Origin of the sequence: Cocleimonas sp. KMM 6892 (assembly GCF_035798195.1) — a bacterium.
Lineage (GTDB): Bacteria > Pseudomonadota > Gammaproteobacteria > Thiotrichales > Thiotrichaceae > Cocleimonas > Cocleimonas flava.
In genome coordinates this window covers 173015-230685 of record NZ_JAPFBV010000003.1, presented here as the reverse complement: position 1 = coordinate 230685, position 57671 = coordinate 173015, and the positions used below count along the sequence as shown (strand labels likewise).

Annotated in this window: 47 protein-coding genes (2 of these 47 running past the window's edge); 24 read left to right on the top strand and 23 right to left on the bottom strand. The window is 41.0% G+C overall.

Features of this window, described 5'->3' with window-relative positions:
* Positions 1-111: the end of a CDP-6-deoxy-delta-3,4-glucoseen reductase gene (locus OO007_RS10115; RefSeq protein ID WP_325808698.1), read on the top strand. The gene continues 912 nt to the left of window position 1, outside the view; 111 of the gene's 1023 nt are visible here — the last part of the coding sequence; its start codon lies beyond the left edge, outside the window; its stop codon occupies positions 109-111.
* Between the two features lie 211 nt (positions 112-322).
* Here OO007_RS10115 and OO007_RS10110 read toward each other — a convergent pair whose 3' ends face one another.
* Positions 323-1225 carry a phosphoribulokinase gene (locus OO007_RS10110; protein WP_325808697.1) on the bottom strand — a complete coding sequence of 301 codons (903 nt, stop codon included), beginning with the start codon at positions 1223-1225 and terminating at the stop codon, positions 323-325.
* 1031 nt (positions 1226-2256) lie between these two features.
* Here OO007_RS10110 and rimO point away from each other — a divergent pair.
* Positions 2257-3603: a 30S ribosomal protein S12 methylthiotransferase RimO gene (gene rimO, locus OO007_RS10105; RefSeq protein WP_442784338.1), complete on the top strand. Its 1347-nt coding sequence runs from the start codon at positions 2257-2259 to the stop codon at positions 3601-3603.
* Positions 3604-3765: 162 nt separating this feature from the next.
* Here rimO and sat read toward each other — a convergent pair whose 3' ends face one another.
* A complete protein-coding gene (sat, locus tag OO007_RS10100) occupies positions 3766-4959 on the bottom strand; it encodes a sulfate adenylyltransferase (RefSeq protein ID WP_325808696.1) in 1194 nt (397 codons plus the stop codon).
* 259 nt (positions 4960-5218) lie between these two features.
* On the opposite strand from sat, the gene OO007_RS10095 reads away from it, so the two are divergent.
* The 4 genes from OO007_RS10095 (at position 5219) to OO007_RS10080 (ending at position 10863) form a co-directional block, all read left to right on the top strand.
* Positions 5219-5731: a metallophosphoesterase family protein gene (locus OO007_RS10095; protein WP_325808695.1), complete on the top strand. Its 513-nt coding sequence runs from the start codon at positions 5219-5221 to the stop codon at positions 5729-5731.
* 342 nt (positions 5732-6073) lie between these two features.
* Entirely contained in the window at positions 6074-8992 is a 2919-nt protein-coding gene (locus OO007_RS10090; RefSeq protein WP_131907504.1) for a molybdopterin oxidoreductase family protein, read from the top strand.
* Positions 8992-9726 (top strand): 4Fe-4S dicluster domain-containing protein, encoded by a 735-nt coding sequence (locus OO007_RS10085; RefSeq protein WP_131907503.1) that lies wholly within the window; start codon positions 8992-8994, stop codon positions 9724-9726. The genes OO007_RS10090 and OO007_RS10085 overlap by 1 nt, the downstream gene beginning before the upstream one ends.
* Before the next feature lie 156 nt (positions 9727-9882).
* Entirely contained in the window at positions 9883-10863 is a 981-nt protein-coding gene (locus tag OO007_RS10080) for a dimethyl sulfoxide reductase anchor subunit family protein (RefSeq protein WP_131907502.1), read from the top strand.
* 81 nt (positions 10864-10944) lie between these two features.
* Here the strand turns inward: OO007_RS10080 and pabB are convergent, their stop codons facing one another.
* The 9 genes from pabB to OO007_RS10035 all read right to left on the bottom strand — a co-directional run bounded on the left by pabB (position 10945) and on the right by OO007_RS10035 (position 25525).
* On the bottom strand, positions 10945-13146 hold the full coding sequence (gene pabB, locus OO007_RS10075; protein WP_325808694.1) for an aminodeoxychorismate synthase component I: 2202 nt from the start codon (positions 13144-13146) through the stop codon (positions 10945-10947).
* 48 nt (positions 13147-13194) lie between these two features.
* Positions 13195-15606, bottom strand: a complete 2412-nt coding sequence (locus tag OO007_RS10070) for a sugar-binding protein (protein ID WP_325808693.1) — start codon at positions 15604-15606, stop codon at positions 13195-13197.
* Positions 15607-15866: 260 nt separating this feature from the next.
* Positions 15867-16511, bottom strand: a complete 645-nt coding sequence (gene pdxH, locus OO007_RS10065; RefSeq protein ID WP_131907500.1) for a pyridoxamine 5'-phosphate oxidase — start codon at positions 16509-16511, stop codon at positions 15867-15869.
* Positions 16512-16558: 47 nt separating this feature from the next.
* Positions 16559-18466, bottom strand: coding sequence for an ATP-binding cassette ATPase Uup (gene uup, locus OO007_RS10060; RefSeq protein ID WP_325808692.1), 1908 nt, complete (start codon positions 18464-18466; stop codon positions 16559-16561).
* A 92-nt stretch (positions 18467-18558) separates the two neighbouring features.
* Entirely contained in the window at positions 18559-19107 is a 549-nt protein-coding gene (locus tag OO007_RS10055) for a Sua5/YciO/YrdC/YwlC family protein (protein WP_325808691.1), read from the bottom strand.
* A 77-nt stretch (positions 19108-19184) separates the two neighbouring features.
* The gene (gene topA, locus OO007_RS10050; protein WP_442784337.1) at positions 19185-21899 is read right to left on the bottom strand and encodes a type I DNA topoisomerase; all 2715 of its coding nucleotides are present in this window, start codon (positions 21897-21899) and stop codon (positions 19185-19187) included.
* A gap of 405 nt (positions 21900-22304) precedes the next feature.
* Complete coding sequence (locus OO007_RS10045) at positions 22305-22931, bottom strand: DUF494 family protein (RefSeq protein WP_131907496.1); 627 nt, start codon at positions 22929-22931, stop codon at positions 22305-22307.
* Positions 22932-22992: 61 nt separating this feature from the next.
* The gene (dprA, locus tag OO007_RS10040) at positions 22993-24204 is read right to left on the bottom strand and encodes a DNA-processing protein DprA (protein WP_325808690.1); all 1212 of its coding nucleotides are present in this window, start codon (positions 24202-24204) and stop codon (positions 22993-22995) included.
* A gap of 97 nt (positions 24205-24301) precedes the next feature.
* Positions 24302-25525 carry a LysM peptidoglycan-binding domain-containing protein gene (locus tag OO007_RS10035; protein WP_325808689.1) on the bottom strand — a complete coding sequence of 408 codons (1224 nt, stop codon included), beginning with the start codon at positions 25523-25525 and terminating at the stop codon, positions 24302-24304.
* A 147-nt stretch (positions 25526-25672) separates the two neighbouring features.
* On the opposite strand from OO007_RS10035, the gene def reads away from it, so the two are divergent.
* From def to OO007_RS09985, 10 genes are all read left to right on the top strand, one after another.
* Complete coding sequence (def, locus tag OO007_RS10030) at positions 25673-26182, top strand: peptide deformylase (RefSeq protein ID WP_131907493.1); 510 nt, start codon at positions 25673-25675, stop codon at positions 26180-26182.
* Positions 26183-26218: 36 nt separating this feature from the next.
* Positions 26219-27148, top strand: coding sequence for a methionyl-tRNA formyltransferase (gene fmt / locus OO007_RS10025; RefSeq protein ID WP_325808688.1), 930 nt, complete (start codon positions 26219-26221; stop codon positions 27146-27148).
* A 166-nt stretch (positions 27149-27314) separates the two neighbouring features.
* Positions 27315-28613: a 16S rRNA (cytosine(967)-C(5))-methyltransferase RsmB gene (gene rsmB / locus OO007_RS10020; RefSeq protein WP_325808687.1), complete on the top strand. Its 1299-nt coding sequence runs from the start codon at positions 27315-27317 to the stop codon at positions 28611-28613.
* Between the two features lie 370 nt (positions 28614-28983).
* Complete coding sequence (locus OO007_RS10015; protein WP_131907490.1) at positions 28984-29877, top strand: hypothetical protein; 894 nt, start codon at positions 28984-28986, stop codon at positions 29875-29877.
* Between the two features lie 196 nt (positions 29878-30073).
* Positions 30074-30646: a DUF4390 domain-containing protein gene (locus OO007_RS10010; RefSeq protein ID WP_131907489.1), complete on the top strand. Its 573-nt coding sequence runs from the start codon at positions 30074-30076 to the stop codon at positions 30644-30646.
* On the top strand, positions 30631-32832 hold the full coding sequence (locus OO007_RS10005; RefSeq protein ID WP_131907488.1) for a sensor histidine kinase: 2202 nt from the start codon (positions 30631-30633) through the stop codon (positions 32830-32832). The genes OO007_RS10010 and OO007_RS10005 overlap by 16 nt, the downstream gene beginning before the upstream one ends.
* Positions 32832-34208: a sigma-54-dependent transcriptional regulator gene (locus OO007_RS10000; RefSeq protein WP_131907487.1), complete on the top strand. Its 1377-nt coding sequence runs from the start codon at positions 32832-32834 to the stop codon at positions 34206-34208. The genes OO007_RS10005 and OO007_RS10000 overlap by 1 nt, the downstream gene beginning before the upstream one ends.
* A gap of 42 nt (positions 34209-34250) precedes the next feature.
* Positions 34251-35627 (top strand): Trk system potassium transporter TrkA, encoded by a 1377-nt coding sequence (gene trkA, locus OO007_RS09995; protein ID WP_131907486.1) that lies wholly within the window; start codon positions 34251-34253, stop codon positions 35625-35627.
* 11 nt (positions 35628-35638) lie between these two features.
* Complete coding sequence (locus tag OO007_RS09990; RefSeq protein ID WP_325808686.1) at positions 35639-37090, top strand: TrkH family potassium uptake protein; 1452 nt, start codon at positions 35639-35641, stop codon at positions 37088-37090.
* A complete protein-coding gene (locus OO007_RS09985; protein WP_325808685.1) occupies positions 37091-37669 on the top strand; it encodes a class I SAM-dependent methyltransferase in 579 nt (192 codons plus the stop codon).
* 74 nt (positions 37670-37743) lie between these two features.
* On the opposite strand, the gene OO007_RS09980 is transcribed toward OO007_RS09985, so the two are convergent.
* Positions 37744-38355: an NADPH-dependent FMN reductase gene (locus tag OO007_RS09980; protein ID WP_325808684.1), complete on the bottom strand. Its 612-nt coding sequence runs from the start codon at positions 38353-38355 to the stop codon at positions 37744-37746.
* 106 nt (positions 38356-38461) lie between these two features.
* Between OO007_RS09980 and OO007_RS09975 the strand changes: the two genes are divergently transcribed.
* Genes OO007_RS09975 through OO007_RS09960 form a run of 4 tightly spaced genes read left to right on the top strand, consistent with a single transcriptional unit; the run spans position 38462 to position 42648 of the window.
* Complete coding sequence (locus OO007_RS09975) at positions 38462-39733, top strand: nucleotide sugar dehydrogenase (protein WP_325808683.1); 1272 nt, start codon at positions 38462-38464, stop codon at positions 39731-39733.
* Between the two features lie 38 nt (positions 39734-39771).
* Entirely contained in the window at positions 39772-40692 is a 921-nt protein-coding gene (locus OO007_RS09970) for a mitochondrial fission ELM1 family protein (RefSeq protein ID WP_325808682.1), read from the top strand.
* Positions 40693-41817 (top strand): glycosyltransferase family 4 protein, encoded by a 1125-nt coding sequence (locus OO007_RS09965; protein WP_325808681.1) that lies wholly within the window; start codon positions 40693-40695, stop codon positions 41815-41817.
* A 3-nt stretch (positions 41818-41820) separates the two neighbouring features.
* On the top strand, positions 41821-42648 hold the full coding sequence (locus OO007_RS09960) for a polysaccharide deacetylase family protein (protein WP_325808680.1): 828 nt from the start codon (positions 41821-41823) through the stop codon (positions 42646-42648).
* Between the two features lie 84 nt (positions 42649-42732).
* On the opposite strand, the gene OO007_RS09955 is transcribed toward OO007_RS09960, so the two are convergent.
* From OO007_RS09955 to apaG, 11 genes are all read right to left on the bottom strand, one after another.
* On the bottom strand, positions 42733-43560 hold the full coding sequence (locus tag OO007_RS09955; RefSeq protein WP_325808679.1) for a phosphotransferase: 828 nt from the start codon (positions 43558-43560) through the stop codon (positions 42733-42735).
* A 21-nt stretch (positions 43561-43581) separates the two neighbouring features.
* Positions 43582-44355 (bottom strand): class I SAM-dependent methyltransferase, encoded by a 774-nt coding sequence (locus OO007_RS09950; RefSeq protein WP_325808678.1) that lies wholly within the window; start codon positions 44353-44355, stop codon positions 43582-43584.
* Positions 44356-44419: 64 nt separating this feature from the next.
* On the bottom strand, positions 44420-45121 hold the full coding sequence (locus tag OO007_RS09945) for a YrbL family protein (RefSeq protein WP_325808677.1): 702 nt from the start codon (positions 45119-45121) through the stop codon (positions 44420-44422).
* 93 nt (positions 45122-45214) lie between these two features.
* Positions 45215-46483 carry a hypothetical protein gene (locus OO007_RS09940; RefSeq protein ID WP_325808676.1) on the bottom strand — a complete coding sequence of 423 codons (1269 nt, stop codon included), beginning with the start codon at positions 46481-46483 and terminating at the stop codon, positions 45215-45217.
* A gap of 162 nt (positions 46484-46645) precedes the next feature.
* The gene (gene lptG, locus OO007_RS09935; RefSeq protein WP_131907474.1) at positions 46646-47710 is read right to left on the bottom strand and encodes an LPS export ABC transporter permease LptG; all 1065 of its coding nucleotides are present in this window, start codon (positions 47708-47710) and stop codon (positions 46646-46648) included.
* Entirely contained in the window at positions 47707-48843 is a 1137-nt protein-coding gene (gene lptF / locus OO007_RS09930; RefSeq protein ID WP_131907473.1) for an LPS export ABC transporter permease LptF, read from the bottom strand. The genes lptG and lptF overlap by 4 nt, the downstream gene beginning before the upstream one ends.
* On the bottom strand, positions 48840-49787 hold the full coding sequence (gene lpxL / locus OO007_RS09925; RefSeq protein WP_325808675.1) for an LpxL/LpxP family Kdo(2)-lipid IV(A) lauroyl/palmitoleoyl acyltransferase: 948 nt from the start codon (positions 49785-49787) through the stop codon (positions 48840-48842). Before lpxL ends, lptF begins: the two co-directional genes overlap by 4 nt.
* A gap of 15 nt (positions 49788-49802) precedes the next feature.
* Positions 49803-50021, bottom strand: coding sequence for a zinc-finger domain-containing protein (locus OO007_RS09920; RefSeq protein ID WP_131907471.1), 219 nt, complete (start codon positions 50019-50021; stop codon positions 49803-49805).
* A gap of 27 nt (positions 50022-50048) precedes the next feature.
* Complete coding sequence (locus OO007_RS09915) at positions 50049-50969, bottom strand: branched-chain amino acid transaminase (protein WP_325808674.1); 921 nt, start codon at positions 50967-50969, stop codon at positions 50049-50051.
* 217 nt (positions 50970-51186) lie between these two features.
* Positions 51187-52008, bottom strand: coding sequence for a lytic transglycosylase domain-containing protein (locus OO007_RS09910; protein WP_325808673.1), 822 nt, complete (start codon positions 52006-52008; stop codon positions 51187-51189).
* 141 nt (positions 52009-52149) lie between these two features.
* On the bottom strand, positions 52150-52554 hold the full coding sequence (gene apaG, locus OO007_RS09905; protein WP_131907469.1) for a Co2+/Mg2+ efflux protein ApaG: 405 nt from the start codon (positions 52552-52554) through the stop codon (positions 52150-52152).
* 169 nt (positions 52555-52723) lie between these two features.
* Between apaG and tsaA the strand changes: the two genes are divergently transcribed.
* The 4 genes from tsaA to OO007_RS09885 form a co-directional block, all read left to right on the top strand.
* Positions 52724-53431 (top strand): tRNA (N6-threonylcarbamoyladenosine(37)-N6)-methyltransferase TrmO, encoded by a 708-nt coding sequence (tsaA, locus tag OO007_RS09900; RefSeq protein WP_325808672.1) that lies wholly within the window; start codon positions 52724-52726, stop codon positions 53429-53431.
* A gap of 83 nt (positions 53432-53514) precedes the next feature.
* Complete coding sequence (gene dacB / locus OO007_RS09895; RefSeq protein WP_325808671.1) at positions 53515-55092, top strand: D-alanyl-D-alanine carboxypeptidase/D-alanyl-D-alanine endopeptidase; 1578 nt, start codon at positions 53515-53517, stop codon at positions 55090-55092.
* On the top strand, positions 55093-56937 hold the full coding sequence (locus OO007_RS09890; protein WP_325808670.1) for an autotransporter assembly complex protein TamA: 1845 nt from the start codon (positions 55093-55095) through the stop codon (positions 56935-56937).
* On the top strand, positions 56934-57671 hold the 5' end (the start) of the coding sequence (locus OO007_RS09885; RefSeq protein WP_325808669.1) for a translocation/assembly module TamB domain-containing protein. The gene runs 3429 nt beyond the window's last position; the window shows 738 of its 4167 coding nt (coding positions 1-738); the start codon lies at positions 56934-56936; the stop codon falls past the right edge of the window. Before OO007_RS09890 ends, OO007_RS09885 begins: the two co-directional genes overlap by 4 nt.

Sequence of the window (57671 nt, the reverse complement as noted above, 5' to 3'; positions counted from 1 at the left end):
GGACCGCCAATAATGATTGATGCGGCTAAGGCAGCATTCGCAAAGCAAGGATTGCCGGAAGATCAAATATTCTCGGATGCGTTTGAATACGCGGCTGAGAAAGAAGCATAAGCAAGAACAAGTATCTTGGAGCTAATAGCTTGGAACTTGTATCTAATAGCTTTGCACTGAAAACAGGTCGCTAAAAAAAGCCCTCAAAGTAGGGGGGTGGCTTTAGTTTTAATGAATATCAGTTTTCATCTATTGATAGCTTTAAATAGAGCCAAAAAAGCCTCGACAATAGATAGCTATGCCGAGGCTTTTTTATATATTAGATTTTCTGTCAGGAGCATCTGGCGTTGTTAATTAAACGATGAATAATCGGTGCCAGAATAATTTCCATCGCCATCCCCATTTTTCCACCGGGAATTACGATTGTATTTCGACGCGTCATGAATGAGTCGTGCAACATATTCAGTAGATATGGGAAGTCGATCATAAATTTATTCGGGTCTTTAAATCGAATCACAACAAAGCTTTCGTCGGCAGTTGGGATATCACGCGCAATAAATGGGTTTGAGGTATCAACCGTCGGCACACGCTGGAAGTTGATATCCGTTTGTGAGAATTGCGGTGCGATATAATTTACATAGTCGGGCATGCGACGCAGAATGGTATCTACTATGACTTCCTCGTCATAACCACGTTCTGCATGGTCACGATGAATTTTTTGTATCCACTCCAGATTCACGCTAGGTACAACACCGACCCCTAAATCTACATACCTGGGTGCATTAATGTCGCTTGCCTTGTCGACCACAAGTCCGTGTAAACCTTCGTAGAAGAGCAGGTCAGTTCCCGGTTTAATATCTTCCCATGGGGTGAATTCTCCGGATTCTTTGTAGCAACCTAATCGTTTATTTTGCATTTCAGCTTCGCTGGGGCTGTGTAAGTAATAGCGTTTTTTTCCTGTGCCCGTCGCACCGTACGATCTAAATGTTTCTTCTATCGCTGCAAAATCATTCGCTTCCGGACCAAAATGGCTGAAGTGATTGTTACCATTTTCGGAAGCTATTTTGAGGTGACTGCCAAAATCCTTTCGACTTAAACTATGTAGACTATCGCCTTCGACAATTTCCGGATTTATTCCTTCACGTAAAAAGATATTTTCGAAAGCGCGTTTAACGAAGGTAGTCCCTGCGCCAGATGATCCGGTTACAGCAACTACAGGATGTTTTTGTGACATATAGCTCTTCTCGGTTCTGTTTTCTGGTTTAGCTATCTGATTCAACAAACTGACTTGATAATTAAGTCATATTAAATAAACAGACTGCTTAGTCATTTGGATAATTAATGTTTCTCTTACTTGGTATGCGGAAGCGATTCTAGCGGTAATCTTTATTCACAATGGCTAGTCAGGCAGAACCCGGTCAGGTTTTGTGAATATGAGCTTCTTTAAGGTGAAGAGTATTTTGTAATAATTGACTCATAAACGAAACTAAGTATTAAGTGGTGCTAATATAAGGAATGCTTATGTTTTGTAATGAGCAGGCAAAATATTACTATTCAAATTTTAAGCAGGCTTGTAAAAATCAGCCATAGATATGAAGTGATATATCTATGGTTATAAATGTCTATCAGTACTGTCTATTTTTGGATAAGTGGCTTACGACAAAATTTGCTCAACTTTTCCAGAATAGTTGTTAACACTTAATTTGCTTAAAAATATCTATAAATAAAAGTAACTATCTTTAAGGTAAAAATACATTTGAGGATGCTTTTTAGTAGGTAGTTTCCGATGTGTTTATAGATATGCGCTTAAAGAAAAACGCGCAAATGACTGATACTAAAGATTAAAAATTTAGAAAAGAAAATGACATTTTTATGTGTTTTTTAGACCAAACTGCTTGACATATTTATTTAATAAACTTGTCCACATTATCTGTGGATAACTCTGTTGATATGTTACGTATTTCCTCTGTGAGGCTATATTTTTAATGGTTTATTAACAGATTGCTTAATTTTTAACCACTTTTTATATTATTTTATATATCAATAACTTAGGGTTATATTTTGGCCGTGTTGGATAAAATAGCAGATCAAGTGACAAGTTTTGTCTACCAAATCCCAATGAACTAATCGATTGTGCATAAGCACAAACAGAATTATCATATAATAAATCGACTTAAGCCCTTGTTAAGTCGTCGTTAAGCCTTTGTTCAGTTAAGGTTCAGCAAAAACAGCAGTAATTTTCTATAGTAAAAACAGGTATAAAAAATGGATATTAATCAGCCTAAAGTTGGTTTTGTAAGTTTGGGCTGTCCAAAAGCTCTCGTCGATTCTGAAAGAATCTTAACCCAACTAAAAACGGAGGGTTATGGAATCGTACCGGATTATGATGGTGCTGATGTTGTTGTCATTAATACCTGTGGTTTTATTGATAGTGCGGTAAAAGAATCACTGGATACAATTGGTGAAGCATTACAAGAAAATGGAAAAGTTATCGTAACTGGTTGTCTTGGTGCTGATGCCGACAAGGTTTTAGAAGCGCATCCCGGAGTTTTGGCCGTTACAGGTCCTCATGCCTATGAAGCAGTAATGGGTGCTGTTCACGAGCAACTGAAACCGCCACATGATCCTTATCTTGATCTTGTACCACCGCAGGGGATTAAACTTACCCCTAAGCATTATGCTTATCTGAAAATATCAGAAGGCTGTAATCATCGTTGTACCTTCTGCATCATCCCTTCATTGCGTGGTGACTTGGTGAGTCGTCCTATCGGTGATGTCATGCAGGAAGCTGAAAACCTTGTGAATTCAGGCGTGAAAGAACTGTTAGTGGTATCACAAGACACCAGTGCTTACGGTATCGATACGAAATACCAGACTGGCTTCTGGAATGGTAGACCGGTTAAATCTCATATTCAGCAATTATCAGAATCATTAGGTGAGTTGGATGCATGGGTACGTTTACACTATGTTTACCCCTATCCGCATGTAGATAAGCTAATACCTTTGATGGCAGAAAATGCAGAGAACAAAGGAATCCTTCCTTATCTGGATATTCCGTTTCAGCATGCAAGTCATCGTATTTTAAAAGATATGCGACGTCCGGCGCATGCAGAAAAAGTATTAACTCGAATTGAAGCATGGCGCGCGATGTGTCCGGATATTACGATTCGTAGTACCTTTATTGCAGGTTTCCCTGGAGAGACAGAAGAAGATTTTGAAACCTTGTTGTCTTTCTTAAGAGAAGCGCAATTAGACCGTGTCGGTTGTTTTGCATACTCTGAAGTGGAAGGTGCGGTTTCTAATGATTTGCCTAATCACGTACCAGAAGATGAAAAGCAGTATCGTCTAGAACGTTTCATGGAAGTGCAGGCTGAAATTAGTGCGAATAAACTTGCCGCGAAAGTGGGCAAGCGTATGAGAGTGCTCACCGATGATACGCAACAAGGCGATACCGAAGCAGAAGATATCACGATTGCCAGAAGCAGTGCTGATGCACCAGAAATAGATGGCGCAGTATATATTGAAGGTGAGTTATTAGAACCTGGGCAATTTGCCGAAGTAGAAATCACACATTCTGACGAGCATGATTTATGGGCTAAGCTGGTCGATTGATCAGTGTAAAAAATGCCCTAAAGTAGGGGGGGGGGCTTAGGTTGTTGAAAACAACAGTCGGATTAGCCATTTTTAAAAAAACGTTTATTAATAAACCTCTACTAAATAAAAAAGCCGGGAAATTCCCGGCTTTTTTGTGTCACAGATATCTCTTAGACAGGATTAGCTATTTTGGCTTTGATAGTAGTCAATCAGGATCTGAGCGACTTCTGGGCGTGAAAATTCCTTAGGTGGCGCAATGCCTTGTCCCAGCATTTCGCGAACCTTGGTACCAGACAGCAGCACGAAATCATCTTTTTCGTGGTCAGGCGCTTCAGACATCATCACAACCTTATCAAGTTTCTTGGAGTAAGCCGTGTGATCAGCGCGGAAGATTTCAATCTCCAGCGCACCTTCAGGGACTTCATCGTCGAAAATGGTTTGTGCATCGAAAGCACCGTAGTGATCGCCAACACCTGCGTGATCACGGCCAATAATAAAGTGGGTAGCGCCCATGTTCTGGCGGAATAATGCGTGCAGTACGCCTTCTTTTGGTCCCGCGTATAACATATCGAAACCATAACCGGTAACCATCGCGCTGTTTTCAGGGAAGTACAGCTCAACCATTTTGCGGATTGCGGCATCACGAACATCAGCAGGAATATCACCCTTCTTTAGTTTACCAAGCAACATGTGAATAACCAGACCATCACAGCCAAGTCTATCCATCGCCATGTGGCAGAGCTCTTCGTGTGCAAGATGCATCGGGTTACGTGTCTGGAAGGCGACTACTTTTTTCCAGCCGCGATCTGCAATTTCCTGACGAATTTCAACAGCCGTCTTGAACGTGCCTTCAAATTCTTTTTCGAAGTAAGAGTAGTTAAGTACCTTGATTGGTCCTGATAGACAAACTTTGCCTTGGGAGTTAAAGGTGTCCACGCCAATATGCTCTTCACCTTTCGCAGGTCGGTAGATTGACTGGGTCATGGTTGCCATTTCTTCATCGGTGAATTCTTCAACCGCTTCCACATCCATTATCGCCAGAACCGGGTTGCCATCGACATTAGGATCTTTCAGCGCTATGCGATCACCTGCTTTGATATCACCCGCGTCTTCAACAAGGTTGAGAACAGGTGTTGGCCAGAACAGACCTGAAGTCGTGTGCATATTATCTGCTACGGACAGTGCGTCTGCCTTATTCATGTAGCCTGTGAGTGGGTTAAAGTAACCGCCGGCCAACATAACAGCATTCGCTGCAGTGGCAGAACTTACGACAATAGAAGGTAAACCTTGTGCTTCTTTTTGTAATGCATCTCGCTCCGCAGCGTCAGATACGTACAGTGGATTCAGTTCATCGGAACCATGTGGTTTTATCATACTTATCTCCCGAAAATATCTATGGCAATTTGCCACATTAATACAAGATACCCCCAATACCTGCTTAAGTACAAATAGAAAAATTTGCCTCCCAATAAGTTATTTTTATGTATCTAAAAAAATAAATGTAATTTGGCCATTGGCCAAAAAATCAAAGAGTAAAGGACTGATAAAAATTTGGTAGAGGTTTGAATTCACACCAGCAATAGTGCTAGTCTATTTACTTGTACTTTTTTTGTACTTTGAAAAAATCAAATCAATGATTAGCCAGAACATTACTAAAGTAGCCGTAGTTTCGGATACACATTCCCACCTAGATCCTCGAATTGCTGATATTGTCCGCGAATGCGATATCGCTGTGCATGCTGGAGATATTTGTGGTGCTGAAGTCTTAGAAGCGATGCAACCTAAATCTGGCAAGGTGGTCGCTGTTACGGGTAATAACGATCCATATTGTCATCCAAATGGTTCAGATTTGCCTGCCATTTTAAGTTTTACAGTGGCGGGTGAGACTATTACTGTAGAACACGGCCATAAACACGGTGCGCATAAGCCATCTCACGATTCTCTGCGTAATATGCATTCGGACGCAAAAGTAATTATCTATGGCCATACGCATAAACAAGTGATCGATAAGGATGCAACGCCCTGGGTTATTAATCCTGGTGCTGCAGGTCAAACCAGAACTCATGGTGGTCCTTCTTGTTTGGTACTTGAGTGTGAAACAGGCAAAGAATGGCAAATAAAAACCTATCGCTTTTCTGAAGTATAAAAAGGCTTATAATTAAACACACCCCCCTACTTACAGGGCTTTTTTTGTATTCGTCCTGCTGGTATCTAAAGTCTATCATTCCATAAATTAATTTAATTTGTTATATAAAATTAAATTGTGCATCATTGGTAAAATCTTAATTAGAATTTTATTACATTCTAAAGTTTCTAAAATAAAACAGTTTCTATCGCATTTATGTTCTAGAATAAATGAGATAAATTGTCTCATTTATACGCTAATAGAAATATTGAATTTGATATATAAAATACTGTTGTGCATTATCCGATCCTCTAAATTAGAACCTAGTTACATTCTAATGGTTTACCCAAAAGAAGGTTATTGATGAAAAATATCCCCGTTGTTGTAGAAACTGAAGGCGTAGAAGTAAAAACGACCACGTGCTACATGTGTGCCTGTCGTTGTGGCATCAAAGTTACCGTTAAAGACGGTGAGGTGCGTTATATACAGGGTAATCCAAACCACCCGTTAAATAAGGGTGTGCTATGTGCGAAAGGTGCATCAGGCATCATGAAACAATACTCGCCTGCGCGTTTAACCAAGCCTTTATTACGTAAGCCAGGTACTGAACGTGGTGCCGGAGAGTTTGAAGAAATCTCCTGGGATAAAGCCTACGGCATCATGGAAGAGCGTTTAGGAAAACTGCGTGAAGAAGATCCTAAAAAGTTTGCATTGTTTACAGGCCGTGACCAAATGCAGGCATTAACGGGTATGTTTGCCAAGCAATTTGGTACACCAAACTATGCCGCCCACGGTGGATTCTGTTCGGTGAATATGGCTGCAGGAATGATCTACACCATTGGTGGCTCATTCTGGGAATTTGGCGGACCGGATTTAGAGCGTTCTAAATTATTCTTCATGATTGGTACTGCGGAAGACCATCACTCCAACCCGATGAAGGTTGAGTTATCAAAATTCAAACGTAATGGTGGTCGTTTTATCGCGATAAACCCAGTACGCACAGGTTATGCCGCGATAGCGGATGAGTGGGTTCCAATAAAGCCTGGTACAGATGGTGCATTATTACTCGCGATTATTCGTGAAATTATCAAACTCGGTATGTACGATCGTGATTTCCTCGTCAACTATACCAATTCTGCGGAATTGATCGACATCACAACGGATAGTCATAACGAAGGTATGTTTATTCGCAATGACGAGCCAGTCGAAGAAGGCTGTTTCGATCCGCAAAACAAATACTGGTGGGATCGCGTCAAAGACGAAGCCGTTGCAATGCGCAAAGAAGGCGTCGATCCATTTCTTACGGGCGAGTTTGAGCTAGAAGATGGCACGCCTTGTAAGCCAGCTTTCCAACTGTTAAAAGAAAGAGTAGAAGCGTATACGCCAGAATGGGCTGAAGGTATTACAGGGATTGATGCTGATACGATTCGACGTCTAGCGCATGAAATGGGTATCGTAGCGCGTGATCAAAAGATTGAATTACCGATTCAATGGACCGATGCATGGGGTAAAGATCACGATAAAGTTATTGGAAACCCGGTTTCATTCCACTCGATGCGTGGTTTGGCTGCACACTCCAATGGATTCCAGACTATCCGTGCGCTCAGCATCCTAATGACATTATTGGGCACCATTGATCGTCCGGGTGGTTTCCGTCATAAAGCGCCATTCCCGCGTCCTATTCCACCATGCCCTAAGCCACCGACAGGTTGGGGTGATGTTAAACCGAATACGCCATTAAACGGCATGCCTTTGGGTTGGCCAGCTGGTCCTGATGATTTATTTGTCGATGATGATGGTGAAGCGATACGTCTAGATAAAGGCTTCTCGTGGGAGTATCCATTATCCGTTCATGGTTTGATGCACAACGCGATTACCAATGCGTGGCGTGGCGATCCATACCCAATTGATACCTTGATGTTATTCATGGCGAATATGGCATGGAATTCATCGATGAACACTACTGAAGTAAGAAAGATGTTGGTGGATAAGGATGAAGAGGGTGAATACAAAATCCCATTCATCATCGTTGCCGATGCTTATCATTCTGAAACAGTCGATTTTGGTGATTTGATTCTGCCTGATACGTCATACCTTGAACGTCACGATGCGATGTCGATGCTGGATCGTCCAATTTCTGAATATGATGGTCCGGTAGACGCGGTCCGTATTCCCGTGTTACCTCCAAAGGGTGAATGTAAGCCATTCCAGGATGTCATCGTTGAGCTAGGTTCACGTCTGAAATTACCCACATTTACCGATGAAAACGGCAAGCGTAAATTCAAAGATTACCGCGATTTAGTGATCAACTTTGAAACAGCTCCGGGTTCTGGAATTGGTTTCCTTGCTGGCTGGCGTGGTAAGAGTGGTGAAAAATCCATGAAAGGCGAGCCGAATCCGAACCAGTGGGAAATGTATAAAAAGAATGACTGTGTGTTCCATTATGAAATGCCAAAGTCATTCCAGTACATGCGTAACTGGAACAGAGGTTATTTACACTGGGCGCAAGAGCACAATATGATTCGTTACGACGAGCCGATCAATATTCATGTGTATTCGGAGATTCTGCAGAAATTCCGTTTGGCCGCTCAAGGTAAAACAGAAGGTAGACAACCACCTGATCGTTTGCGTAAGCGTGTGGAGACCTATTTTGATCCATTGCCGTTCCATTACGAGCCTCTTGAGTCGCAATTAACGGATACTCAAAAGTACCCTCTAAATGCACTGACACAGCGCCCAATGGCGATGTATCACTCATGGGATTCACAGAATGCATGGTTAAGACAAATCCATACGCATAACTATTTATTCGTAAGCCCGATTCTTGGTCGTAACAATGGCTTTGAAGATGGTGACTGGGTCTGGGTTGAATCCATGCATGGCAAAGTCCGTTGTATGTGTCGATTCTCCGAATCACTTGAACCCGGTACAGTTTGGACCTGGAATGCGATTGGTAAAGCCTCTGGTTCCTGGGGGCTTGATGCGAAAGCCAATGAATCGAATAAAGGCTTCTTGCTAAACCATGTAATTTCAGAAGAGTTGCCACCGCACGATGCGGGTGATCATGTTTCTAACTCTGACCCTGTAACAGGACAGGCGGGTTGGTATGACGTTCGTGTTCGCGTGTATAAAGCGGGTGATAATGAAGCCAGCCATACTTTACCAAGATTCGATACAGTTAAACCGTTGCCGGGAATGGAAAAGAAACGCAGAAATAAATGGCAAGGGTATGTCGCAGGTAAATTTAGAAAAACTCTTGGTAGATCAGGAGGGTTAAAGTAATGACTCAGTTAGCCTTAGTAATAGATTTAAATGTGTGTGTGGGCTGTCATGCCTGCGTGACCTCTTGTAAAGAGTGGAATACCTCGGGCGAAGCAGGTCCAATGGTTGATAAATACGCTTATGGAGAAAACCCGACAGGGACTTTCTTCAATCGTGTTCAGTCGTTTGAAATAGGTACCTACCCACAAACCGAAACGGTACATTTTCCGAAAAGTTGTTTGCATTGTGAGGAGCCTCCGTGTGTTCCGGTTTGTCCAACAGGTGCGAGTTACAAACGCGAAGAAGATGGAATCGTACTGGTAGATTACGATAAGTGCATCGGTTGCAAGTATTGTTCCTGGGCGTGTCCTTATGGCGCGCGTGAGATAGACGAAAAACAACGCGTAATGAAGAAGTGTACGCTGTGTGTTGATCGTATCTACGATGAAGCATTGCCAGTCAGTGAGCGCAAGCCTGCTTGTGTAATGTCTTGCCCAACCAGTGCGCGTTTGTTTGGTGATGTTCACGATGAAAACTCCGAAGTATCAAAGGCAATCCGCGAGCGTGCGGGTTACCAGTTGATGCCAGAGTGGGGCACCAAGCCTGCAAATCATTATTTACCGCGTCGTAAAACAGAAATCAAGATTCATAAAGATGAGCTTGAGCGTGTTGATAATCCATTGAGTAAAGAAGAGCGTCTAAGACACAATGAGCCAGGTAAGGGTCCATCGCTCGACGATATGAGTAATTGGTAATAGAGGGCTGAGAATTCGATGATAATTAAGTCATCAAACACTCAACCCTAGTTGTTTTAACCCCCCCCCCTGTAACTAGGGGGGGGTGTTTTAAAGTTGTTATGCGTCTGTAGTTACAGATCTGATTAACAGAACAAAAATTATTAGGTAAAAATTATGCATCCAGCATTTTCGGTAATATTTTTAACCACATTGATTGGCGCAGGTCAGGGCTTGTTTCTGGCTTTGTTTACCGGTCAGATATTTTCTCAGTTTAAGTTGATGCCTGAACAGCACGAAGTTAATTTCTTTATTTGGGGCAGTGCGCTGGCAACCTTGCTGTTGTGTGTGGGTTTGTTTGCTTCGTTCTTTCACTTGGGACATCCGGAAAGAGCATGGAGAACAGCGACTAAATGGCGAACCTCGTGGTTGTCGCGAGAAGTTATCGCTTTACCTGCTGCGATTGTAACCATAGCGGCTTATGGATTGGCTCATTATCTGGGTTGGAATACGCCATTATTAACAATGCCAGGTGGCACCGGAGTTGATGCAACTCTATTACTGGGCTTGATTGCCACAGTTGCCACCTATGCTTTGTTTATATGTACGGGCATGATTTATGGTTGTATCAAGTTTTTACAAGAGTGGCATACACCTTTGACCGTGATTAATTTTATCCTGTTAGGAACAGCGTCTGGCTTTACCATCGCAACGGCGTTATCTGCTTATCTGCATATTGGCCTCGTATATTTTTATGCTAACTGGGCGATTTTCTTCACCGTTGTCGCGCTTATTTTCCGTGTGGCTACAATGTTGCGTAATCGTAATATTAATCCAAAATCTGACCTAAGATCTGCGATTGGTATTAACCACAATAACATTAGACAAATGGCTCAGGGGTCTATGGGTGGATCATTCAATACGCGTGAATACTTTCATGGTAAATCAGCGGCATTTGTGAAAAGCATTAAGTATATATTTGTGGTTTTAGCTTTCTTAGTGCCTTTATTCTTTTTGGTTCTGAGCTTGAATAATTCTGCTTACTTTATTCCGCTAATAGCTGTTTTGGTGCAGTATGTAGGCTTGTTAGCCGAGCGCTGGTATTTCTTTGCGGATGCTAATCATCCACAGAATCTGTATTACCAGCAGATCTCTTAGTTTTTGGAATCGATATTACTGTCATAAAAAAAGCCTCCAGTTGGAGGCTTTTTTTATGATTATTAACAAGCGGAGCAGAGGCTAGAACCAGGCATTACTTCTATCAACCTCGACCCCCAATTCTCGTATTCCTTCTATGCCGCTTTCTATAAAACATGCATCGATTCCCTCAGATAAAAGCCGTTCAGTGATGCTTTCACTAATGCTTCTACCATGTACGCAGTACACGATTGTTTTCTGATTCTTTGAGATGGAATCTACCCATTTATCGACTAGAAGTGGGTCCTTCCACGTTGAGTTAGGTAAAGTGTACTCAGAGTCCTCGTAATCACGTTGTAAGCGTACATCCAGAATAACGACGCCTTCTTTTTTAGACAGTGCAACATACTCGTCTAGATTAATTGAGTGCGCAGATTCTCCGAGTCCTTTTGTAACCGGTTTATCTTTTTCAAGAATGACTCTGACTTCACCTCTGACAGAGTTAGTGAGTACGATTTCTTCGCAGTGTTGTAGTTGATCCAGAGTTAGGAATTTTTCGACGGCTTCTGTCTTTTGTTTAAAATTCTGACGTTCGATGCCGTCTAAAATACCGGCCGAAAGTGGGGGGGTGTACCATTTACCCTGTCTTTTTACGAAGATATTGTGGCGGCAGGCTTCGGCTATTTCATTGTGCTCGTTGAAGATAATCGCTTCGTAATGTCCTTGTTCAACAGCTTTTTCGTATTCTTCGTTATAAATCTCACGGCGTGATGTTTTGTGATATTGGAAAATTGATTTGCTGTTTATTTTACGGTTACTGATCATGATGGTTTTAATTTTTCCATCATCTTCAGGGAGTAATTCGTGGGTGAGTTCAATATCACCACTGTGAAAGGCTGTGAGTCTCACTTTGTATGATTTATTTTCGGATGAAAGCATCGTTTTTAAATCAGAGAGCTTTTCCTGCATCGCGCGTTGTTTCAGCACAAAACCAAAGTAGCTTGCTGAATAATTGAGTCGCTCAAGATGCTTCCTCAAATTTTTATAATCTTGTTTTTCCCCGTCAAACTTCATGGTTTCGATGAGATAGAATTTATTATTAATGCCGGTTAAGAAATTCGCTTTTAATAAACACTCTTCGTATTCAGCTTGTGGGTTACTTTCATAAATAATGCCGCTGCCAATGCCCATTTCGCAGCGGTTATCCTTGCCGATATCTATCGTTCTAATGGGTACGTTGAAGTAGAAATCATCATTGGGAAGCAGGTAACCAATTGCTCCTGTGTAAACGCCGCGCGGTTCGGCTTCTAATTCATTAATAATTTCCATGGTACGAACTTTGGGCGCACCGGTAATCGAGCCACAGGGGAACAGTCCATGAAGTAGTTCTGATAAATGAATCTCCGGTTTTAGTTTGCCTTTAATGGTGGAGATCATCTGGTGAATGGTCTTAAAGGTTTGTATTTCAAACAGGTTTTTTACGGTTACGCTTCCTGTTTCGCAGATTCTTCCGAAATCGTTACGGATCAAATCAACAATCATCACATTCTCGGATAATGTTTTAGGATCATTCTGCAAAAAATCCAGAATGAACTCATCTTCTTTGGTATTTCTACCGCGTTTCGCTGTGCCTTTCATGGGTTTAGCGTAAAGCATGCCATCTTTTTTCTTAACGAAAAGTTCGGGGGATAAAGAAACGATATTGGAATTTGGGAAGTTTAGAACCGCGCCAAACTCTACCGGCTGGGTTTTTCGCAGTGCCTTATAAAGTGATATCGCATTACCCAATAAATCAAATTTGTATTTGATCGTATAGTTAATCTGGTAGGTGTCGCCGGCGATAATGTAACGTCTAATTTTGCGGATGGCTTCCAAGTAAGTGTCTTTAGCGACACTCATTGAAAAATTATGAGGACAAAGGTCAGCTTCCGGGTAGATATTTATTTCGGCAAAGCTATTGTCTAGTTCATCTCTACTAATGATTTCCAGTTTATTAAAAGCGACAAAGTAGAGTAGTGGTTGCGTGGGATGATTGGGTAAACGTTTCTTGATGGGTTTATCGATAAAATGAAAGCCAGCTTCGTAAGACAGATAGCCGCAAAGAAATAACCCTTCGCTTTTCAGTGCTTCAATTTTCTCTATAGCACCTGGGAGTTCTTCTTCACTCCAGGCGATAATCAGTTCTTGAGCATCGGTAAACAACAGGTTTCTAGAGTCTTTGTCATCAGACTTAGAATCTTCTAATAAGGCGTAAATTTCATCGTCGCCTGAACCGCCGCATAGTATGTTTGATAGCTCTTCCATGAGCGCATTGTAACAACAATATGTTAGATTAGAATAATAGAAGCGACCTTATTGTGGATACTGAAACGCTTTCTTATCCATCGGCGAATCATCATCTGTTTTGGCAAAGCGTTGATTTTTATCTTGTAAAATCAGCTGACCAAATACGCGTGGGTTTTTCCATGCCTGATCGATAGTGGCGTTCCATGAGATTTTCGCATCGCGTGCATCACCATTGTCATCGTCATTGATTTGAATATCAAAACCGATAGCGTGCTCAGCACTTGGTTGTATATTTAATGTGCTCCACGGGATAGCCGCCTCTAGTTGGTAACCGGTTGGTAATTGTCTAGTGGTGTATTTAATATCTTTTAGTCTATCCAGAGGTGTGGTGCTACCCGCTGTGATTTCAGACTTGCCTAAACTAAAGCTTAAGTGAAAATCATTAAACTGGTCATAGGTTTCGCCACGACTAGCATCTGCATCGATATAGATTTCGATGGAATCATCGGCCCATGATTCTTTAGAGTCACTCACATGCACTTCGTCAATAATGCCAACCCAAACGTAGAGATTATTATCATCCCAGTTTGCGCGCCATCTTGCGGTTAAATCACGAGGGTTCTCGATAGTGCCTTGAATAACCGTACCAATGAATTCCGCTTTCGCCTGATGTAGCGTGCGTTGTCCCGGTGGTTGTTTTTGTATTGCTACGTATTTAGCTGAGCTCTCGTCCTGTTTTCCAGACACTAAATGTTTGGCAATAATCGTTGGTTTTTGATGACGAACAATTTTTCCGCCACGACAGCTTTCCCACCAGCATGGATTACCATGGCTGAAGCCCAGTAATGATCTGTACTTTGGTGCTTGCGCGGGTGTTTCTGCGATGTGTTCTTTGATTCCCCAGCTACCGTGCCATGTTGAAGGGCGTGGTGCAGAGAATGGAATAAACAGCTTTCCACCGAGTTTTTTCCAGCCTGCAAGAAGCTGGTAGTACGCTGCAGCCATGCGCTTGTCTTTATTTGCTTTATACAGGTGCGGAGTTGCGCCCTGAGTCATTGAATGTGTTTTATGGTGTACGAGGTGCTGGCCGCCTTCATAAGCGATTAAATCGACACCAAAGCCTTTGGTAACCTGCATTTGTTTTTTTACAAAATCAAGCGTGTTGCGAATCGAATAGCGATTGTCTCTCGCATTTAATGTGGTAAAGACATCGTTCACACTTTTGATGCCTGCCATTTTGTCCTGTGAAAAATGAAAGTAAGGCGCTACTGCAATAGCATCGACGTGTTTATAAGCATTCTGAAAACCCAATAAAGTTTCGGTAAGCTTTGTGTTTGTGGTCATGCCACCCATTACTCGAACCAGTCTATCGGTTCCACCAAAAACGCGTTCCCACATTTTGAAAATGTTAACGCTTTGCATTGAGTAGTACTTGGAACCCGCGATATTGCGATCTTTATCCAGTTTGAGTTTATAACCCGTTTGCTTCATGTGCTCAGCTTGTGGCACGAAGATGTTGTTCCAGGCTTCGTTGGTGTACTCAAGATAGACTCTTAAATTTGGTTTGAGTTGTTGTTTAACAGTCTGTGCAAAACGATTAATAAAAACGTTATCTGCGTTGTGCGGAATATTAAACCAGGGGTCAACATCAAGTATATTGGCTAGCTGAATCATCACTTCTATTGGTACACCGCGCACACCTTCTTTACCACCCCAGGTTGCTTTTTGCAGCGTTGGACGGTCATTCCATGAGCGAATGTTATTGCGCGTAACGCCTGACATATTCATGAAACGCACAACTTTAAAGTCTTTCATGAAGTTCAGAAAGTCTGGGTTGAACATCACCTGATTATGATTATCGGCAAATGATTGATAGCTATTGTTGGCACATTGTCTCGCTGCAGTGACACGTTTGAATGGGTCATTTCTACAGATTCCGCCTGGCATCATAATGCGAATATTGCGGATATAGTTTTTAGGGTTACTTTCTTTGATAAACATGGTCGCAGTAGCTGTAGGATACATCTCGTTTGGCTGCTTCATCGGAACCAGTTTAATAATATCTTTACCCGGAGAGCGCTTTACAACTTTGGCGCTAGCACCATAATTGATTTTACCTTCACCTTGATAAAGAACGGTGTATTCGCCTTTCGGTAATGCTTCGATGGGAATGTGGCTGAGGAAACGAGTTCCAGCTTGTCCACCATTGAGGTTTTTTGGCCAGCCATCTTTATCGAAAGTGACATTGCCTTTGGTAAACCAGGGACGAGCTTCATTAAATGGAAGCGCCAAACGGAAAATATCTGCGAACGGCAAACTGGCATCTACTTCGAGTGCCTCATTGGTATTCATTCCAAGCGGAGAATTTTGATTAAACGGAGATGCTTGAGCATCGTTACTTATGCCACTACTCAATAACAATGCCATTAAACTGCTCGCAAGCACTTGCAAGATTGTTACTTGTTGGAATTTTTTCATGATTATTCTTAATTCAGCCGCCGTATTAATATGACAAATCCAATATCAATTGGTTCTATCCATCGCGAATGAAGTAATTAAGCCCCTGTTTTTTCTATTTATTATTAACCGCCTACTAATTAGTTTCTTTAGCATAGCCCGAAAAAGACGCTATAAGTAGGGGGGTGTATTATTTATGTTTATCTTAACATATTAGGGGCTGTTTTTCGATTTGGGTTCACTAATTCCGATAAAGTGTAGAAACCTTAATGTCATATTTATCAAGGTTGTAGGCGTTCGATTTTCCACTCGTTTAACGCTGTATTTTCCCGAGTATATTCAAAGCGATCGTGCAAACGGCTTTCGCCTCCTTGCCAGAACTCTATCGTTTCAGGAATGACACGGTAACCACCCCAAAAATCCGGGAGCGGAATTTCACCATGAGTAAACTTATCTTTGATTTTTTTCAGTTGTCCATCGAGAATTTCACGTGAACTGATAGGGGAGCTCTGTGCAGATGCCCACGCTCCTAACTGGCTGCCGCGAGGTCGAGAGAGAAAGTATTTGAGTGATTCTGTAGTCGGTATCTTTTCTGCACGACCATTAATTTCTACTTGTCTTTCTAGCATTGTCCACGGGAATAGCAATGACACATTTGCATTCTCCTGGATCTCTCTGGATTTTTGACTGGAATAATTAGTAAAGAAGACGAAACCTTTCTCGTCGAAGATCTTTAGTAATACGGTTCGTTGTGAAGGTTTGCCTGCAGCAGATACAGTGGCTATGGTCATGGCGCTTGGGTCTGATAACTCAGCATCACTGGCCTGGATAAACCACTTTTCAAACTGTTTAAAGGGAGACTCGCTTAAGTCTTGTCTTTTTAAGCCGCCTTTAGTGTATTCGCGGCGGTAATCACCGATATCCATGTTGTTTTAACCTTCCTGTTAACTTAGGTTTTTAACTACTAAAATCGCTAGGCTTCTAGTTCTTCCCAGCGATCGTATTTCTCTTTAAGTATAGTCTGAGACTGCTGTAATTCGTCAGTAATTGCGGAGACTTTTTTATGTTCTTGAGAAAAGAAATCCGGCTCACTCATCAGGACTTCTAATTCTGCGATACGATCTTCTAACTTTTCAATTTCAAGGGGCAGGTTTTTAAGTTCATGCTGCTCATTAAAGCTAAGCTTTTTAGTTTCACTGGCCTCAGATTGTGTCTCTTTAGCAGGTGCTTCAGCGGGTGTTTCTTTCTTTTTCGCTGATTTTTGTGCTTTAGTAGGTGCTTTTACTGCGGGCTTTTGACGCAACCAATCATCGTAACTGCCGACGTATTCGCTAATCTGTCCTTCGCCTTCAAACACATAACAACTAGTCACGAGGTTATTAATAAACGCACGGTCATGACTGACAATTAGTACCGTGCCAGTATAGTTTAGTAAGAGTTCTTCCAGTAATTCGAGTGTATCAACATCCAGGTCATTGGTAGGCTCATCGAGCACTAATACATTGGCTGGTTTGATGAAAAGTTTCGCCAGTAATAGTCTGTTTCGCTCACCACCTGAAAGTGCGTTTACGGGTGAATTTGCACGTTCTGGAGAAAATAGGAAATCCTGTAAGTAGCTGATGACGTGTTTTTCTTTGCCATTCACCATGACTTTATCAGCGCCACGATCAAGATTGTCTTTAACCGAACGATTCTCATCAAGCTGGCTTCTAAGCTGGTCAAAGTATGCCACTTGAAGGTTGGTACCTTCGATGAGTTTTCCAGAATCTGGTTTTAACTCGCCCAGTAATACTTTAAGTAAGGTTGTTTTACCCACACCATTCGGGCCGATGAGTCCGATTTTGTCGCCACGCTGAACCAGTGCAGAAAAATCATCGATCAATACACGTCCAGTCGGTAGGGTGTAATTGATATGTTCAACTTCAACTACACGCTTACCTGTTTTCTGTCCCGCATCGACTTGGATATTGACTTGTCCTTGTTGTTCTCTGCGTTGACTGCGTTCGTTTCGCATTTTTTCTAATGAACGCACACGTCCTTCGTTTCTGGTGCGTCGGGCTTTGATTCCCTGTCGAATCCAGACTTCTTCCTGTGCCAGTTTTTTATCAAAACGTGCGTTCTCAAGTTCTTCTGCGTGGAGGGTTTCTTCTTTACGGCGTAAGAAGTTTTCATAATCACCGGGCCAGCTTGTAGCTTGACCACGGTCGATTTCAATAATACGTGTCGCTAAGCGTCGCAAGAAAGAGCGATCATGGGTGATGAATACTAATGAACCATTAAAGCTAAGCAGGAATTCTTCCAGCCAGATAATCGCTTCGATATCTAAATGGTTGGTAGGCTCATCGAGGAGTAATACATCTGGCTCCTGAACTAGCGCGCGTGCGAGTAATACACGACGTTTGATACCACCAGATAATTGGCCAAAATCAACATCCGCATTTAACTCTAGTTTGGAAATAACGGTATCGATGGTGTTTTGGAAATGCCAGCCATTGCAGGATTCTAATTTATGCTGGATGCGCTCAAAACGTTTCATCCAGTCTTCAGAGCCGATATCGTCCTCTTCATTCATCGCATGAAAAGCACTTAATAGTTCGCCCGTTTCAGCGAGCCCTGATGCGACGACTTCATAAACACTGCCGCTCATATCCTGAGGGACTTCTTGCTCTAACTGAGCAATGACAGCGCCTTTCTCAACGATGATTTCGCCCGAATCTGCTTTTATTTCGCGATTCAGAACTTTCATTAAGGTTGACTTGCCTGCGCCGTTTCGGCCAATCAAACAAATGCGTTCACCAGCATCGATCGTTAAGCTGAGTTGGTCAAGCAGGGCAGGGCCGCCGAAGCTGACTTGGATATTTTTGAGTTGGATCAATGACATTTGAATATGATTTCTTGAGTGGTTTTTCTTGTTAAGCGAATTTTTTGAAAGGCTTCAGTAAATTCGTTAGTTAAGACTTTGGTCAATAAAAGCTAAGCTCTTATTATTTCGCCGGTGATACTATCACGTATCTCGGTCGGGGTGAGCAAATCTCCTGTTTCTCCATCAAGAATTGCGTCGATTTTATTGTGAAACACGGAATCTACTTCTGCACAACTTCGGGCAGGTTCCTGACCGCTGAGGTTTGCGCTGGTTGAAACCAGTGCGGAATCAAGCGTTGAGCATAGCTCTTGAATGATTGCCAATTTGCTAATTCTAACGGCAAGTGAGTTGAAATTACCCGTTAGCCACTTTGGTGCAGTATCGCTTGCTGGATAAATGTAAGTCGTCTGGCTGGGTCGAATAAATGCTAATTGGTCTGGGTTGAGTGGTTTTAAATACTTTTCAACTTGCGAAAAATCCGAAGCAATAAGAATAAGTCCTTTGTCGACAGAACGTTGCTTTAATTCAAGAATCTTATTTACGGCTTGTTCATTATCCGGATTACAACCTAGTCCATAAACAGCTTCCGTTGGATAAGCAAATACTCCGCCGTTACGTAATATATTGATTAATTCTTGTGGTTTCTTGGTAATTAACATGTGCAATGCATTGGCTATCCACCCCCCCACTTATAAGCCTTTTTTAAAAAATGGCCTGTAAGTGGGGGGGTGTGTTATTACTTCTTAGCTGCAGCCTTTTTCTTCGGTGCGGCTTTCTTTTTGGCAGGTTTCTTTTTCGCAGCGGCTTTTTTAGCAGGTACTTTTTCTACCCATTTGCCGTCTTCAAAACGCGCTGACCATCCTGTTGCTTTACCGTCTTTATCGGTTCTAACATAATGTTCTTTGGTCTTGCGATCAAAGCGCACTGCTGCTTTATTGCCGTCAGGATCAGTTGCAGGTGCATCTGCGAGATAGTAAAACTTTTCAGAAATACGATCTTTGAAACGATTTAATTCTTCAACCAAAGGCGCACGGGTTTCACGTGATTTCGGGTAGGTGCTTGCGGCAAGGAATAAGCCCGCTGCTCCGTCGCGTAAAATGAAGTAAGCATCCGATTTTTCACATTCTAATTCAGGAATATGAACCGGGTCTTCGCGTGGAGGTGCGACTTCACCATTGCGCAGAATTTTACGGGTATTTTTACACTCGTCTTCATTGCTACACTTCATGTACGGACCGAATCGACCTGTAGTGAGGTGCATATCGTGACCACACTTTTCACATTCAACCACAGGGCCTTCATAGCCTTTTAGTTTGAACGTGCCTTTTTCGATTTCGTAACCATCACATTCCGGGTTTTCACCACACACATGTAATTTAGTGGTTTCGTCGATGAAGTAGCTGTCCATCGCCGAATCACATTTTTTACAGCGATGCTTTGCCATCAATGCTTCTGTTTCAGCATCTTCGTTATTCACGTCGATAGATTCTTCAGCAGGAACCAGGTTAATGGTTGTTTTACAGCGTTCTTTTGGCGGCAGGTTGTAACCATCACAGCCCAAGAATACACCCGTGCCAGCAGTACGAATGCCCATATTGCGTCCACAGGTAGGACATTCAATATCAGTCATGACCATTTCATTGGTCTTCATGCCACCATCTTCAGGTGGAGCGCCTGCATCTTCCAGTTTTACTTTAAAGTTTTTGTAGAAATCATCGAGTACGTCTTTCCACTTTAATTTGCCGTCTGCAATTTCATCCAGCTCTTTTTCCATCTCGGCGGTGAAGTCGAAATTCATTAGCTCTTCGAAACTACCCACGAGACGTTTAGTCACAATCTCGCCCATTTTCTCCGCAAAGAAACGGCGCGAATCTACTTTTACATAACCGCGATCCTGAATCGTGGAAATGATTGACGCATAGGTAGATGGACGACCGATGCCGCGCTTTTCCAGCTCTTTAACCAGCGATGCTTCCGTGTAACGTGGAGGCGGTTTGGTAAAGTGTTGTTGTGGGTCGAGCTCGACCAAGTTGAGCAGATCACCCTGACTTAGATCAGGTAGATCAGGCGTATCTTTTTTGCTCAATGGAGGCAGTGCTTTTGTCCAACCCGGGAAGCGCAAGGTACGACCTGAAGCATTTAAATAGTATTGGCCAGCTTGTACGGTCAAACGCGTTGAATCGTATTTTGCAGGTACCATCTGACAGGCAACAAACTGACGCCAGATAAGTTCGTAAAGCTTTTTCGCATCATCACCCATGTCTTTTAAGTCACTCATCATGACTTTGACATCAGAAGGGCGAATCGCCTCATGAGCCTCTTGCGCGCCACTCTTGGCACCGTAATGATTTGGTGCTTCAGGTAGGTATTCTTTACCGTATTTTTTGCCGATGTATTCGCGCACACTTTCCAGTGCGTCTTTACTCAAATTGGTTGAGTCGGTACGCATATAGGTGATGTAACCAGCTTCATAAAGACGCTGCGCCAAGCCCATCGTACGTTTTACGCCATAGCCGAATCTCGTACTCGCGGCTTGTTGTAAAGTCGATGTAATAAAAGGAGCTTTGGGTTTGCTGCTAGTTGCTTTGTCTTCACGCTTGAGTAATGAATACTCGGCGTCTTTGAGTTTTGCAACGGCATCCATTGCCTGCTTTTCATTAACAGGTTTGAACGCTTCGCCGCTACTGTTATTGCTAAAGTCTTTGGTAACTTCCATGCGCAAAGCTTCGCCGGCTTTGGTCGCAAGATCAGCATGGATATCCCAGAATTCAACAGGGTTGAATGCATTGATTTCGTGTTCTCTGTCGACGATTAAACGTACCGCTACAGATTGCACACGACCCGCAGAAAGACCGCGTCCGATTTTTGCCCATAATAAGGGAGAGACCATGAATCCAACGACACGGTCTAGAAAACGTCTGGCTTGTTGTGCATTAACACGGTCAACATCCAGTTTTGAAGGTTCTTTAAACGCTTCCTGAATAGCTGTTTTGGTGATTTCATTAAACGTTACGCGTTCAAAGCGATCATCATCTCCGCCGATAACTTCTTTTAAATGCCAGGCAATGGCTTCACCCTCTCTATCCAAATCGGTCGCGAGATAGACTTTATCGCCCTTGGCTGCGAGTTTTTGTAATTCGGCAACGACTTTTTCTTTGCCGGGCAAAATTTCGTATTGCGCTTGCCAGTCATTATCTGGGTTAATTCCCATGCGACGTACAAGGTTATCGTTGTCACGTTTCTTTTTAAAAGCGGCTTTTTTGGCTTCGCTCATACCTTTCGTCAGTTGAGCAAGAGTGGGTGCTTTTTTCTTTCCAGTTTGGCTGCCGCCACCTTTTGGCAAGTCACGAATATGACCTACACTGGATTTGACAATGTATTCTTTGCCTAAGTATTTGTTGATGGTTTTCGCCTTTGCTGGCGACTCCACAATAACGAGTGATCTGCCCATAATGCCTTATAGTGTGCCTTATAAAATGTCTGTGAGGTGATTAAGTTACGATACTTTAATCGGGTTTTAATCTGGTTTTTGATAGGAAATTGGTGGCAACAATACACTGGAATGTTCATTTTAGTAAAGGATGAAATTTTTCTAACTAGCGATTTAGTGGGAAATATAGGCATTTTTGAGAGCCTTAGATGTAATCTAAATTAAATATTATAAAGCTAAATTTAATGACAAATAAAAATCACTGAGGTTCACGATTCTTCAAAAAAGTGCTCAAAAGTAGGGGGGTGACTTTTCGTTTAAAGAGCAAAGAATTGATAGAATTTCGTTTACGTCAAAAATGAGAAATGGCCCTAAAAAGGACCATTTTTAAATCTGTTTGTATTGTTAGCAGTGTTAAATCATAAATTAATGATAAACGGGAGATTCTTCTCCAAGTGCCACGTCATCCATCCAGATATATTCAGCTTCAGTGTCTGGCTGGTTGAGTAATAGCATTAAAATCACCCACTTAAGGCGATTGATATCAAATTCCTTATCGCCTAACGTTAAAATGCGGTCAACCGTGCGTTCAAACATCTCAGAACTTAGAACACCTGTCTGGCGAAGAGAGAACATATAGTTCTGACATTCCTGATCTAACCATCGCGCTTCATACTTTGAAAATTGACGGATTGATTGTGACTTTGGTTCTGAGATATAAATTTTGTCGTCATCTGCAAGGCTTTCTAGCCAATCAAATGCTTTAGTGATTCTGGTTTTGGGGAAACCAGCATCTTTTAATTCACCATGAAGTACTTCTCTATTTTGTGCGACATCTTCAGCCTCAGCAAAGTTATCAAAAAGGTAAAAAAGTACATCCAATGTATTTTCTTTCATGTGTTTCGGGGTCTCTAATTTGCTGTGAGTAAACACTTCTTTACGGGGCGAGAAGTCGTTTTCTACATTATCTTGTTGATTGTTACAAGATCTTAATATGCGAGGAATTTTATAGTAAATGAATGTGAATGTCACCTGAACATGTCTGATTGACATGGTTAAACTGACAGCTGGTTGTTGTTATAGCTTGATCTTAGCTTCTAAGACGATTCATCCATTATTTAAGGCGGGTGTAGGTTCCGCCGCCATTTGATGCAATCTGGTTTTGTAATTCCAGCATTAATAGAGATGCTGATAGCGAGGCCGTATCGATTCCTGTTCTGACCGCTAATTGATCAATCGAGATAGGGTCGAAGCCCATTTCTTTTAAAATGATTTGTTGATCATCGTCAGTATGAGTATTTTGATTCGAATCAATGGCTTGGTTTTCAGTGTTGAGTTTACTGTTTGCTGAATCTGCTTCGAACGCTTCTTTATTGGCGGTAGATTTCTCATTAGCACTATTGCTTGAAATCTGTTGATCGCTTAACAGTGAGTTGAGGTCAATGACACTCGCCATTTCTTCCATAATATCTTGTGCGGTTTCTACTAGTTTTGCACCCTGTCTGATAAGTTTATGGCAGCCGCGTGCAAGGGGGTTGTGAATGGACCCGGGAATAGCAAATACTTCCCGATTTTGCTCCATTGCCAGACGCGCAGTAATCAATGAACCACTTTGTTGGGCTGCTTCAACCACAAGCGTGCCATAACTTAACCCGCTTATAATACGGTTTCGACGTGGGAAGTTGCTGGATTTAGGTTGTGTGCCGATAGGGAATTCGGTCACGATTGCTCCGTGATCCGCAATTTTGTGTGCCATTTCTCGATGTTTGGCTGGGTAGACTCTATCAATGCCGGTAGCGATAACCGCAATTGTGGGTGCTTCTACTTCTAACGCACCAGTATGCGCAGAGCCATCAACGCCCATTGCTAAACCGCTTGTAATACAAAAGCCAGTTTGACCGAGGTGCTTGGCGAACTCATAAGCGTTATTTGTCCCGCCTTGAGTAGGGTTACGGCTTCCTACGATAGCTATTTGTGGGTCTTTTAGTAATGACAGTTGTCCATGTACGTATAACAGCGGCGGTGGGTCACTAATGCGTTTTAATAACTCGGGGTATTCATCGCAATGAATGGTAATGATGTGGTGATCATCAGCTTCATTTAGCCACTCGATATCTGGGGCAGCCGTTTCTTGGTCTTTTTTAGCATCAAGAATGGCATGCGCTAACTTTTCTGAGATGCCAGCCTGAGTAAGAGTGGACATATTAGATGAAAACAGAGAATCGGGATCGCCAATATTGCTTAAAAGCTTTTGGAAGCTTTTAGAGCCGACTCCAGAAACGCGCCATAACGCTATCCAGGATTGTAATTCATCTTCTGTTTTCATCAGTTTTCGAGAGTGACCAAGATTGTTGAGGCATTAAAAAGGGCCCAGTATAAATCATACATGGGCCCAAATAATGTTTAAATTTAAGTACTAAGAATTATGGGTTACCCACTTTGTATCCATTCTTAATCTCATGCGTTCCCTGAGTGATTACAGCGTAGCTAATATCATTGAGCACCTTATACACAATAGCTGTTGCAGATCGCGATGGTGGTATTCCTACTTTCGCCGCTTTTACAGGCTCGTAAAATTTCTTGTCTGATTTAAACGCGATAGGATCATCAACCATCTTGCCTGGCGAATAAATCCCAAGTGTATAACCTTCTTTAATGCCGTTTCTGGCACCTTTATTGATGGTGATAACTTGTGTTTGACCCGTAATCATTTCTGCATCGAATAAAGAAATAATACTTCCGCGAACCTTGTGCGTAGGAATAATGATCGGCTTGTTCAGTGTATGTGTATGATCTTCTATATACATAAGACGGTCACCACGTCTGATTTCACGTGTTGATTGTACGACTTCTGCGGTTGCTACTTCGGTGTTCATGGCGAGTTTTCCAACGTTTAGGAAGCCTGTGTAAACCACTTCACGTCCATACTCTCTGTTGGTTTCAGGGTCAGAAATTATGTTGCCAACATTGAAAATTGCATACTCACCGCCAGCTTTTCTATCTCTCAGGTTCTTAACGTAAACCGTTTGGCCTTCTTCGATTAACAAGTTCGCATCACGTGCGTCAACAATATAAGGCGCATTTTTAATAGTGTCTTCATCAACGACTTTCGGCCACACTAAAAATGGCGCCAGTGTTGATATTGGCTCGCCTCCACCTTTACGCTCTATACGCATTTGTGGAATGAGTTTTTCAACGACAGAACCGTCAGACATTTTTACATTTCTATTGCCTTGGTAAATGAATAGAACATCACCAGGGTAGATTAGATGAGGGTTTCGAACCTTTTGGTTTTTATCCCAAACCTCAGGCCAATAAGCCGGGTTTTGTAGGAATTTGTTTGAAATTCCCCATAAAGTGTCACCTTTTTTAACCACGTAACGCTTTGGCGCATTGTGTTTAAACTTCGCTTTGGTGATAACTCGTGCGATTTTAGGGCTATAAGCCGAGTTCTTCGACTTAGCGATCGGCATTCCATAATAATTATCGTAAGGATCATGTGCATGTGAAGATGTCGCAGGTTTTGCCTGAGATGCACCTTGGTAGCCATCTAAACCACTACAACCACTTAGTAAAGATAGAGAGAGTGCAGATACCGATAACGTTAACACTGGAAGACGCGTTAAATTTAGGAAATTAAAAGACATGAAAACCCTCTTATTTTTATTGTTTATTATTTTGGTGTCTATATGTTGTTATAAAACTATGAATTAATAATATCGTACCTCATGTATCTCATGCACTGTTTTCAGACTTACGGTATTATTAGAAAATAATTGAGATTGGACTATTTTATGGCTATTTTAGATATTTTGCGTTTCCCGGATAAGCGTTTACGCACCAAAGCAGTACCAGTGACAGAAGTGACTGATGGAATTCGAGCGTTTGTTGATGATATGTTTGAAACTATGTATGAAGCACCTGGTATCGGCCTGGCTGCAACACAGGTTAATGTACATCAACAAATTGTAGTAGTGGATGTTTCGGAAGAGAAGAATGAACCACTTTGTCTGATAAACCCGGAAATTCTGCATGGCGAAGGCGAAGAGATTTGTGAGGAAGGTTGCCTATCTGTGCCTGAATACTACGCGGAAGTAAAACGATCAGAATCTATCACGGTTAAAGCATTAGATAGAGACGGTAAGGAGTTTGAATTAAACGCTGATGGTTTATTGGCAGTTTGCATTCAACATGAATTAGATCATCTAAAAGGTAAGTTATTTGTTGATTACTTGTCTCCTTTAAAGCAGCAACGATTACGTAAAAAATTCGAAAAGCTCGCTAAGCAAGCTGCCAGCGCTTAACAAATACCCCAAAAGAACGTTAAAGAGTAATAAACATTGAAAATCGTCTATGCAGGTACGCCTGATTTTGCAGTTCCTGCGCTTCAGTCTTTAATAAACTCTGGGCATAAGGTCGTTGCTGTCTACACCCAGCCAGATCGTCCTGCTGGTAGAGGCAGAAAAGTTCAATTCGGCCCTGTAAAGCAAGTGGCGGTTGATGCTGGAATACCTGTGGAGCAACCATTGTCTCTAAAGGATGAAGATGCGCAGCAAATACTCAGTGCTTATGATGCAGATGTAATGATCGTAGCAGCTTATGGTTTGATTTTGCCGCAGGCAGTATTAGATATGCCGCGCTATGGTTGTTTGAATATCCATGGTTCACTGTTGCCAAGATGGCGCGGTGCCGCGCCTATTCACCGCGCAATTGAAACCGGTGATACGGAAACGGGCGTCACTATCATGCAGATGGCTTTGGGGCTGGATACGGGCGATATGTTACTTAAGCGTACTTGTCCAATTACCGCAGAAGATACGAGCCAAACGATTCATGATCTCCTTTCCAGTGATGGTGCCGAAGCCTTACTAGAAGTTTTGGATCTGATCGAAAAAGATGAACTAGAACCTGTGATTCAAGATGATGCTTTAACGACTTATGCTGAAAAACTCAATAAAGCGGAAGCCGAGATAGATTGGAGTCAGTCAGCGAAAGATATTGACTTAAAGATACGGGCATTTAATCCATGGCCAGTAGCTTTTACTCTATTGAATGGTAAGCCTCTTCGTATCTATATGTCGAAAGTAGTGGAAGAAAATAACGACCAGAAACCAGGCACAGTGATCTCTGAATCTTCAGAGGGCATTGTCATTGCTACAGGAGATGGCGTTTTGTCATTCTCGCGTTTGCAGTTGCCAGGAAAAAAAGCGATGGATGTTAAGGATTTTATCAATGGCCAATCGCTTATGGGAAATGTATTTCCGTCATAATGCGCGCAACTATAAATAGATTAAAAGATTCATCAGAGCATTCATCAAAAGATTCAATATTAAAAAAGTGCCTGAAAGTAGGGGGGTGTCATTACTTAATGATGAGTGCTCTAATGCTTGAAAAGCGTTTAATTCACGATAGTCACTCAATAAAATCACTCTAACTATGCAAAAAAATAACAATAAGCAGGCTGTTAACCCAAGAGTTGCTGCAGCCCGAATCCTTCAATCTGTTATTTATAACGGAGAATCCTTAAGCACTGCTCTGTCTGATAATGATAGCCCAATGGTTAGCGATCTTTGTTATGGAAGTTTGCGTTGGCACGAATCATTGTCTGCGCTTATCAGCATTCTTATGAGTAAATCATTAAAGAAGAAAGATAAGGATGTAGAATGTTTGATCCGTGTTGGCTTGTATCAAATTATTTACCAGAAAACTCCCGACCATGCGGCTGTGGGTGAAACCGTTAGTGCGCTCAAAGGTCTGAAGAAGCCTTGGGCTAAAAATTTGGTAAATGCCGTTTTAAGGAATTTCTTACGGGGGCAAGTGAAACTTCAAAAAGAAATGCTAGCTGAAGAACCAGCCAAGTATGCTTTTCCGCAATGGTTAATAGATCGTATTAGAAAAGCATGGCCAGATAATTGGGAAGAAATCTTAGAGCAGTCTAATTTACGTTCTCCCATGACGCTTAGGGTAAATCTGAATCATCAAACCCGAGATGCGTATTTGCAACAACTTAATGATGCTGGGATAGATGCTGAGCCTTTGGAAGGCGTTGCCACAGCAGTAAAGCTGACTAAGCCTCAAAATGTAAAAGACCTTCCCGGTTTCTCTGAAGGGTCTTCATCAGTACAGGATGGCGCAGCGCAACTCGCTGGCATCTTGTTAGATTGCAAGGCAGGCATGCAAGTGCTTGATGCGTGTGCAGCACCCGGTGGCAAAACCGGTCATATTCTAGAATCTGCTGAAAATCTTAAAGTGATCGCTATTGATAATAGTGAAACTCGCATGAAACGGGTCAGTGAAAACCTTGAGCGATTGAACCTAAAAGCTAATTTAGTCGTAGCAGATGCATTGGATACTGAGGCTTATGCCAAAGATATTCTGTTTGACCGGATTTTATTGGACGCGCCTTGTTCTGCCACAGGCGTTATAAGAAGGCACCCTGATATCAAGGTGTTACGTAGAAACAGCGATATTGCCGAGTTGCAAAAACTTCAGGCGGCAATGCTTCAAGCGCTCTGGGAAAAACTAAAACCAGGTGGGCTATTTCTTTATGCGACCTGCTCAATTTTACCTGAAGAGAACGAAGATCAAATCCGCTCATTTTTAGACAATAATGCTAATGCCGAAATAGTTGCGATAGAATCTTCTGAGTCCTTGGGTAAGCAGATTTTTCCCGGGGATAATTCAATGGATGGCTTTTATTACGCCAAAATCCAGAAAACAAATACCAGCAATTAATTTAACTACCTCTCAGCCTTTCACCGTATAGCTTTGCGCCTATAATTTATATTTCTAGCTAATATTCATCGCTCAAATCACTTGTGCGCAATACATATATTATTTAGTATGAAATCATAATAATCAGTATTTTTTGCTGATTATTATGATTACCAAAAAAGGAATATGAACCATAAATGGCTCAAAGGATTGACCTTTTATGTGTCTTCTTAATCACTTTCTGAAGATTTTGGTGATGATAATTCTTCGGGAAAATATACATATTTCATGCCCTAGGGATAAATTTCCAAACCCCCAATTCAGTTATTGATTGAGCATATTTTTTTGCAAAACGTTTGCTCTTACTAACTTAATATTAAGGAGATTAATCATGGATCAGATTAGACAAAACGCAGTAAAAGAAATGATAGCAAGTGTCGGTGAAACTAAGTGGAACGAAAATATGGAGTTCCTTCAGGTTCTGATTTCATCTGTCAAAAATCATAAAATAAATCAACATCCAATTGTTTCTGCAATGAATGCTTGTGAATATTCATTGCAGGAAATGCAGACCATGCACATGGAATACCGTGCAATTGTGCATATATTTACCGATGCTTTGTTGATGGCTCAGTACCAATCTAAAAAAGTAGAAAATGTAATGAAGCCGGGTAGTAAAGCTTATGCGCGCTTTTTATTAACGCTAAATACTTTGGATGAATTTGGTTTTCATTACAAAATTGGCGAGCCTTGTTATTTTCAGGGTACACCTCAACGATCTCATTTGATTCTATTTGAAGAGTTGATGACAGATATGAGCATTAGCGATGAAGATAGACAGGAGTTTGTCCCTTCGCCAGTTACTCAAAAGTTAAAAGAATGCTTTCTGGCTGCGTATGATGATTATCCACTACTACTAACACTGCTAGCCATCGCAGAAGAAATTGTCATGATATTCAGTCCAGTAATGCGTTTGAATACTGGCGCATTAGGAATTCCTGTTCAGGAAGGCTATTACCAGGTTCATGGAGTTTCTGAAGATGAAGAAAATGATGCCTGTGATGATTTTCATCAAAATGATCTTTGGTTGATTTTAGCGCAAGGTGCAGGCGGTTATGATCAGTCTGATTTATTGCAGAACTCCCTGAATTTCATTGATCTATGGGAAGACTTCTGGTCTCAGGATTTTTCTAAAAATAAAATCAAGTCTATGCAAAAAATTGCGCCTCAAGAAAATCAGGTGGATCAGTCTTCGGATGTAGAAAGAGAGCTTGCTGTTGGTTGATAACTTTTATCATCATCGACTCATTCTCGCATTTAGCAGAGTATAGTCTCAAGGAGGGTGGGCTTAGGCTCGCCTTCTTTAATTAACGTCTATTTTAGGAGTACAGAAAAAGCCCTCAAAGTAGGGGGGTGCATTTATCTTTGATTTATAGCAGCAAGCTGATTACAACCAATATCTTTAGTGGTAAAATAGCAACATGTCTGGTTTTTCTAAAATATTCTTCCCCCTAATGATGGTTTTCTTGATGGCCTTCCCATCTCTAAATCTATCAGCTGGAGATATTGATTTTAAAGATTTTAGTATCAAAGGTACGCCAGAAAGATTCGAAGTTTCTACTCGCATTGAGTACAAATTAACCGACTATCTAAGCGAAGCCTTAAAAAATGGTGTGACATTAAACTCTCGTGTTCAATTCCTTTTAGGAGAACACAGTAGTTGGTGGTTTAACAAAGACGTGCCAATTTTAACTGTTAATTATCAGCTTAAATACCATGCCTTAAGCCGGCATTATGTATTATCAAGAAGTGATACCAATGAGCACTGGAATTTTTCGAGCCTTTCTGCCTCTCTTCGAAAATTAGGTGAATTAAAACACTTTGTTTTGCCTGATATCTCCGAGTCTTTAAATGATAAAGATGATGGAGAATTTTATATCTTTGCCATAGCTGATATGGTTCCTGCTACTTTACGCTTGCCGTTGCGTATCCAGTCACTATTTAGCGATCAATATAGTTTGACTAGCGAGGGCGTGTTATGGCCCCTTCCTTAAGAACATTCTTTTTTCAGATTTTTCCTGTTTTAGTTACGTTTTTATTATTAGTAACTTCATTTATCTTATTAAGTGTATCGACAAAGAATCCTGATCAATCCAGTGCAATTAATACCTGGTTAATACCGTTAAATATTGCTGTTCTGGTTATTTTATTGAGCCTGATTCTTTATAACGTTGTTAAAGCGTTGGTACATTTGCGCTCGAAGAAAGCAGGCTCTCGTTTTACGCTGCGTTTAATGTACGCTTTCTCGTTATTAACTATTTTGCCGGTATTGGTTGTCTCTTACTTCTCGATGAATTTTATCGGGGACAGGGTCGATAACTGGTTTAATGTTAAAATTGAAGGCGCCTTAGATGATTCACTGGAGCTTGCCCGAAGCTCGCTTGATGTCCGTATGAGGCAACACCTTTTTAATCTGGAAAGAGCGGCTACTGCACTTGCGAGAGTGGATAGATTGGATTATGGGTCATTCATAGACAGGCAGTTGATTGCCATGGGTGCCTACGAGATTGTTCTCTTTGGTAGCAACAAACGGGTGCTCGTTTACAGTGGTGACGAGATGAACTCCATACTGCCACATTTTCCAACTGACGATATCATCCGTAAACTGTCTAGCCGTGGTTATATGTATCAGCTTGAGCCAGTAGGAGAGGGCGGGCTTTTCTCGCGTGTTGCCTTAAGTATCTCACTCGGTGTTGGCAGAGAAACGTTTATTCTGACCGCTTTGTTTCCTTTTTCAGAAAAAGAAAGAATCTTGGCGGATAGTGTTCAAGATGCGTATAAGCAATATCAGGAAATCAGTTACCAGAAAGAGCTGATCAAGAAAGGCTTTAGAATAACGCTCTTGTTGATCATGTTATTGTCTGTCCTATTCTCAGTTTGGGCGGCATTTATTTATTCAATTCGGTTAACAAAACCCGTCAGAAACTTGCTGGAAGCAACCAATGCTGTAGCCTCCGGAGACTTGCAAAAAAAGCTGGATGTGGATGAGAAAGACGATTTCAATCTGCTGGCCAGATCATTTAACGTGATGACAACAAAACTATCCAGAGCACAACAGGAAAGTGCTGATAGTCAGCAGGAAGTTCAAAGGCAACATGATTATCTAAATGTTGTCTTAGGCAGCTTAACTTCGGGTGTTATTACACTTGATGAAGAGTTTATCATCAGAAGAATAAATCACACGGCGGAAGAGTTGTTGGATGCGCCTCTGGATAAATTTAAAGGTAAAAGCTTTAAAGCTTTGTGTAGCGTGGCAGAAGGATTATTGCCCTTTTACGGCGCGATAATGCCTAAGTTAATGGAATCAGCCTCTAGTGATAATTCCAAAGATAAGGATTGGCAAACAGAAGTCACCTTAATGCTTGGAAACACTAAGCATACATTGGTTTGTAGAGGGGTGGTTTTACCTGAATTGATTGATGGCGCGCAAGGCTATGTTCTGGTGATTGATGACATCAGTGAAGTTGTACAGGCTGAGCATGATGCTGCCTGGGGGGAGGTTGCAAGAAGACTTGCTCATGAGATTAAAAACCCATTAACCCCAATCCGTCTCTCGGCTGAGAGATTACAGCGTAGGCTTAAACCATTGCTGGATGAAGAGTCTGCTGAATTACTTCAAAGAATGAGTAATACTATTGTGCATCAGGTTGATAGCATGAAGACAATGGTTGATGCATTTAGTGAATACGCAAGAATACCTGAGCTAAAATTAAAAGAGATCAATATCAATGGTTTGATACGAGAGGTTGTTGAACTTTACCGAATCAATCAATCAGATGCTGAAATCATACTAAATTTAGATGGCTCTCCTATACTTAATGTCGATGGCGATCGGATCAGGCAGCTTTTGGTGAATTTGATCAAAAATTCCTTGGATGCAATGCATGATTTTAGTGGGAATGGTGATTCAAAACTGATCATTACAAGTAAAGTAAAAGAATCAAAAGAGGGTAAAAAAGAGTTTATCCTTCAGATCGAAGATAATGGCCCCGGAATTACCAGTGAGTTACTGCCGCATTTGTTCGAACCATACAAAACTACGAAAACCAAAGGTGGTGGTTTAGGTTTAGCCATTGTAAAGCGTATAATAGAAGAGCATGAAGGCAGTGTATTAGCCAAAAATAATGAAAATGGAGGTGCGAGTTTTATAATGCACCTACCGTACCAAAAGGATAATTGATGACAGCACAATATATTCTAGTAGTGGATGATGAGCCGGATATCCGCCAGTTAGTAAGCGAAATACTGGAAGATGAAGGCTACGAAGTTGCAACAGCAGAAAATGCTGAAGAAGCAAAAGAACTAAGAAGAAAACGCAAACCAGATTTGGTATTGCTTGATATCTGGATGCCGGGTCAAGATGGTATTTCTTTGCTCAAAGACTGGCAAAACAGTAGCACTCTTTCTTGCCCTGTCATTATGATGTCAGGTCATGGAACCATAGAAACTGCCGTTGAGGCAACGCGTTTGGGTGCGCATGACTTTATTGAAAAGCCATTATCGATCGCAAAGATGTTGTTGTGTATAGAAAATGCCTTGCGTTCAGATCAACTGGTTCAAGAGAATAAAGAACTTCGAGATCAGATTAGTGCGCCTCAATACCCGGTAGGCAGTAGCCCGCTAATGGTGAAACTAAGAGAGCAGGCAGACAGAATATCCAAGCATAATAGTCTTGTGCTGATATACGGTGAAGGTGGCGTCGGTAAAGAAGTATTCGCACGGTATATCCACTCTCAAAGTGAGAATAGTGGGCGACTTTTTTTAAAATCGACCGTATCTCTTATTCCGAAAGAAAATATGAGTGTCGAAATTTTCGGTTCTGAAATTGATGAAAAGATTAGTTATGGCTTACTTGATCAAGCTCAGGGCGGCACGCTATATCTTTCGGATATTGGTGGGCTGACAAAAGACGCTCAAAAGCGCTTATTAATTGCATTACGCCAAGGTTATTACACACGAGTAGGTGGTGATTCGCATATCCCGCTGAGTGTGAAACTTATATTCTCTTCCCAGCATGATTTGAGAGACGATGTAGAAGCAGAGAGTTTTGATAAAGAACTTTATCTTGAGATTAGTGTTGTTCCATTAATGATTCCGGAACTTCGTGAGCATCCGGAAGATGTACCAGAGCTGTTAAATTACTATGTAGATCAGCAGATTGAACATGATGGATTACCTTATCGTCATTTTTCTGTTCCAGCACAAAACTTTTTAAGAAATTATAAATGGCTTGGAAATATTCGGGAACTAAGCAATCTGGTGCAGCGATTGTTGATTTTAGGAACTGATTCTGAAATTACTCAGGAAGAAGTCGAAGAAGCCATTGGAACAGAGATTCCTGTATTTTCACAAGAGCTGAGTCAAAGTTCGGATAGTTTGTTTGAGTTGCCATTAAGGCAGGCAAGAGAGCAATTCGAACATGATTACCTGGATCACCAGTTAAAATTGGTCGAAGGGAATGTGAGTAAACTTGCGGAACTCGTGCAAATGGAACGCACTCATCTCTATCGTAAAATGCGTTCGCTGAAAATTGATCCCAAGAAGTATGGTAAATAACTTGAGTATCAAGGTGAGTCATCCATTGCAGGACATTAAACAATGAACATTGTTATCCTTGGTGCGGGTCAGGTTGGTAGTTCATTAGCGAGAAATCTAGCCAATGAAGATAATGATATTACTATTATCGACACCAATATTGCTGCATTACGTGAACTCAGGGAAAAACTTGATGTTCATACGCGTCATGGTCCAGCATCGCATCCTGATGTTCTAGAGCAAGCTAATGTTAACGATGCTGATATGTTAATTGCAGTCACGAATAGTGATGAAGTTAATATGATGGCTTGCCAGATTGCATACAGCTTATTCAGGACACCTACGCGTATTGCCCGAGTCAGAGCTTCCGGGTATTTGCAGCACCCAGAATTATTTACGCCAGAATTAATTCCTGTGGATGTTTTGATTAGTCCTGAGCAGTTAATCACAAACTATATCTTTCGTCTTATCTCTAATCCGGGCACTACTCAGGTTTTAGATTTTGCGGGTGGTCGAGTAAGGTTGGTGGCGGTAAAAGCCTATCATGAAGGCCCTATGGTGGGTCATGAAATCAATAAATTGAGTGAGCACCTTCCTGAAGTAAAGGTGAGAATCACCGCGATATTTCGAAATGGTAAAGCAATTAGTCCAACTGGAAATACCATCATCGAAGCAAATGATGAAATTTTCGTTATAGCGAGTGCTCAGCATATTAGAGCTGTCGTCAGCGAATTGAGAAGTGTAGATAGACCTTATAAACGCATTATGATTGCTGGAGGCGGTAATGTTGGTAGAAGATTAGCCAACGCGCTGGAAGAAGGCAGATACAAAGTTAAAATTATTGAGAAAAACCCTGATAGTGCTAAAAAATTAGCAGAGACCTTAAATAAAACAATCGTACTTGAAGGCGATGCAGCGGACGAGTCTTTGCTCTTAGAAGAGAATATTGAAGATACAGATATTTTCTGCGCACTGACTAATGATGATGAGGCGAATATTTTGTCGGCAATGCTGGCTAAACGTCTGGGCGCTCGAAAAGTAATGTCTTTAGTGAATCGTACAGGATATGTCGATTTAGTTGAAAATGCGAATATCGATCATGCTGTTTCACCACAACAGATCACCATTGGTGCATTACTGACCCACATTCGAAGTGGTGATATTGTTTCTGTTCACTCATTAAGAAAAGGTGATGCGGAAGTGATCGAGGTAGTCGCTCACGGTGATGCTAAAAACTCCCGTGTTGTTGGTAGAAAACGTGCCGACCTAAAGTTGCCGCCTGGCACAACGGTAGGCGCCATTGTGCGTAAAGATGAAGTTATCATGCCGCACCATGACACCGTTATTGAAGAAGAAGACCATGTTATTTTATTCCTGGCTGATAAACGCTACATCAATGCCGTTGAAAAAATGTTTCAGGTTGGTTTAGGCCATATCTAGGCCCTAGTCTTATGCAACTGTTTATTATTCAGCGTATTTTAGGTTTGCTCATGGTGTTATTTAGTTTCACCATGCTTCCACCCGTTTTAGTTGGCTGGATATACAATGACCTATCCGTAGCTCCCTTTATAAAAGGTTTTTTACTGGTTTTAATTGTAGGCGCAGTCCTTTGGTTTCCCGTTCGCCATAGAAAAAGAGAGCTGCGGCTACGTGAAGGGTTTCTAGTCGTCGTCTTGTTCTGGAGTGTTCTGGGTATTGCGGGTTCCGCTCCTTTAATATTCTCTCATGAATTACAGATTTCATTTGTCGATGCCGTCTTTGAATCCGTATCTGCTTTAACAACAACAGGTGCTACCGTTATTGTAGGGCTTGATGACTTACCGAAATCAATATTGTTCTACCGGCAACAGCTTCAGTGGTTGGGTGGTATGGGTATCATCGTACTTGCTGTTGCCATACTTCCTATCCTCGGTATTGGTGGAATTCAGCTTTACCGTGCCGAGGCTCCTGGCCCGGTTAAAGATTCGAAGTTAACGCCAAGAATTAAGGGCACTGCAAAGCTTCTCTGGATCATTTACCTGACGTTTACGGTTACTTGTGCTGTGGCTTATTATATAGCGGGTATGGATGTATTTGATGCGATCAGTCATAGCTTCTCTACCGTAGCAATTGGTGGCTTTTCTACTCATGACGCGAGTATGGGCTATTTTAATAGTCATGCGATAGAGCTTGTGGCAGTGGTGTTTATGTTGCTATCTGGCGCCAATTTCAGTTTGCACTTTATTGCGTGGCGTTCACTCAGTCTTACAGCCTATCAAAGGGATTCTGAATTTCGATTATATGGTTTACTGATTGTAATGCTTACCATTGTGTCCCTTGCGTATCTGTATTTCATGCATGTTTATGGCACTTTTTCGGAATCTTATTATCATGCAATGTTCCAGGTTGTTTCGATAGCCACGACAACAGGGTTTACCACGACAGATTATAGTCACTGGCCAGGGTTCCTACCTGTACTGTTAGTCTTGGCGAGTTTTGTTGGCGGTTGCGCTGGCTCAACAGGTGGTGGAATGAAAGTTATACGCGTGTTGCTATTGTTTAAACAGGGTTGGCGTGAAGTACTTCGACTGATTCATCCGAATGCACGAATAGCGATTAAGCTAAACAAAAAACCCGTAGATAGAACAGTTATTCAGGCTGTATGGGGGTTCTTCTCCGTTTACGTTGGAATTTTTCTTTTATTTATGATGATACTGATGGCCGCAGGGATGGATCAAGTCACTGCTTTTTCAGCTGTTGCCGCCACTTTAAACAACCTGGGTCCCGGGCTTGGAGAGGTGGCACAAAATTATCAGGAGGTGGGTGATTTCTCAAAGTGGTTATTGTGTTTATCGATGCTTATGGGGCGTTTAGAAATATTTACATTGCTTGTCGTCCTTACGCCCGCGTTCTGGAGGAAATAAATGTCAGTTAAGAAAGATAAATGGGATCAAGCATATCAGCAGGCTGATTTTTCTTCGGCAAGAGTAGCAACCGTGCTTAGCGATAATGCCTATTTACTGCCGCTTTCTGGTGGAGATGCCTTGGATTTGGCGTGCGGTAGAGCAGGTAATGCACAATTTTTAGAGAAAAATGGTTTTGCTGTTGATGCTATCGATATTTCATCCGTGGTACTCGAGGGTTTGGCACGGTATTCCTTAGACAATGATCTTAAGATAAAGACTATTCTTTGTGATGTAGAAACTAATGGAATGCCTGAAAAAAAGTACGATGTTATCGTGGTCAGTTATTTTCTGAATCGTGAACTTTTCCCGCAGATAATAGATTCGTTAAAACCAGGTGGATTGTTATTTTATCAAACCTGGTCTCAACTAAAGGTGACTGATGCTGGTCCGGGAAATCCTGATTTTCGTTTGAAAGCAGGGGAGCTTTTAGCGCTTTGTGATTCTCTGAAGATCGTTTTATATAGAGAAAATGGAGTGTTAGGCAAAGCGGATGCTGGTTTAAGAAACGAAGCTTTGATTATTGCTCAAAAGCCTTAATGAATATCTCAATAATAGTTTAAGGCACCCCCCTACTTACGAGGCTTTTTTTTAGAATCAGCTTTAATTACTGTTTACATACCATTCGTAAACTTGTCTGTATCAGTTACGCCGCTGTCTCTCACTGTCTTTAATGCTTTGGAATACTCGTTTAGAATTCCTAAACTCCATTGAATTCTTTCACGAAAATAGGCATCAGATTCAGAGTTATTTTTCTCTTCGTCATCATTAAGTACCGATTCAACGTTCCGAATAATTAGATGTTCCGGTAAATAGCAGATACGGTTGTTTTTGTAACTACTCATGCGTAATTCAGCAACTGGGTAAGAACCACCATCAACAGAAGACACAGCAACGATAAGTGCGGGTTTATGTGCTAACTGTTTTTTCCACATCAAAAAGAAATTTTTCAGTGCGGCAGGAACTTGCCCATGATACTCGGGAGTAACAATGACAAAGCCATCACTGCTTTCTAGCTCATCAGAGATTGGGTTTAGAATACGCTTCCATTCTTCATCTCCTTCCCAGATAGATTCATCCCATAGGGGAATGGGGTTTCCAGCGAGACTAAGTAAATAAGTCTCATCAGATAATGTAGACTTCAATAAAGTCTTTTCTATATGTTTACTCACTTTAATGCTTTGTGAATTTTGACGATGGCTGCCACTGATAATAGATATTTTCATAGTTTAATTGGCTAAAATGGAAGTTTTAAAATGCGATAAGGATTAGAATCCTATAGGATGACAAAGTTAGTAATTTTAGGCAATGTTTCGGTGAAATATGAGCGTAATGAGTAAAGATAAAATCTGTATTATCGGTTTAGGTTATGTTGGTTTACCTCTTGGGGTTGCTTTCGCAGAAAAGTACGACGTTGTTGGGTTTGATATTATTCAGGAACGTATCGATGAATTAGCATTGAACCATGACAGAACTCTGGAAGTAGAAGATGAGTTACTGGAAAGTGTAAAAGATAATATTCATTACACGACTGATATCGAAGAAATTAGAGAATGTAATATTTTCATTATTACCGTTCCCACACCAATCGATAAATCGAGTCGCCCAGATCTGTCGCCTTTAATAAAGTCATCAGAGACGGTTTCTAAAGTTTTAAAGAAAGATGATCTGGTTATCTACGAGTCTACGGTTTACCCGGGTGTCACAGAAGATGTTTGTGTGCCTGTGTTAGAAGAAGGGTCTGGATTGCGATTTAATCAAGACTTTTTCGTTGGTTATTCTCCCGAAAGAATTAACCCTGGTGATAAGCACCACACCGTAAAAAATATTCTGAAAGTCACATCAGGTTCTACTCCGGAAATCGCAACAAAAGTTGATGAACTGTACAAAACGATAATAACTGCAGGCACACATTTAGCATCTAGTATCAAAGTAGCAGAAGCCTCAAAAGTGATTGAAAACACGCAACGAGATGTCAATATCGCATTGATTAACGAGCTTGCATTAATTTTTGATCAGATGGGAATTGATACTAATGAAGTTATTGAGGCTGCTGCGACTAAATGGAATTTCATCAAACTCAGTCCGGGTTTGGTAGGGGGGCATTGTATTGGAGTCGATCCTTATTATTTAACCTTTAAAGCAGAAGAGTTAGGTTACAAGCCAAATTTGATTCTCTCTTCCAGGCAGATCAATAATGGAATGTCGAAATACATTGCTGAGAAAACCATCAAAAAAATGATCATGGCGGGCAAGACGATTAAGGGCTCTAAAGTATTGATCATGGGCGTTACCTTTAAAGAAGATTGTCCGGATATGCGTAATTCTAAAGTTCTGGATATTTATAAAGAACTTAAGGACTTTGGTGCCGATATAGATGTCTATGACCCATGGCCTGAAGAAAATGAAGCTAGGGATTATTACCCTGATAGCGTGGTTGATAATCCATTAGCATCCCCACAAAAGTACGATGCCATTATTGTGGCGGTAGGGCACTCACAATTTAAAGAATGGACTATGGAAGATTATGAGAAGGTTTCGTCAGGAGCTCCTATCACCATCGATGTTAAAAATGTTATTCCGCAACCAACGTGGAGACTTTAGGTAAATAGTCTCCAATCTGATAAAACATATCCAGAAAAATGAATAACTTAGATGCCAAAAAAGACAGAGTCTTAAATGTCTGGGTATTAACAGACGGCAGACCGGGGCACGCCAACCAATCCGAAGGGTTGGTGGAAGCTATATCAAAATACCGAGAAGTTTCTATAAGTAGACCTCCTTTACTGACTACTCTTCAAGCGCTGAAAATGTGGCTGTTCAACTGGTGTTTTAAAAATAAAAAAGAGGATGCTCCAGATTTAATTGTTGGAGCAGGACATCAAACGCATTTGAGCTTGCTTGCTTATAGAAGGTGTTTTGGTGGAAAGGTCGTGGTGATGATGAGCCCAAGTCTGCCTTCTTTCTTTTTTGATTTATGTTTTATCCCAAGGCACGATAACCCAGGTAACAGAAGTAATATCATTGAAACAGTAGGTGCGATTAATCGCGTCGTGCCAAATACAACGTCATCAGTGAAGGATACTGGTTTGATAATGCTTGGAGGGCCTTCTAAACATTATCAATGGAGCTCGAAAAAGCTTATAAAACAGATTCAGAATGTACTTACGAAACAGCCAGAAATTCAATGGGTGATTGCTGGTTCACGTAGAACGCCACAAGATACCTACGATGAAGTTAAAACAAATTTCCCTGAGTTGGTATTAATTGTTCCTGAAAATGTCTCTTCGGATTGGCTCCCACAAAAAATGCATGAAAGTGAACAGGTTTGGGTGACGGCTGACAGTATTTCAATGATATATGAAGCGCTCACATCAGGAGCTAAAGCAGGCGTAATTGAACTTGATTATGATAAGCCTTCCAGGATAACTAAAGAAATCGACCGATTGATCAGCGAAGGCGCGGTTGATTCTTTAAACACTCTAGATCGACCCCATACAGTAACTGAACTTTACGAGGCTGATCGCTGTGCAAAACTTTTATTAGAGAAGTTTGAGTTATAAATGACTAAACAATTAACGATATTGCAATTACTCCCTGACCTTGAAAGTGGGGGGGTGGAAAAAGGAACCCTAGAGGTTGCTAAAGCAATCGTTGATGCCGGACATAGGTCAATTGTAATGTCTGCAGGTGGTCGTTTAGTAAAAAGACTTGAGGAAGAGGGCAGCAAACACATATTTTGGGATTTAGGTAAAAAGTCACCTTTGACTTTTTTGCAGGGAACTAAGCTCCGAGCTTGGTTGCAGCAGAATAAAATCGATATCATCCATGCACGATCCAGAATGCCTGCTTGGGTTGCATGGTTAGCCTGGCGCAAAATGCCATCAAATAATCGACCGCACTTTATCACCACAATGCATGGTTTAAATTCAGTGAGTCGTTACAGTAAGATAATGACTTATGGTGAGAAAGTCATTGCCGTTTCAGATACGGTGAAATCTTATATTCTCGATAAATACCCTGAAACCAATGAAGATAAAATCATTACCATTGCACGCGGTATCGATATAAAAGAATTTCCATTTCACTATCAACCAGAAGCTGAATGGCTTGCTGCCTGGTATCAAGAGTATCCACAAACTCAGGGGAAATGGGTAATCACGCTGCCGGGTCGTTTGACGCGCTTGAAAGGTCACAATGACTTTCTGGATGTTCTGAATACATTGAAATCAGAAAATCTCAATGTGCATGGCTTGATCGTTGGTGGAGAAGATCCCAAAAGAAAGCAATATGCGCAAGAGCTGTATGCAAGAGTAAAGTCTGATGGGCTTGAAGACTACGTTACCTTTGCCGGCTATCGATCAGACATGAAGGAAATATACGCTATCTCAAATGCTGTTTTGTCACTCTCAACGCAACCGGAGTCTTTTGGTCGCACAGCCGTTGAGGCAATTAGTTTGGGAACGCCAGTCATTGCCTATAGTCATGGTGGTGTTGGTGAAACTATGGGGCAAGTTTATCCGGCTGGTCTGGTAGGTTTGAACGATACTGAAGAAACCACAATACGATGTAAGCAATTATATAATGGTAACATTCAAGCTCCTCAAGGTGAGCTCGCTGTTTACAGTAAACAGGAAATGTTAGATAAGACTTTGGCTTTATATGAAGCATTGAGTGAGAAAAATTAGTTTATGTCTATTTATGTAGGACTGATTTTATTTCTCGTGTTATTAGGCGCATATTATTCGCATCGATATGCCTGGTGGAAAAAGGCAGTTCCATTTCAGTATCCCAGAATACTGATGTATCACATGATTAGTAACCCTATCAAAGGGGCAAAATTCAATTCTTTACGAGTTTCACCTGAAATGTTTGAAAAGCAGCTTCGATACCTCGCTGATAATGATTGGCAGTTTTTTACGATGTCTGAGTTATTATCAAATAAGGATCAGTTGCCTGAAAAAAGTATCGCTATAACATTCGATGATGGTTATCAAGATAATATTAGCAATGCTCTGCCATTGCTAAAGAAATACAAAGCGAAAGCGACCATTTATTTGGTAATTGATCGGCACAATAGAGAGTGGTCAAGCAAACGTAAAAAAAAGAATAATTCAGGAGAGTTAATGGCTGAGCCTAAGCTTTCAGACGAACAGGTAAAAGAGTTATTAGAATCTGGCTTGGTTGAAATTGGTTCGCATACTGTTACTCATGATAATTTGCCGACGCTTTCAGAGGAACAGAAGCATGAAGAAATAGTGGGTTCCAAGAAAAAAATAGAAGATATTTTCGGTATTAAGTGCCATTCATTTTGCTACCCGTTTGGCTTGTTTGATCAAGCTGATTTAGCCTTAGTCGAATCAGCAGGGTATACAAATGCGACGACTGTTGAAACGGGGATTTCTGATTTTAAAAAAACAAATCCCTATCTTTTAAAACGAGTAACGGTGAGTGGAAAAGATAACTTTTATGCATTCAAGCTAAAGATAAAAACAGGTCGACGCGGCATTAAGAAATAAAAAAACTGTCGAATCTTTTAGAAAAAATGTAAATCTAGAACGTTTAAAAGACTTTTTGAGATAATGTTCGATTGATAGTTCAGGTTATTCTTCAGTGCGAGGGTCTGGCAAATTGATGAAAATCGTTTGTAACAGCACACAAAGTTCAGGTTGTTGCTGTAGGCGTTGCAGCTTTGAGTAAACGAAGTGAAGATCGGCGTTTCTTGTCGCTTCCGGTACATGCTCCCCGAGCAGTTCTATTAATTTATTCGGATCTTCAAGTAATACTTTTCCTCCGCGTCTAGGCTTCAGGCAATCGTCAATCAGCCGCAAATAGTCAAACGCCATTTGTTGTTCCTGATTAACCCATTCCACGGGGCCAAATTCAAAATCAATGACTGCTAGTTTCTCACTATTTAGGTCTATGAGTATGTTGCCAAGGTTAAGATCCAGATGAATCACTCCTAGACTATGCATTGTTGAAATAAGAGGAAAAACGTTACTTAGCACCTTCCATAATTCCGCTCGGTTTTTTGTTAAATATCCGGAAAGTCTTTCCCAGGGTAACCAACTACACGCAATCGCGTGTTCAGATCGCCAAAGCGGTTCAGGAGAAAGTCCACCAGGTGCAAGTTGTACGTAGGCATCCCATTCTCTGTTTAAACGATCAACGGGACCAAGCGGGATACCAGGGTCAAGAGAGCCAATTGGGTCATTTATTATTTTGTGCTCGCTATTTATTCTAACTACTGCAAATCTGCTTCCATTTTTGGATGCATAGTAAATCTCATCGTAACCTCCCTTTGCTGCAGCTGGGCTTAACTTTATTTTTTGCCCTTCGCGTCGTTCAAGTGCGGCTTCAACTTCAATGCGTCGGCTGGCATTTTTCTTTAGTTCTTTGTGACGCTTTAGCCAGCGCATTGGTGATTTCATGACAAACTTGCTCTCAATTAATTAGGTCTTATTCGCGACTTTGCCAATGACAACCAGCTCGCTAAAACCCACATTGTTGATTTTAACTTTGTCTGGGAAATTATCAGTGGGTTGCCCGTCGAGTACCATCTTGTTCGCAAGTTGGTACTGATCGTCATATCGATCTGATGAAAAGCATTCAGTCTTACCAAATACATTGTCAATTTTGTCTATTAGATCAATGCCTATTTCGCGGGAACGCTCGTTAATCATTTTGCCAAATTCTACGGTCTCGTCATGCTTGTATATTTCTGCTATGACAGCCAAACCTCCTGGTTTTAGGACGCGATGAATCTCAGAAAGGCTGGCATCCAGATCGGGGGGGACAGTGAGTACTCTGGAAATTACTACGCAGTCGTAGGAGTTGTCACTAAAGGACATGTCCTGGACGTCTTCATTAAAATCTACGTCCTGTTTTAACAAGTCGGCTGTGTGATACGTCTCAAATTTTTCTGCGACCATATCTTTTAAACATTCTTCAGGGGCGATATGCAATACGCTTTTACCCTGTTTTTCAGTCGTATTAAATACTTCGTTGAGTACAAGGAACATCATACGGTGACGTTCGTTGGAGGCACATTTAGGGCATTTACTATCGGTTCGAATCAGATCGGGTGTTTTGCTAATGCGTTTATCTTTAAAGGGCCCTTTGTATCCACAGATCGGGCAAAGATAAGTTTTTCCTGTTTGTTTAAATAGTTTGAAAAAAAAGGGTCTGATGATTCCTTTTAGCTTTTCTGTGCGGGCATTTCTCATTAAGCGTGCCTGTATCTCGAAATATAGTTGATGATTTGTTAGAGCCTGTTTTTTCTGCTCTGTATTAATCTCGGTGTCTAAGTATACCTTGATCCCAGCTGCTGTTTTTCCGCATTTCTTCGGTAACGCCACCTTGCTTTGCGAAGTTCTCAAATCTCGGCCATGCTTCTTCGATACGTCGCTTTACTTTGGCTCTTCCCAGAGTTTTTGACCAGCGTGCAAGAGGTATAAATGCGGGGTCTCCCAAACCGTCTATGATATACATGGTTGGGACGCCATCTTTATCAAAGCTTACGACGATGTTATGGTCAAGGAGTTTTCTGGAAAGTACGATATGCTCATGCAGGAAATCACCAAGCTTATCGTATGCAGTTCGTAAATCTGCAAGGTCAAAACCATCGGTAATTAGCTGACGAATGCTTCTTGCAATTTGACCGTCTTCATCTCGGATTAGGTCTAAAACAAGACCAGGTCCCAAGTCAGTTTCATGCATGCCATAACATCTCGGTAAGTGGTCGGTCATCTCCTCTCCGATTTGATCGTATAGCTCATTCAAAACTTCCATTTCATGGCGATTATTGTCGTATTCGCGGTGAAAGCTGGCAGGAATGATTCTTTTCTTTTTTAAGCGCACCGTTCTATCATCGTCTTGTCTGAGTATCTTGACGCACTTACTGGGATCATTGGGATGGGTAAAACAAAGTCGCCTGCCGCCTGCGCCAAATGCCGACTTATCTTTAAGTTGTAGGACTTCGCTGGAGCTCATAGGGTGGCAATCCTGTAAATGTGAATACGGTGATTAATGTGATGTGGAATTATAACTCACTCTGCAGTCTTGTTATAACCGATTTAACTGGAATCACAGCTTGTTCAGTATGGTTGTGAGCGCTTCCACAGAATCTTCAAGTGAACAATCATTGTTAAATGCCAGGTAGTCTGTGGGTGATCGCAGGGAATGGCAATTAAACATGTCCTGGTTGTAGTGCAGGATTCCTTGTTCTGTCATTTCAGGTTTTCTGTCTGATATGTTTTGAGGATTAACAATACAATGAATGATAGGGATTCTTTTGCCAAAGACATTGGATAAAAATCTAAATCTGGAAAATCGTGGTGTATCTGTTTTTCTATCTAGATACAAAAAATCCATAATTGTTCTATCTACTAGCATTAGGCCTTTATTTTTTTGTCTCCAGTATTTTATGCGGATACCTAGACTGGCTCTTAGATAAACCCATGGCGCTAGTTTTTCATCGAAAGTCTCTCTCGATTGAAACAGTAAAGGTCTAATTAAAATGACCATCAGTTTATGGATATAAGATTTTCTATACAGATGTTTACCAGTAAATACACGAGATACATTATCTACTGATTCTAGTAAATGGTTCGCCAGCGTTGTTTTACCTGCACCATCACTGCCCATGATAGATATCATTCGGGTTTGTCTGGGAGCTGCCAGCCAGCTTTCTTTGATTACAGAACCTAATCGCTTGGCTGTGTGTGTAAAAGTGCTGGGGGTTTGAAGTTGACACCGTTGATTAATGTATTTCAGCATCAGTTCTTCGACCGTTTGTGAAATTGCCTGGGAATTTAATATTTCCGAGATTATATCTGCGATTTCTTTGTCACAGTTCTGGCTGTATTCGTTCAACCTGCTTATGGTTGATTGATTGTCTATACTGCGTTTTTTACATATCAGATGTTGAATGTAAATACATGCTTCAAGATTAGCAGGAAACCTGGCAATGGCAGATTGTGGCGTTTCGGTTGCATCTTTTGCACCGAGATAAGTGAGACAGCTTCGCTTGTTATCAAATTGCCAAAGCTCTAACCAAAGATCGAATATGACGCAATCTTCACCATCTGTTGAATACAGTATGAGTTGTACTTTTCGATTTTTCCGAGACATAACCCGGGCGTGGCATTTGCGCTCACGTATCCATTTATAAACAGCGTTTAGTAAAAGCTCAACAGACTCGTTGGAAGTAAGAAGGTCAATATCACCCTGATTAAATTCAGTGTCAGATAGTTGCTCACCTCGTAATTGGATGAGGTTCCATGGACCATTTTCTATCTGTTTAAGGCACCACCTCAAATTGTCACTTGGTATATTGTTGGTGATATCTTTCATGGATTCTTTGTTCACTTCCTATGTCGGTGGTTAAGATGAACGCTTAGTTGTAGAGAAAGCAATCCTCTTGAGTCTATTCTAATTTATTTTAGTAGTCAGACCAAAGAGTTGATGGTGTGGAGTGAATACTTAGATGTAGTAATAGACTAGGTGCTAAAAAAGCTATGTTTTCCTACTGATTGCGAAAAGCCCAATAAAGAGAAAAATAACAGAGGGGAGGAAGGCGCTTACAAGTGGAGAAAACCCATAAACTGCGCCTAGTTCATTGGCTGTTCTGTTGGCAAGATAAAAAACAATACCAACTAAAATGCCGACAAAGATTCGTTGCCCCATGCCACCCCCCCGGTTTGAGCCAAATAAAAATGGCATTGCGAGTATAAGCATGACTAAAGTGGATAAGGGAATTGAAAACCTTTTCCAATAGATTAGCTCGTATTTGTCAGTCTTAATTGCATTTTCTTTTTGGTATTCTATGATTTTTGAGAGTGCGCTACTCGATAATTGGCTGGGGTCAGTATTTGCCACATTCAAAACATTTGGGTTTATGAATGCCACATGTTGTTTTAATTCGTTAGACGTCTTGAGGACATGATTATCCTTAAAGGTTGTTGTATTAACACCATGAAAGTTCCAGTCATCTTCGTTAGCTTTTGCATTTTTTACTGTCGTTAAAGTCTCCAGCCCAGAGTGGTCCTCTTTAAACGAATAAATAGAGACATCTGAAACTTGAGTGCTCGATAGCACTTTACCTATTTTGATAATGCTTTGTTTCTCTTTTACCCAAAGCCCAGAATCATCCACAAGCACAATATTTTTGTTTTTTAACTGGGCTTTAAAATTACGAGCGTGTAAGTCACTGGCAGGGACGACCCATTCTCCAACGATGAATATTCCTATCGCTAATATGGTGCCGAGTTTGATAACTGAAAATACTATATTTCCGATAGATACCCCGGCAGCTCGCATTGCGATAAATTCAGAGTTTGCAGCAAGGTTGCCGAGCCCTAGTAATGTTCCAATTAAAACGGCTGTGGGAAAAAACTCATAGAAACTGGCAGGAAGCGTGTAAATTAAATATATAATTGCCTGCAACGTCGTGTAAAGCGCATTGGTTTTTCCTGCTTCATTAATAAAAGCAAAAAAAGTATCCAGAATAACAAGGGCTAACCAGGCAATGAGAATGCCCTGTATGGTTGATGTCCATAAATAACGATCTAAAATCTTCATTTAAGGTTTCCATATTGTTTGCGGAGTAACCACAGTGACAATGCTATGAAAATAAGATGGGTCCACCAAAGCCCTAACCAGTTCGGGATTCGTCCATCTTCGATCATTGATTTTCCCGTAATAATCAAATTTGCATAGACTGCATAAAGTAAAATACCAAATGCAAGCTTACCGAAGCGTCCTTGTCTGGGTGTTGTATGACTGAGTGGAAATGCTAAAAGAGCCATTACCGGCGCTTGCAGGATTAAAGCTAAACGCCAATGAATTTCTGCATTGCTCTCATTGCTTTGTAGTTTTAATAATTCAAGGGTAGGTTCTGTTTCCAAGTCTGTCGAAATGTTTACTTCGAGCGCAGGGATATGAATGCCGTGCTCGGCAAAATTAAAAATACTGAATTCACCAGTACTTTTATTATTATCATAACGGCTTCCATTTTCTATTTTAACAATTCTATTGCCACTTTTAGGGTCGACATACAGCAGGGCTTGCTCAGCAGAAACTATAATTTCAATATTATCTTCTGTTTTCTTGTCTTGAGTATTTTTAGAGGGCTCAATCGAGTCAGTTTTTTTAGCTGTTTCTTCTTTATCATTGAGATGCATAAAAAAGCGTTTCATCACTACATTTTCTTCATCCATTTCTTCAACAAACAGGGTGATGCTTTTTCCGCCTGTTTTGCTGTGCATAAACTCTCCGATAGGAATACCAGAGGCTTCAGGTCGTTGCTTAATCTCTTGTTTGATGTTGTAGCTAGTCTTTTCCAGATCGGGAATGACAAACAGTGTTAGCCCCGCAATTATAAGTGTCAATGGCGCAACAAATAAGAAGATACCTTTATAAAATTGCTTTGGGCCAATGCCAGAGGAGTGCATGGCAGACATTTCATGATCTCTATAAAGGCGTCCAAAAGCTAACATCATGCCAATCAATAAAGCAATTGGAACAAGTTTAATTAAGCCATTAATGGATCCTAAAAAAACCAGTTTACTCAATGCATCGATAGGTAAATTGCCGCCGCTAACTTTGCCTAATAAGCGTACAAAAGTATTGCCTACGATAATTAACATCAATACCAGTAACGTGGCTGAAAATGTAGATATGATTTCGCGCACTAGATAGCGCTGGATAATCATGGTTTGTGACCTGATTGATGGCTTTTAGCGTATTCTTTATAGAAGTCTTTATTCGTCGTTTTGTAATTCTTATATCGCTTATGTGTCCATAAGTATTGATCGGGGTATTCTTTTATCAACTCTTCCAGAATTTGATTTAATCGTGTGGTATCTCGAAGCGCATCATCGCTTGGAAAATTATCCAGAGGAGGGTAGGTTTTTATTAAATACCCTTGTCGGTCGTCTTTTTTCCCTGTTAGGCGAACTGTGATACAAGGAATAACTTTGGCATTTGTCATTTTGGCAAGCCTAGCTGTGCCTGTATTTGTTGGTGCGTCGACACCAAAAAACGGCACGGGTAAGCTACCTTTTCCCCGGTAGTTTTGATCTGTTGCATACCAAACGGGTGCGCCATTTTTGATGCTTTTTATCATGTCGCGAATATTACTTTTTGGTATGGCTTTGCCGTATTTTGTGTCCCTTTGTACAGCGACCAAGTGTTCTATCAATGCATTTTGGTGAGGTCGATAAGTGACGTGAAGTGGCATTTCTAGCGCCATAATTCTTCCGCCTACCTCAAGGCTGGAAAAATGTGCCCCCAGCATAATCACATTGCCATCTTTTAACGCATCTCTTAGATGGTGAAAATCTTCAACGTGAGCGAGCTTTTTGATTTTTTCATCAGACCCCCACCAGCCTAAAGCTGCTTCTATAAGACCTTGACCCATAGAAATAAAGTGATCACGATTTAGTGCTTCTAATTCTGTTTTAGAGAGTTCAGGAAAAGCAATTTCCAGATTGATGTGGCTAATTTCTCTTCGCGTTTTAGCGGCATGATAAATCAATACGCCCAACCATTTTCCTAGCGCCATTTGCCAGCGCCAAGGGAGATGAACGATAAGTTTGAGAATTCCTACCCCTAGCCAGGTCGGCCAATAACGTGGGTGGAAAAATTTTGAAGGCATTATTATTTTTACTACTTAGTCTTGAAGATGGTACAACGTTCCACAATAAGGACATCGCGCAGTGCCATCTTTCGACTTTTCAATGGGAAGATATACTTTGGGATGTGCGCACCACAGAGCAGAAACATTGGTGGGACAATGCAAAGGTAAATCATTGCGTGTGATTGTTACATCATTCGTAATGTTTAACTTTTTATAATCCGCTTCTTTGTCTGAACTGCCCTGAGATGCCATTCGATATCCTATTGTTTTGATTACTCCTTATACGAGAGTTAACCATTCTTTATACTTATCAACCTTCCCATGAACGCTGTCAAAATACAATGATTGTAATTTTTCTGTAATAGGACCACGTGTTCCGTTACCAATCGTTCTATTGTCTAACTCACGAATGGGAGTTACTTCTGCAGCTGTTCCAGTAAAGAAGGCTTCATCAGCAATATAGACTTCATCACGTGTAATGCGCTTTTCAACGATTTCGTAGTTTAGATCATTAGCAAAAGCGGTAATGGTATTGCGGGTGATTCCATTGAGTGCAGATGTTAAGTCTGGGGTATAGATGACGCCGTTTTTGATGATAAAGATATTTTCACCACTACCTTCTGCAACAAAACCTTCTACATCAAGGAGTAATGCTTCATCATAACCATCCGTTAGTGCTTCTTGAAGCGCAAGCATAGAGTTGATGTAATGACCGTTTGCTTTCGCTTTACACATGCTGATATTGACGTGATGACGTGTGAAAGAGGATGTCTTAATGCGTAAGCCTTTTTCCATATTCTCGGCACCAAGGTAAGAACCCCATTCCCAGGCAGCAACAATACTATGCGTCTTAAGGTTATCAGCTCGAAGTCCCATGCCTTCCGAACCATAAAAACACATAGGTCTTAGGTAAGCAGAATCCAGATTGTTGTCTTTAACGGCAGCAATTTGAGCAGCGGTAATTTCTTCTTTTGAAAATGGAATATCCATATTCATGATCTTGGCGGAGTCAAACAAACGATCTGTGTGCTCTTTTAAGCGAAAAATCGCGGGTCCTTGATCGGTTTTATAAGCGCGAACGCCTTCAAAAACACCCATTCCGTAATGTAATGTGTGTGTAAGTACATGCACATTAGCATCGCGCCAAGGTACCATTTTTCCATCAAACCAGATTAGACCATCGCGGTCAGACATTGACATCGTTTAACTCCTATTCAAACGCAATATTTTAGGGCGTAAGGATACTACAGCTTGTGATACATCAACAATTGCAGAAAGGTAAAAAGATGGAAAATAACGGCTTAAATCGGCGTTATCATTAAAGGCACAGCGAATGCGCAGCAAATTATTAAAAAAAGTGCCTATAAGTAGGGGGGTGGCTTTATTTTAGAATGATTACGAAAGTGCTTCAGGTGTCTTATTTAAAGGCCAGTTGTATTTTTTTCTTATAACCAATACCTACTTTTTTCAGGCGTTTATATTCGGCGTAAACCTTCTTTACGTAATTTCGGGTTTCGTTAAATGGTGGAATCCCATTGTATTTATTTACATTACCAGGACCTGCGTTATAAGCAGCAATCGCTAGTTTGTAATTGCCGTCAAACCTTTCCAGCATCTTTGCGATGTATTTAACGCCACCCTGTATATTGTGTTCTGGATTCCAGGGGTCGTTAATTCTTAAACCGAGGGCAGTTTGTGGCATTAATTGCATTAAGCCGATCGCTCCAACACGCGAATGTGCGCCTTCATTAAAGCAGGATTCCTGTTTTACAATTGCATGAATCAGCTCTTCATCTACATCGTAAATACGTGAATAGATTTGAATCGGCTTTTTGTAAACGCGTGCTTGTTTGTTTAAATGACGATCATTCCCACAGCCAACAATAATCCCATTATCGCGACCATTAGGATCGACTAGGTTGGCATATTTGATGCCCTTGTTGTTGCTGAGTCTAGTGTTCTTACGTTTTTTATAAGTAGATTTACGTTTTGATTTTTTAGCGGTCGATGTTTTTGTCGTTTTGGGTGTTTCTCGAATGCTGGATTTGTACGCGCCCTTTTTCTTGATCTGGTAGATTTTTACTAATTTAAATCCTGAGCCTTTGAGTTTTTCGCCTGAAAGCAGAGTGGAGCCATCTTTCTTGACGTATTTATACATAGCCGCATTTGCCTGACTACTAAAGGCCAGAACAAAAGTGCATAAAACAATGCTGGAGAAATAGTGAGTTGCTATCTTCATCAATTATTAGTCTTTGTTGTAATTATTAGGTGACTATTATCTTTGGGGTTAAGCAAAGATTATGTCTATAAGCAAATTTTGTCTACTGACTTAAGATGAATGGAGCACCTAATTTGATGATGGGTTTTCGTACTGTGAGTACTAGTTCAACATTCTCGGTAGTGCCAGCGTAAATGGATCAATAATGGCATCGAAGTGATGTTCATCGTCGGCAACCATTTGATAGGTGCCTTGCATTGATCCAACAGGTGTTTCCATCATTGTGCCGCTGGTGTACTCAAAGGATTCGCCAGGTCTTAAATAGGGTTGTTCGCCGATAACGCCTTTGCCTTTCACTTCTTGTATGCGGTTATTTGCATCCGTAATAATCCAGTGGCGGCTGATTAGTTTGGCGGCGATATCACCTTTGTTCTCAATTTTGATGGTATAAGCAAAAACAAATCGACTCGCTTCGGGGTTAGATTCAGCTTCTATGTACTGGGTAGAAACGGTTACTTGGATATTATAATTATTCAACACGGCATCCTCATCGCTATCTTGACTCATAAAATTTCAGGCCTTTGCTATTTTACAGCTCTGTTGTATGACATCGGTTAATTAAAATAATTTTGTAAAATATGAATGTAGCTAAGTTTAGCTCTAATTCTAGTCTCATTTGATTATTTTTGTATGAAGCATTTAATAATGAGGTGGAGCATCAGTATAATCCGGCAGGATGAAAAGCCTAAATTTTACACCGATTGGATTAATATCCTCCTGTTTCAAGGAGAAGTTTGGGATACCAAGACAACCCGGATTAGTAACGGCTGCAAAAGCTCAGCTTAAACTGGATAAGATATTTACAGAGGAGAGTGTCCGAGAATTAGAGGGTTTTTCACATATCTGGCTGCAATTTATTTTTCATCAAACAGAATCACAAGGTTGGAAGCCTATGATCCGACCGCCACGACTGGGTGGAAATAAAAAAGTAGGCGTGTTTGCATCGCGTTCCACGTTTCGTCCTAATCCAATTGGGTTATCGGTCGTTGAGTTGGAAGGTATTGAAATGAAATCTTCAGGAGTTGTATTGCATCTTAAAGGCTGCGATCTTGTCGATGGAACGCCCATTTTGGATATAAAACCTTATCTGCCTTATGTAGATGCGATACCTGAAGCAGAAGCAGGCTATGCGAAAGAAAAACCCTCAAGCTATATGACAGTGCTTATGAGTGATGAAATTATTCAGGCGTGTCATGATGCAAGTCATCGTTTAGGGGAAGATGTTGAGGTTTTAGTAAGGCAATTATTGGAACTCGACCCAAGACCTTCTTATCATGAAAATAACACGAACGACCAACGAATCTACTCAATGAAATTACTTGATTTTGACCTAAGGTGGCAATACTGCGAAAATAACACTATCAAGGTCTTAAGTATCGATTGAGATTGATGCGGTAGCGATATATATAACAATATAATATAACGATATTCTGAATAAAGATCAGTGATTTGTAGATTGGGGATTTCATGAAAATAACAGGCAATAAAGAGCGTTTCTTATCTTGCGCGAAGATGATGATTGCCTGTGGGGTTTTTATGTCCGCATCCGTTGGGGCAAAAGAATCCAGTCAACTCAAGGCATCTTCAGAGAGTAATGATCCACAACCTGCTAAAACCTTCTATATCAATCAACAACAGCCTCAAGAATTGCCAGAGTCAGTCAATAAACTGTTAAAAAAATATAAAATCCCAACGAAAAATATCAGTGTTTATGTGAGAGATTTAAACGCTGATGCGCCAATGCTGGAACTAAATGCGAATAAATTACGCACACCTGCATCAACCATGAAGTTGCTGACGACTTATGCCACTTTAAAAGAATTAGGGCCAAATTATTCCTGGCGAACAGAGGTTTGGACAAAAGGGCCTATAAGTGGGGGGGTGTTAAACGGTGATTTGGTTTTAAAGGGATATGGTGATCCATTTCTTGTTTATGAAAATTTCTGGAAATTGGTTAAAACCTTACGTGATAAGGGGTTAAAGCAGATTAACGGCGATATTATTATCGATAATAGTTTTTTTCAGCTAGACGATTATGATCCTGGGGCTTTCGACGGTAAGGCATTTAGAATCTATAATGCGGAATCATCCGCGCTTATGTTTAATTTTCAAGCAACCCGTTTTTTATTTACACCTGAGGTTAATGAGCAGGCGTCGAAACAGAAGAAATCGAAAGGAAAGAAAAATAAATCTAAGACACTGGGTAAAGTAAAGATAACGCCTTATCCTGAAATACCGGATTTTAACGTCGATAATCAGATAAAATTAGTCAAGGGACGTTGTAGAAATTCGCATTTACGCCCGAAGTTTAAAAGAGATAAAAAGGGTAAGTTAGTAATTAGCGGTAACTATGCCGCAAAATGTAAGCAACGTTTTATCTTGCGTGCTGTTTCAAAACCTGAAGAGCATGTTTTCAATGCCTTTCGAGATTTCTGGTTAGACCTTAACGGCACTCTTAAAGGCGGCATGAAGATAGGTAGAGTATCGGCAAATGATGAACTATTTCATGTGCATAGCTCTCCAACACTAGGAGAACAAATTCGTCTAATCAATAAGTGGAGCAATAATGTGATGACAAAACAATTATTGCTGACCTTGGGTGCGAAAAAATATGGATCACCGGGAACCCTGCAAAAGGGGCGACAAGCCATTTTAGATACTTTAAATGCTAATCATATCGATACTACTGGCATTCAGTTAGAAAATGGTTCTGGCTTATCGAGATCAGCGCTAATTACTGCACGTCAAATGGGCAGTTTATTAGAAACTGCTTTTCGAGATCCGTTTATGCCTGAGTTTATGGCATCGCTATCTCTCCCCGGTGTTGATGGAACATTGGTTAATCGTTTTAGAAAAGATGAATTGCGTGGAAGAAGTCATTTGAAGACAGGTACTTTAGACTTTGTGACGGCTATCTCTGGGTATATGTTAAATAGAAAAGGTAAAAGGCTTGTTATTGCGATTCAACACAATGGAAAAAGAACAGGGGCTGGGCGTGGCGCAAAAATACAAGATGCCATTCTTCGTTGGAGCTTTGAGCAATAAATGTTGAAAAGCTTATCCTTTATTCTATGTGGTTTACTTCTTACGTCTTCTGTTTTTGCAGGAGATGCAAACGATGATGCCGATAGTGAATCGGCAAATGTAGCTGAAAAGACTGAAACAGAGCGCGCTGATAATGAATCTGATAAAAAATCGGATAAAGACGAAGAACTTTCAAAAGCAAACTTAGCCACTATTGATGTCACTGGTGTAGATGATGACTTAAAGAAAAACATCGAACTCCATATGCCTGTTACGGTACCAGAATGTAAGGCTGATCGTGCAGAAGTGAAACAATTTTTCACTACGGTAAAAAAGAATCTGAGAAAGGCTACCAGAGCTTTAGGGTACTACGATGCTGAGTTGGTTTCTGGTGGTTCAATCGTCGATAATTGCTGGAAATTACGCTTAAGAATTACACCGGGGGAGCCAACCAAAGTAACGTCAATATTAACTCAGGTTGTTGGCGAAGGTAAAAACGAAAAACTTTTTACCGATATTTTAAAGAAGCAACCCTATGCCAAGGGAGATGTTTTTAATCACCAGAAATATACTGATTTCAAAACTCAGCTTTCTGAGGCTGCGCAAACGCTTGGTTATTACGATGCTGAATTTGAGCAGCACAGCATAAAAGTTGACCCTGTTTCTTATCGAGCAAGTGTTGTACTTATTCTAAATACGGGAAAGCGCTACCGATATGGTGAAATAACGGTAGATCAAAATCTTTTGTCTGAAAAAGCGATGTCAAAATATATACTGCTTAAAACAGGCAGCCCTTTCTATGCAGAAGACCTCATTAATCAACAACAACTTCTACAACGTAGTGGTTATTTTAATCTGATTAAAGTCGAAGTACTCAATGAGCAGGCTAAAAATTTCCGCTTACCCGTTGTCATTACGTTAACTCCTAAAAAACGAAACGCTTACAAGTTTAAAGTGGGTTACGGCTCTGATACAGGTGCCCGTGTTGCCGTAGAAATGAATAGGCGTTACTTAGGCAAAAGTGGAAAACAGTTAAAGGTTAAAGCGCAATATGCCGAGAAACTTCCAGAGTTTTCAATACAGCTATTAAACCCAAGAAATAATCCTGATGATAATAGCCTGATCTATAGCATTGATTTAAAGAAAGACTCTAACGATGATATAGAAAGTCATACGCTGTCTGTCGGAGCGACATTGGTTCGTAAGTTTGACAATGGCTGGGTTAGGACAGCCTCAATAAAAGCGATAAGAGATAAAACACAGGTTGATGATGAGGATGAAACCGATGCCGAACTATTGATGTTTGGTGTTGGTTTAGAAAAAGTAGTCGCAGATAGCTTACTCAATCCTAAGGATGGGTGGCGGTTGAAACTATCTTTGGACTCAGCTCTGGAAGCAGTCCTGAGCGATCAAGATGTTACTCGACTTAAAGTGCAAGCAAAAGGTATCAAGCAAGTAGGTCCTGGACGTGTTTTAGCCCGCATGAATCTAGGTTCTTCAATAGTTTCAGATTTTGATAGCCTGCCTAAAAGTTTAAGGTTCTTCGCTGGTGGTAGTAATAGTGTCAGAGGTTATACCTACGAAAGTCTGGGTGAAGAAAATGATAATGGAAAAGTTATTGGTGGTAAGCATCTGTTGGATTTGAGTCTTGAATATCAGTATCCCATTAGTGATTCCTGGGGGGCGGCTGTTTTCGTCGATGCAGGTAATGCTTTTAGTGATTGGAGTGACCCAGGACTAAAAGTTGGCGTAGGTTTTGGTGCGCGTTGGAGTTCTCCTGTAGGGCCTGTGCGTATTGATATAGGCTTTCCTAAAGATGACTTTGGTGATCCTCATTTACATTTAAGCGTAGGATCAGATTTGTGAGAAAACATTTAAATCAATATGTGTTCTCACCATTATTCTGGGTGATGTCGCTATTACTGATTCTATTATTTGCCTTGGTGATTACACTATTTACGCCGATAGGGCCTAAAGCTATCGCGTATGTTGCGGACTCTTCTTTAAAGCAGTTAACACTTAAGGGGGTATCTGGCAGTGTTTTGTCCGGGCTTCATGTTGATCAATTTGTTTGGGAAGATGGTGTCGCTGTTGTACTTGAAGATATTGATGTAAAACTGAATAAGTTTGATATCAAAAATGAAAAGATCTATGCCAAAAATGTAACTGTCGGAAAGCTTTCTATAGACTTGAAAGGCAAAGCAAAAAATACAAATGAAGTGAGTAAAGATGTCACCTCATTACCTAACTTTGGTTTGCCCATCAATATCGATGCAGACATATTAAAACTAGAATCATTACAAATTACTAAAAGTATTCCGGGTGATAGTCAGAGCCAGACTTTACTCTTCCAGATTCAAGATATTCAATTAAATAAAGCGACGATAAAACACAATATACTTAATTTTGAGGAATTAAGAGGTGCCCCAATTATTTTGGACAAACCTTTAAGAATAGATGTGGTCGATGGGCAACTGAACATGAATCAGCCGCATGAGATTACAACCAAAGGCACAGCATCATTTGAGCACGATGTTATCGGAAATATTAATGGTAACGTTGATCTGAAAGGCACCCTAACTAATTACATTTTTGATGGC

Coding starts and splice junctions, on each gene's coding strand:
- uup (WP_325808692.1), bottom strand. CDS start 18,466: ATGTCATTGATCCAACTCAAAAATATCCAAGTCAGCTTCGGCGGCCCT.
- OO007_RS10005 (WP_131907488.1), top strand. CDS start 30,631: ATGGCCCCTTCCTTAAGAACATTCTTTTTTCAGATTTTTCCTGTTTTA.
- apaG (WP_131907469.1), bottom strand. CDS start 52,554: ATGAGTCAAGATAGCGATGAGGATGCCGTGTTGAATAATTATAATATC.
- OO007_RS09985 (WP_325808685.1), top strand. CDS start 37,091: ATGTCAGTTAAGAAAGATAAATGGGATCAAGCATATCAGCAGGCTGAT.
- OO007_RS09920 (WP_131907471.1), bottom strand. CDS start 50,021: ATGGCATCTCAGGGCAGTTCAGACAAAGAAGCGGATTATAAAAAGTTA.
- OO007_RS09980 (WP_325808684.1), bottom strand. CDS start 38,355: ATGAAAATATCTATTATCAGTGGCAGCCATCGTCAAAATTCACAAAGC.
- OO007_RS09955 (WP_325808679.1), bottom strand. CDS start 43,560: ATGAAATCACCAATGCGCTGGCTAAAGCGTCACAAAGAACTAAAGAAA.
- OO007_RS09990 (WP_325808686.1), top strand. CDS start 35,639: ATGCAACTGTTTATTATTCAGCGTATTTTAGGTTTGCTCATGGTGTTA.
- OO007_RS09890 (WP_325808670.1), top strand. CDS start 55,093: ATGTTGAAAAGCTTATCCTTTATTCTATGTGGTTTACTTCTTACGTCT.
- OO007_RS09940 (WP_325808676.1), bottom strand. CDS start 46,483: ATGAAAGATATCACCAACAATATACCAAGTGACAATTTGAGGTGGTGC.
- OO007_RS09950 (WP_325808678.1), bottom strand. CDS start 44,355: ATGAGAAATGCCCGCACAGAAAAGCTAAAAGGAATCATCAGACCCTTT.
- OO007_RS10085 (WP_131907503.1), top strand. CDS start 8,992: ATGACTCAGTTAGCCTTAGTAATAGATTTAAATGTGTGTGTGGGCTGT.
- OO007_RS09975 (WP_325808683.1), top strand. CDS start 38,462: ATGAGTAAAGATAAAATCTGTATTATCGGTTTAGGTTATGTTGGTTTA.
- OO007_RS09945 (WP_325808677.1), bottom strand. CDS start 45,121: ATGAGCTCCAGCGAAGTCCTACAACTTAAAGATAAGTCGGCATTTGGC.
- sat (WP_325808696.1), bottom strand. CDS start 4,959: ATGATAAAACCACATGGTTCCGATGAACTGAATCCACTGTACGTATCT.
- dprA (WP_325808690.1), bottom strand. CDS start 24,204: ATGAAAACAGAAGATGAATTACAATCCTGGATAGCGTTATGGCGCGTT.
- lptF (WP_131907473.1), bottom strand. CDS start 48,843: ATGATTATCCAGCGCTATCTAGTGCGCGAAATCATATCTACATTTTCA.
- dacB (WP_325808671.1), top strand. CDS start 53,515: ATGAAAATAACAGGCAATAAAGAGCGTTTCTTATCTTGCGCGAAGATG.
- OO007_RS09910 (WP_325808673.1), bottom strand. CDS start 52,008: ATGAAGATAGCAACTCACTATTTCTCCAGCATTGTTTTATGCACTTTT.
- OO007_RS10000 (WP_131907487.1), top strand. CDS start 32,832: ATGACAGCACAATATATTCTAGTAGTGGATGATGAGCCGGATATCCGC.
- OO007_RS10090 (WP_131907504.1), top strand. CDS start 6,074: ATGAAAAATATCCCCGTTGTTGTAGAAACTGAAGGCGTAGAAGTAAAA.
- def (WP_131907493.1), top strand. CDS start 25,673: ATGGCTATTTTAGATATTTTGCGTTTCCCGGATAAGCGTTTACGCACC.
- rsmB (WP_325808687.1), top strand. CDS start 27,315: ATGCAAAAAAATAACAATAAGCAGGCTGTTAACCCAAGAGTTGCTGCA.
- OO007_RS09970 (WP_325808682.1), top strand. CDS start 39,772: ATGAATAACTTAGATGCCAAAAAAGACAGAGTCTTAAATGTCTGGGTA.
- trkA (WP_131907486.1), top strand. CDS start 34,251: ATGAACATTGTTATCCTTGGTGCGGGTCAGGTTGGTAGTTCATTAGCG.
- tsaA (WP_325808672.1), top strand. CDS start 52,724: ATGAAAAGCCTAAATTTTACACCGATTGGATTAATATCCTCCTGTTTC.
- lpxL (WP_325808675.1), bottom strand. CDS start 49,787: ATGCCTTCAAAATTTTTCCACCCACGTTATTGGCCGACCTGGCTAGGG.
- OO007_RS10095 (WP_325808695.1), top strand. CDS start 5,219: ATGATTAGCCAGAACATTACTAAAGTAGCCGTAGTTTCGGATACACAT.
- lptG (WP_131907474.1), bottom strand. CDS start 47,710: ATGAAGATTTTAGATCGTTATTTATGGACATCAACCATACAGGGCATT.
- OO007_RS10070 (WP_325808693.1), bottom strand. CDS start 15,606: ATGAAAAAATTCCAACAAGTAACAATCTTGCAAGTGCTTGCGAGCAGT.
- OO007_RS10035 (WP_325808689.1), bottom strand. CDS start 25,525: ATGTCTTTTAATTTCCTAAATTTAACGCGTCTTCCAGTGTTAACGTTA.
- pabB (WP_325808694.1), bottom strand. CDS start 13,146: ATGGAAGAGCTATCAAACATACTATGCGGCGGTTCAGGCGACGATGAA.
- OO007_RS09965 (WP_325808681.1), top strand. CDS start 40,693: ATGACTAAACAATTAACGATATTGCAATTACTCCCTGACCTTGAAAGT.
- OO007_RS10015 (WP_131907490.1), top strand. CDS start 28,984: ATGGATCAGATTAGACAAAACGCAGTAAAAGAAATGATAGCAAGTGTC.
- OO007_RS10010 (WP_131907489.1), top strand. CDS start 30,074: ATGTCTGGTTTTTCTAAAATATTCTTCCCCCTAATGATGGTTTTCTTG.
- OO007_RS10080 (WP_131907502.1), top strand. CDS start 9,883: ATGCATCCAGCATTTTCGGTAATATTTTTAACCACATTGATTGGCGCA.
- OO007_RS09960 (WP_325808680.1), top strand. CDS start 41,821: ATGTCTATTTATGTAGGACTGATTTTATTTCTCGTGTTATTAGGCGCA.
- rimO (WP_442784338.1), top strand. CDS start 2,257: ATGGATATTAATCAGCCTAAAGTTGGTTTTGTAAGTTTGGGCTGTCCA.
- OO007_RS10110 (WP_325808697.1), bottom strand. CDS start 1,225: ATGTCACAAAAACATCCTGTAGTTGCTGTAACCGGATCATCTGGCGCA.
- OO007_RS10055 (WP_325808691.1), bottom strand. CDS start 19,107: ATGTTAATTACCAAGAAACCACAAGAATTAATCAATATATTACGTAAC.
- topA (WP_442784337.1), bottom strand. CDS start 21,899: ATGGGCAGATCACTCGTTATTGTGGAGTCGCCAGCAAAGGCGAAAACC.
- pdxH (WP_131907500.1), bottom strand. CDS start 16,511: ATGGATATCGGTGATTACCGCCGCGAATACACTAAAGGCGGCTTAAAA.
- OO007_RS10045 (WP_131907496.1), bottom strand. CDS start 22,931: ATGTCAATCAGACATGTTCAGGTGACATTCACATTCATTTACTATAAA.
- OO007_RS09915 (WP_325808674.1), bottom strand. CDS start 50,969: ATGTCAATGTCTGACCGCGATGGTCTAATCTGGTTTGATGGAAAAATG.